Raw genomic sequence first — 57,671 nt, forward strand, 5'->3', positions numbered from 1 at the left:
GGGGGGGTGTGTTCCCCCCCCCGCCCCCTCCGTTGTGCGTGCTTTTCCCCCGGGGGGGGGAAAACCCCCCCCACGGGCGCGGAGCGCCTAGCGGTAGTCGCCGCCGAAGCCGTAGTCGTCGAGCGGGACCGCAGCGCCGGTGGTCTGGCCGAAGCCTTCCGGGCTGTAGTACTGGTCGTCGTACGACGGCACGGCGTACGCCGCGGCGCGCGCCTCCTCGGTCGGCTGCACCTGGATGTTCCGGTACCGGTTGATGCCGGTACCCGCCGGGATCAGCTTGCCGATGATGACGTTCTCCTTGAGACCGATCAGCTTGTCCGAGCGGCAGTTGATCGCCGCATCGGTCAGCACGCGAGTGGTCTCCTGGAAGGACGCCGCCGACAGCCACGAGTCCGTCGCCAGCGACGCCTTCGTGATGCCCATCAGCACCGGGCGACCCGACGCGGGCTCGCCACCCTCGGCGACGACGCGGCGGTTGCTCGCCTCGAACTCGGCCCGCTCGACCAGCGAACCGGGCAGGAACTCCGTCGCACCCGAGTCGATGATCGTGACGCGGCGCAGCATCTGGCGCACGATCACCTCGATGTGCTTGTCGTGGATCGACACACCCTGGCTCCGGTACACCTCCTGAACCTCGTTGACCAGGTGGATCTGCACCTGGCGCGGGCCCATCACGCGCAGCACCTCGTGCGGGTCGGCAGCACCCTCCATCAGCTGCTGGCCGACCTCGACGTGGTCACCGTCCGCCAGCAGGCGCTCGGAACCGTCGTCGTGCTTGAAGACGCGCAGCCGCTGACGCTTGGACAGCTTGTCGTAGACAACCTCTTCGCCACCGTCGTCCGGGACGATGGTGATCTTGTAGAAGCGGTCGCCGTCCTCGAGCTGCACCCGACCGGTGACGTCGGCGATCGGGGCCTTGCCCTTCGGGACGCGGGCCTCGAACAGCTCCTGGACACGCGGCAGACCACCGGTGATGTCGGCCGCGCCTGCCGCACCACCCTGGTGGAAGGTACGCATCGTCAGCTGGGTACCGGGCTCGCCGATCGACTGGGCGGCGACGATGCCGACGGCCTCGCCGATGTCGACCAGCTTGCCGGTCGCCATCGAACGGCCGTAGCAGGTCGCGCAGACGCCGGTGCCGGTGGTGCAGGTGAGCACGGAGCGCACCTTCACCTCGGTGACGCCGGCGGCGAGCAGCGCGTCGATCGCCGGGTCGCCCAGGTCGTGACCGCGCTCGACGATCACGTTGCCGTTCTCGTCGACCGCGTCCGCGGCCAGGGTGCGGGCGTACGTCGAGGTCTCGACGTGCGCATCGCGGATGACCGAGCCGTCCGGCTGCTTCTCCGAGATCGTGGTGACGATGCCGCGCTCGGTGCCACAGTCGACCTCGCGGACGATGACGTCCTGCGAGACGTCCACCAGACGACGGGTCAGGTAGCCCGAGTCGGCGGTGCGCAGCGCGGTGTCGGCCAGACCCTTACGGGCACCGTGCGTGTTGATGAAGTACTCGAGCACGGTCAGGCCCTCCTTGAAGGAGGACTTGATCGGACGCGGGATGAACTCACCCTTCGGGTTCGTCACCAGACCCTTCATGCCCGCCAGCGAGCGGACCTGCGTCATGTTGCCCGCCGCGCCGGACTTCACGATCATCGGGATCGGGTTGTTGTCCGGGAAGTGGGCCTCCATCGCCTTGCCGACCTCGTCGGTGGCCTCGGACCAGATCTTGACGAGGGCACTGTTGCGCTCGGCGTGGTTGAGCGCGCCGCGCTGGTACTTCTTCTCGATCTGATCGGCCTGCGCCTCGAAGGACTCCATGATCTGAGCCTTCTCCGGCGGCACCAGCACGTCCGAGATGGACACGGTGACACCCGAGCGGGTCGCCCAGTAGAAGCCGGTGTCCTTCATTTTGTCGACGGTCTGCGCGACGACAATCATCGGGTACCGCTCGGCGAGATCGTTGATGATCGTCGCCTGACGCTTCTTCGGCATCTGCTCGTTGACGAACGGGTAGTCCGCGGGCAGCAGCTCGTTGAACAGGACGCGGCCGAGGGTGGTCTCCGCGACCCAGCCCTGACCGTAGTCCCAGCCGTCCGGGAACAGCTCGTCCTCGATGTCGGCGGACGGACGCTGCGTCGTCAGCCGCACCTTGATCCGCGACTGCACCGACAGCGCGCCACGGTCGACGGCCATCTGGGCCTCGGCGGGCGACGAGTAGACACCCTGCTCCGGCGCGTCGGCGGTGGCCGCGGCCAGCTCGCCGATCGCACCGTCGTCCATCCGGGTCAGGTGGAACAGGCCGGTGACCATGTCCAGACGCGGCATGGCGAGCGGCCGACCCGACGCGGGCGAGAGGATGTTGTTCGAGGACAGCATCAGGATGCGGGCCTCGGCCTGCGCCTCGGCGGACAGCGGCAGATGGACGGCCATCTGGTCACCGTCGAAGTCGGCGTTGAACGCCTCACACACCAGCGGGTGCAGCTGGATGGCCTTGCCCTCGACGAGCTGCGGCTCGAACGCCTGGATACCAAGGCGGTGCAGCGTGGGTGCACGGTTCAGCAGCACCGGGTGCTCGGCGATGACCTCTTCGAGGACATCCCACACCTGGGCGCGCTGCCGCTCCACCATGCGCTTCGCCGACTTGATGTTCTGCGCGTGGTTCAGGTCGACCAGACGCTTCATCACGAACGGCTTGAACAGCTCGAGCGCCATCAGCTTCGGCAGGCCGCACTGGTGCAGCTTGAGCTGCGGGCCGACGACGATGACCGAACGGCCCGAGTAGTCGACGCGCTTACCGAGCAGGTTCTGCCGGAAACGACCCTGCTTGCCCTTGAGCAGATCGGACAGCGACTTGAGCGGACGGTTGCCCGGGCCCGTGACTGGCCTGCCGCGACGACCGTTGTCGAACAGGGCGTCCACCGACTCCTGCAGCATCCGCTTCTCGTTGTTCACGATGATCTCGGGGGCGCCGAGATCGATCAGACGCTTGAGGCGGTTGTTGCGGTTGATCACGCGGCGGTACAGGTCGTTCAGGTCGGAGGTCGCGAAGCGGCCACCGTCGAGCTGCACCATCGGGCGCAGCTCCGGCGGGATCACCGGAACGGCGTCGAGGACCATGCCCATCGGCGAGTTGCCGGACTGCTGGAACGCCGCGACGACCTTGAGCCGCTTGAGCGCACGGAGCTTCTTCTGGCCCTTGCCGCTGCGGATGGTCTCGCGGAGGTTCTCGGCCTCGGCATCGATGTCGAAGTTCTTCATCAGGATCTGGATGGACTCCGCGCCCATCGCGCCGGTGAAGTACTCGCCGTAGCGGTCGACGAGCTCGCGGTAGATGCTCTCGTCGATGATCAGCTGCTTGACGGCCAGCTTCGTGAAGGTGGTCCAGATCTCCTCGAGCCGGTCCAGCTCGCGCTGGGCACGGTCGCGGAGCTGACGCATCTCCCGCTCGCCGCCGTCCTTGACCTTGCGGCGGACGTCGGACTTGGCGCCCTCGGCCTCGAGCTCGGCGATGTCCGCCTCGAGCTTCTGCGCGCGGGCCTCCAGGTCGGCATCGCGTTGGTCGGCGATGGTCTTCTTCTCGACCTCCATCTCCGCCTCGAGCGTGGACAGCTCGTTGTGACGCAGCTCGTCGTCGACGCCGACGATCACGTACGCGGCGAAGTAGATGATCTTCTCGAGATCCTTCGGCGCCAGGTCCAGCAGGTAGCCGAGCCGGCTCGGCACGCCCTTGAAGTACCAGATGTGGGTGACCGGGGCGGCGAGCTCGATGTGGCCCATCCGCTCACGACGCACCTTCGCCCGGGTCACCTCGACGCCGCAGCGCTCACAGATGATGCCCTTGAAGCGGACCCGCTTGTACTTGCCGCAGTAGCACTCCCAGTCCCGGGTGGGGCCGAAGATCTTCTCGCAGAAGAGGCCGTCCTTCTCGGGCTTGAGCGTGCGGTAGTTGATGGTCTCCGGCTTCTTGACCTCGCCGTAGGACCACTGCCGGATGTCCTCCGCGGTGGCGAGACCGATGCGGAGCTCATCGAAGAAGTTGACGTCGAGCACGTAACTTCCTTTCCCCTGTTCGGGTTGAAATTGCTGCTAGTTCGCTATTGCTGCCGGGCCCCGGTGCGGGCGCAGCACGCTGACTGTGTGTGTCCTGCGTCGCTGCGCTCGCACCGGGTCGGCTCCTAGTTGGCGAGGTCGTCGACCGTCGCAGCCTCGTTCCGGGACAGGTTGATGCCCAGGTTCGCTGCCGCCCGCTCGAGGTCCTCGTCGTCGCCGTCCCGCATCTCGATCGCGGCGCCGTCGCTGGAGAGCACCTCCACGTTCAGGCAGAGCGACTGGAGCTCCTTGAGGAGGACCTTGAACGACTCGGGGATGCCCGGCTCGGGGATGTTCTCGCCCTTGACGATGGCCTCGTACACCTTCACGCGGCCGACCACGTCGTCCGACTTGATGGTCAGCAGCTCCTGCAGCGTGTACGCCGCACCGTAGGCCTGCATCGCCCAGCACTCCATCTCACCGAAGCGCTGGCCACCGAACTGGGCCTTACCGCCGAGCGGCTGCTGGGTGATCATCGAGTACGGACCGGTCGACCGCGCGTGGATCTTGTCGTCGACCAGGTGGTGCAGCTTGATGATGTACATGTAACCGACCGACACCGGGTACGGGAACGGCTCGCCGGAGCGGCCGTCGAACAGGGTGGCCTTGCCGTCGGGCCCGACCATCTGCTCGCCGTCACGGTTCGGCAGCGTCGCGCCGAGCAGGCCGGTGAGCTCGTCTTCCTTGGCACCGTCGAACACCGGGGTGGCGATGTTCGAGTCGGCGGGAGCCGAGAGCATCTCCTCGGGCAGGCTCTGCGCCCAGTCCGGGCGGGTGCCGTCGCCGGCGACCTGCACGTTCCAGCCGGTCTTGCCGATCCAGCCGAGGTGGGTTTCGAGGACCTGACCGATGTTCATACGACGCGGGACGCCGTGGGTGTTCAGGATGATGTCGACCGGGGTGCCGTCGGGCAGGAACGGCATGTCCTCCTGCGGGAGGATCTTGCCGATGACGCCCTTGTTGCCGTGCCGGCCGGCGAGCTTGTCGCCGTCCTGGATCTTGCGCTTCTGCGCCACGTACACCCGGACCAGCTCGTTGACACCGGGGGGCAGGTCGTCGTCGTCCTCGCGCGAGAACACGCGGACGCCGATCACCTTGCCGGTCTCACCGTGCGGCACCTTCAGGGAGGTGTCGCGCACCTCGCGGGCCTTCTCACCGAAGATCGCGCGCAGCAGGCGCTCCTCCGGCGTCAGCTCGGTCTCGCCCTTCGGGGTGACCTTGCCGACCAGGATGTCGCCGTCCCGGACCTCGGCGCCGATCCGCACGATGCCGCGCTCGTCGAGGTCCGCGAGGACCTCGTCGGAGACGTTCGGGATGTCCCGGGTGATCTCCTCGGCACCGAGCTTGGTGTCGCGGGCATCGATCTCGTGCTCCTCGATGTGGATCGAGGTGAGCACGTCCTCCTCAACGAGGCGCTGCGACAGGATGATCGCGTCCTCGTAGTTGTGGCCCTCCCACGGCATGATCGCCACGAGCAGGTTCTTGCCGAGCGCCATCTCACCGTTCTCGGTGCAGGGACCGTCGGCGAGGACCTGGCCGGACTCGACCCGCTGCCCCTCGTCCACGATCGGACGCTGGTTGGAGCAGGTGCCCTGGTTGGAGCGGGCGAACTTGTTGAGGCGGTAGGTCTTGCGGCTGCCGTCGTCGGCCATCACCGTGACGTAGTCCGCGGACACCTCCTCGATGACACCGCTCTTCTCGGTGACGATGACGTCACCGGCGTCGACCGCGGCGCGCAGCTCCATGCCGGTGCCGACCAGCGGCGACTCGGAACGGACCAGCGGCACGGCCTGACGCTGCATGTTCGCACCCATCAGGGCGCGGTTGGCGTCGTCGTGCTCGAGGAACGGGATCATCGCGGTGGCGACGGAGACCATCTGCCGCGGCGAGACGTCCATGTAGTCGACGTCGGTCGACGCGACGAACTCGACCTCGCCGCCCTTCTTGCGGACGAGCACGCGGTCCTCGACGAACCGGCCGGACGTGTCGACGGGCGAGTTGGCCTGCGCGACGACGTGGCGGTCCTCCTCGTCGGCGGTCAGGTAGTCGACCTGGTCGGTGATGACACCGTCCTCGACCTTGCGGTACGGGGTCTCGATGAAGCCGAACGGGTTCACCCGCGCGTACACCGACAGCGAGCCGATCAGGCCGATGTTCGGACCCTCGGGGGTCTCGATCGGGCACATGCGGCCGTAGTGCGAGTGGTGGACGTCGCGGACCTCGAGGCCAGCGCGCTCACGGGACAGACCGCCGGGGCCGAGCGCCGAAAGGCGACGCTTGTGGGTCAGACCCGAGAGCGGGTTGTTCTGGTCCATGAACTGCGACAGCTGGGAGGTTCCGAAGAACTCCTTGATCGCGGCGACAACGGGCCGGATGTTGATCAGGGTCTGCGGCGTGATCGCCTCGACGTCCTGGGTCGTCATCCGCTCACGGACGACGCGCTCCATGCGGGACAGGCCGACCCGGATCTGGTTCTGGATCAGCTCGCCGACCGTGCGCAGGCGACGGTTGCCGAAGTGGTCGATGTCGTCGACCTCGACGGGCACCTCCACACCCCCCGGCACGGTCATCGACTGGTCACCGGCGTGCAGGCGCACCAGGTACTCGATCGTCGCGACGATGTCTTCCTCGGTGAGGGTCGACGCGGTGATCGGCTGGCCGGTGTTCACGCCCAGCTTCTTGTTGATCTTGTAGCGACCCACGCGCGCCAGGTCGTAGCGCTTCTCCTTGAAGAACAGGTTCTCCAGCAGGGTCTGCGCGGACTCCTTGGTCGGCGGCTCACCCGGACGCAGCTTGCGGTAGATGTCGAGGAGCGCCTCGTCGGTGCCCGCGGTGTTGTCCTTCTCCAGCGTGGACATCATGATCTCGGAGAAACCGAACCGCTCGGTGATCTGCTCAGTGGTCCAGCCGAGGGCCTTGAGCAGAACGGTGACCGGCTGACGACGCTTGCGGTCGATGCGGACGCCGACGGTGTCGCGCTTGTCCACGTCGAACTCGAGCCAGGCACCGCGACCCGGGATCACCTTGACGCTGTGCAGCGTCTTCTCGGTGGCCTTGTCGATCGACTCGTCGAAGTACACGCCGGGCGAGCGGACGAGCTGCGAGACGACGACACGCTCGGTGCCGTTGATGATGAAGGTGCCCTTGTCGGTCATCATCGGGAAGTCACCCATGAAGACCGTCTGGCTCTTGATCTCGCCGGTGTTGTTGTTGATGAACTCGGCAGTGACGAACAGCGGTGCCGCGTACGTCATGTCCTTGTCCTTGCACTCCTCGACGGAGGCCTTGACCTCGTCGAAGCGCGGATCGGAGAAGGACAGGGACATCGAGCCCGAGAAGTCCTCAATCGGGGACAGTTCGGCGAGGATGTCCTCCAGGCCGCCGGTGGCACCCTCGTCGCCGCGGGCCTTGGCCCGCTCGCGGGATGCCGGCGAGCCGATCAACCACTCGAAGGAATCGGTCTGAAGATCAAGTAGACCCGGAACTTCGAGGGGTTCGCGAATCTTCGCGAACGACACCCTCTTCGGGGCTCCGGGGATTCCGGCCTTGGTCTGGCTAGAGACTGCCAAGATGCGTCCTTCCAGCACCTCACGCGGGCCGCTCGCTGGAGTGCGACCGCCGCTGTATCTGCTTCTTCTGTGGGGCGAATTCGCTGGTCACGACCCGAACGAAACTCGTCAACACAACGCAGGAAGCGGAAACTTCGATGCGGCACGGTCGAGAGGTAGGACAGGAGGCAGCCAGCGCAACGTCCAAAGGTACCGGAATTCGGCAGATAACACAACCTGGGCAGCGTCGAGCGCCCGACTCTGTCAAATCGGCACCCGGTCGCAACCGGGCCCCAAGCGTGCGGGGAGGTGCGGTCGTGCGAGGCGTGGTCGAAATGCGTGTCCCGCGGCGATCGCGTTCGATACCGGCGGCCGGACACCTGCCTGCTCGATACCTGTGCGTGCTCGCGCCCGATGCCTCCATTTGCGCCGGCGCGTGATCACCCGGACTCGCGATTCCTCGCAGTCTCGACCAATAGAGTGACGCCTCCCGGGCCTTCCGTCAAGAGCGACTCCGACTTTCGGCTCAGCGGTCGCGAATGTCGGACAGCAGCCAGGTGCCGTCGACCCTCGCCATCGTCACCGACAGCGGCCCCTCCGCGCTGCCCTGCTCAACGCCGTCGTTGCTCGCGCTGACGTTCATGCTCGCCACCAACTCCGCGCGATCGTCGTCGAGCAGCTTCACCCCGATGTCGGTGACCTGCGCATTCGTTGCCGTCTTCGTCTGGGTCACCGCGTCTCGGGTGACCTGAGCGGTCTCGTCGAACTGGGTGCGCATGTCGTCGGTGAGGACGGCTCGCGCGTTGTCGAAGTCCTGATCGACGGTGTCGAACTTGTAGGTGTACAGGGTCTGGATGGCGTCCCGTGCCGCCGCGGACACCCGGGTGGTTTCCGCCGTGTCCACCCACGCCCGGTTCGCCAGGGTGGCCCCGGGCCGGAACGCGGCGACGGCGGCGAACGCCGCGAGGGCCACCGCGACGATCCCGATCACCGCGACCGATCGCCACCCCGCCCGTTCCGCCGCCGAGACCGGTGCGGTGACCGCGACCCCGGTCGCGTCGTCGCGGCTACGCGGGCGCAGGGCACTGGTCCGGTTGACCGGTCGACCGGGGGGCGGCTCGGTCGCGTCGCCGTCCGCGGTCTCGCGGGCAGGCGCGGTCGATGCGGCGTCGGCCTCCGCGTCCGCGGGTGCGCCGGACACGGCCCCGGTGGGTCCGAGTTCGACGGGCGCGGGCTCGACGGGCGCGGGCTCAACGGCGTCGTGCTCGACGGGCGCGGGCGGCTCCCCTACCGCACGGTCGACGGCCTTCCGGTCGTCGACCGGTACATCCGAGGTCGGATCCTTGGCGCGTCCGGGCGCCTGCCTGCCTGCGATCTTGGGCACGCGACCCTTCGGCTGTGGGGCGCTGGGGGTGCGGCGGGTGGGAGGCACTGGTCGATTCTCCTTGGAACGCTGGCGGACTCGGGGCGACCCGACACCGGTGGCGGGCGGGCGCGATGGTGCGGACCTACTGTCCGCCGGTGCTCTGGTCGGGCGCCGGGGCGGGCACCTCCGGCGCAGGCACGTCCGGCACCGGGGCTGGCGGCGCCGCGCCTGCGTCCATCGCGAGCGGAGCTCCGACGTTCTCGACACGGGACGCCTTCCACTCCCCGTCCGTCTCGGTCAGCCCGATGCGCATCGTCACCTTGACCTTCCTCGGCGGCTGGTCCGGCCACGTGGTGGTCGTGGACAGGATCACCAGCGACGTCGCGGTGCCCTCGTCCCGCGCGAAGTCGGTGAGGGCGGCGTCAATGATCTGCGCCTCGCTCTTCGCACCGGTCTGCCGGACCTGCTCGGTCATCTGGTCCCGCGTCTCGTTCAGCGAGTTGACCATCTCGTCGCCGGTGATCGACGACTCCATGTTCGCGAACGTTTGGTCCAGGTTCGCCGAATCCACGGTGTTGAGGTTGATCGCCGCCTGGCGGGCGCCGGTCAGCGCGTCGTCACGCGCGGCCGCCACCTGCTTGTCGACGACCAGGGCGCGGACCCAGCCGTAGCCGAACCAGGCGGCGGCCGCCAACGCCGCGACGGCGAGGACGCTCACCACGACGAGGGCGGGCTTGAGCAGTGTCGTGCTACGCATCACATCTTCACCCTACTTGAAAGTAACTTCCGCTCGTCGCCGCCGACGTCCGCGCCTGCCACGCCCCGCCTACCGCGGCGTGATTCCCATCAGCGTCGCGAGCTGCGTCGCGATCGGATTGAGGTTCAGTGCGTCCGGAGCCACCTTCGGCTTGTTGTCCCACGGCTGCGGGGTGTCCGGATCCGCGTACACGACCCGGTTCGCCGACCGCACCCCCGTCACACTCCCCAACGGGGTGGTGCAGTTCGCCTGCATGTTGAGCGGGAACTCGTCCCGGGTCGGATCGAAGTCCGGGTTCTCCCGCTTCATCCGGTCGAGAATCTCGTACGTCCCCTCGTAGCCCTGGGTGCAGGGCGGCGGATTGTTCGTCTCCAGCAGCAGACCCTGGTGCAGGGTTCCGTCGCCGGGGGCCGCCGTGCTCGCCCCCGCCGCCAGCGCGGGCAGGAACGTCAACAGAATGTTCAACGCGATCGACCGCGGGCCGAGCGACTCCGACACCAGCGCCAGGTTGTGCAGGTCGCTCGAGAGGGCCGGGCCCGCGGTGTCGATCAGCGATCCCACCTCGGTGCTCGCGTCCGTGCCGGTGCCAATCAGCCTGCGCAGATCCGGATCGCTGTCCCGCAGCTGCGCGGAGATCCGATTCAGGTCCGCGCTGAACTGGCGGATCGAGGACGCCTGCGCCGACTGGGTGTCGAGCACCGTCCGACTGTCGCGGATCAGCGTCAACGTCTGCGGCAGATTCTCGATGCCCGCCTCGGTCAGCGAGTTCAACGAGTCCACCAGGACCTGCATGTCGTCGCCCCGACCGTCGAAGGCCCGACCCAGCTCGGTGACTGTCGTGTTCAGCGAATCCAGCGGAACCGACCGCACCAACGAGTTCACACTCGACAGCACCTGCTCGACGGGGACCGGGATCGACGTGTCCTGCCGGGTGATCGTCGACCCGTCCTGCAGGTACGGCCCGCCCTCGCTGCTCGGCTGCAGATCCACATACTGTTCGCCGATCGCCGACCGGTTCGCCACCACGGCCCGCGCCGTCGCGGGCACCTGCGGGGCGCCGTTGTCGAGCTTCAGGTCCACCTCGACGCCGTCCGCGGTGAGGTGCAGGTCCCCGACCCGCCCAACGGGGACACCCCGATAGGTCACCTCGGCGTTGGTGAAGATGCCCCCCGAATCCGCGAAATCGGCCTTCACCGTGTACTGCCCGAAGCCGAGCAGATTGTCCAGCCGGACGTACTTGGCGCCGACGTACAGCAGACCAACCGCGGCGACCAGGATGAACGCGACCAACTGGACGCGCACCAGCTTCGACCTCATCGGCCACCCACCCCCAGCTTCTCGAGAATTCCGCTGAGCGGGTTCGGCGGGGCCGCCGCATCACCGGACACCGGTTCGGTGCCGGGCGCGGGCGGCTGCCCCGGCGCAGGCTGCGGCGCAGGCACGATCGGCGGCAGCGGCAGTAGCGACACCGTCGGCCACCCCGGACGCGGCCCGTTGCCGTTGTAGTACGGATTGGACGGGTCGACGTTCGGCACGTGCCCGTTGATGCCCGGCGGCGGCGGCACGTACACCGGGTCCGGCATCCCGACCCCGAGCGCCTCCAACTGCTGGCCGAGCCGCATGTCGAGGGTCAGGAAGAGGTTCATCGAGTTGCCGTGGATGACCTTCTCCGCGCCATCCGGGAACGGGAACGTCGGAATCAACGGCAACACCGTGACCAGGTCGTCGCCGGAATCCGCGAGGGCCTGCAGGGTCGGGCGCAGCGCCCGCAGATCCGCGATCAGATTGTCCCGCGAGCGAACCAGCACGTCGCTGCCGACCTGCCCGAGCCGATCCAGCTGCCCGAGCATCTGCACGAACTGCGGCCGCTGCTCGTTCAGCACCTGCACCGCGGGCGGGATCTCCGCGAGGATCCTGTCGATCTGGTCGGTCTGCTGCACGACCCGGCCGCTGAGCGTGTCCAGGCCGTCCAGGGCCCGGGTGATGTCGTCCCGCTGACGGTTGAGGCCCTCGATCAGCGTGTTCGCCTGATCCAGCAGGGACCGCACCCGATCCTCACGGCCACCGAGCGCCGCCGACAGTTCGTGGATGATCGGCTGCAGCTGCGCCACCCCGCCGCCGTTGAGCAGCAGCGACAACGCGCCGAGCACCTGCTCGATGTCGGTGGCGTGGCGCGTCCGATCCACCGGGATCGTCGCGCCATCGGACAGCGGTGCCGAGGACGGATCCAGCTCCGGCGCGGTCAGCTCGATGAACTTCTCGCCGAGCAGGCTGGTCTGCTGCACGCTCGCCACCGCGTTCGCGGGAAGGCTCACCGCCGAGTCCATCACCACGCCGACCTCGGCGGTCCAGCCGTCGTCCGGGACGTCGATCGTCTCGACCCGCCCGACCGGGACGCCGTCCACCTTCACCGTCGACTGCGGGACCAGGTCGAGGACGTCGTCGAACTGCACGGTCACGTGCATCGGGTTGTCACCGATGTCCGCGCCACCGGGCAACGGGATGCTGTAGATGCCATCCGATCCACACCCCGACACCACCAGCGCAACCGCGCAGGTGCCCGCACCGATCGCGACCGCGCGCCTCAACGAACGCTCCTGTCCCACCCGCGTCACCGCGCCTCCCCGCCCCACTGCCCACGCGGTGGCCGTTCCCACCCGTTTCACTGCCCACGCGGTGGCCGTTCCCACCCGTTTCACTGCCCACCCCGGGGAATGTTCTGGTCACTCAGACCCGGTGCCTGCGAGTTGCCCAGCCGCGGCGAGATCTGTCCCGGCACCGTCCCCGGCTGGGACGGGCGCTGCAGATTGTCACCGCTGAGAATCCCGAACGGAAGGTTCAGCGTCGGGGTCTTCACACCCGCGGTGACCTGGCCCATGATCGCAGCGCAATTGTCGATCACCGGTCGCATCTGCCTGCTCAGCGCATCGAACTTCGGATCCCCCGGCATCAATTTGCCGAGGTCCATCAGCTTGCAGAGCGTCCCGAACGGGTCCTGGGTCTCCGGCAGATTGACCCGGGAGGCCAGGGTGCCCGATTCCGCGTCGTACGAGTTGACGACGTTGCTGATCGCCAGCGGCAGCGTGGTCAGCGCGTCCACCAGATCCTGCCGATTGTCGGCAAGGGTCTGCGTCACCTGCACCAGCCCCTCGGCGTTGCTGGTGACCAGGTCCTCGTTGTCCCGGATGAACACCGCCACATCACCGAGCGTCACCGACAACTGGTTCAGCGCCGCCCCCAGGTTCTCGCGCTCCCCGTCGAGGAAGCCGGTCAGGTCGGCCAGCTGACCGTTGAACTGCCGGACCTGCTCGTCGTTCGCGGCCAGCGCGCTGACGAACGTCTGCAGGTTCCGGACCGTGTCGAACAGGTCCCCCCGCGAGTAGTTCAGCGTCGCCGCCGCCTTCGACAGCTCGGTGATCGTGGTGCCGAGCGCGGCACCGTTGCCGTCGAGGTTCTCGGCCGCCGTGTCCACCAGCGTCGACAGGGCGCCGTCCTTGTTCGCCCCGTTCGGCCCCAGCGCATCGGACAGCTCCTCGATGCTCGAGTAGAGCTGATCCACCTCGACCGGGGTCGCCGTCCGCTCCCGCGGGATGGTCGCACCGGAGGCCATCACGTCCCCACCCGAGTAGGCGGGCGCGAGCTGGATGTACCGGTCCGCGACCACCGACGGCGTCACCTGCGCGGCCTTCGCGTCCGCCGGGATGTCGACACCCCGATCGACCCGCATCACGACCCGCACCTGGTCGCCGAGCGGGGTGACCTCGTCCACCGACCCGACCTTGACCCCGAGGACCCGCACGTCGGAACCGGTGTAGATGCCGACGGACTTGTCGAAGTAGGCGGTGATCTTCGTCGTCCCGGCCCTGGTGAACAGCCACCAGCCGCCGACGCCGAGCACCAGCGCGACCACCAGCACGCCGACGGTGGTCAGGACCTGCGCGCGGCTGAACTTCGGCATCCGGCCGGACGTCATCCCCGTCATCAGTTACCCCCCAGGGTGCGCACCGGATCCCGGTATCCGGGGATCAGCGGGAGCTGCGGCGGCGTCAGGTTCACCACGACCTGGTCGAACCAGCGACCGTTGCCGACGATGTTCGCGTACAGCCGGGTGAACGGTGCGTACAGCTTGATCGCCCGGTCCAGGTTGTCGTTGTTGTCCTGCAGGATCTGCACGACGCCCCGCAACTGCTCAAGCGCGGGACCGATCTGCGCCTCGTTGTCCCGCACCAGCCCGGTCAGCTGCTGCGACAGTCGCTGCGTCCCCGTCAGCAGTTGCGCGATGGACTGCTGGCGCGCGTTGAGCTCCCCGAGCAGCAGACCGCCGCTGGCGATCAGCTCGGTGAACTCGGCGTTCCGGTCCGCCAACACCGTCGACGTCTTCGCCGTCGCCGCGAACAGCTTCGTCAGCTCGGCGTCGCGGCTCTCGATCGTCCTCGACAGCCGGGCAACCCCGTCGAGCGAGGCCCGGATGTCGGCGGGTGTGCCCTCGAACGCCTCCGACAACGTCCGCATGCTCTCCGCCAGCTGCGGGGTGTCGACCTCGCCGAGGGTCGTCGCGGCGCTGGAGAAGGCGTCGATCACGTCATAGGGCGACGTGGTGCGTTCCAGCGGGATCGGATCGGCCGGCTTCAACGTCGACGACCCGCGCGGGTCGAGCGCCAGATACTTCTGCCCCAGGATCGTCTTGATCTGGATCGACGCGGTGGTCTGGTCGCCGACCCAGGCGTCCTTCACCTTGAAGGCGACGTCGACCTTGTCCCCGGCGAGGGTGACCTCGGTGACCTTGCCGACCTTCACGCCCGCGATCCGCACCTCGTTGTCCGGCTTGAGGCCCGCGGCCTCACTGAACTCCGCGCGATACGTCGCACCGGCGCCGATGATCGGCAGGTCGTCGAGGAAGAACGCCGACATCGTCGCGAGGAGGACGAGCGCGATGCCGAGGGCGCCGGTGGTCGCGGGGCTGCGCCGCTTCGTGCTCACTGGCCCGCCCCGTTCGCCGAGCACCGCGGTGCCGAGTTGGTGTAAATCGGCTGGTTGACGGTGGGCAGGCCGGTGGGCAGGTTCAGGTACTTCGATTCACCGGGGCCCGCGACCACGTCGATGCCGCACAGGTAGAACTGGAACCACGACCCGTAGCTGGCGATCCGGCTCAGCTTCTCCAGCTTCACCGGCAGGTTCGCGAGGATCTTGTTCACCGCCGCATCCTGCTCGTTCAGCGTGCCAGCGAGGGTGTTCAGCGCCGACACCGATCCCTGGATCGACGGCCGGGTCGGCTCGAGCACGTCGGCCGCGGTGTCGGTGAGGGTGGCCAGCGAGGTCACCGCCTCCCCGACGACACCGCGGTCGTTGGCGAGCCCGGTCACCAGCTGCTGGGTGTTCACGATCAGTGAGCTGAGCTCGTCGTCGTGCCTGTTCACCGTCTCCAGCACGCCGTTGAGGTTGTTGATGACGTCCCCGATCACCCGATCCTTGTCGGCGATCGTGTTGGTCAGCGATGCGGTGTTGCGGACCAGTTCCGAGATGGTGCCGCCCTCCCCCTGGAACACCTGGATGATCTGGTACGACAGCTTGTTCACGTCGTCGGCACTGAGCGTCTGGAACAGCGGTCGGAAGCCGTTGAACAGGGTCGTCAGGTTGACCGCAGGCTTGGTGTGGTCGAGGGCGATCGTCTGACCCTCGGTCAGCTTCATGCCCTGCGGGCCCTCGCCCTGCTCGAGCGCGATGTAGCGCTGCCCCACCAGGTTCCGGTATCGGATCACGGCCCGGGACCCGGCGGGCAGCCAGTCCCGGTCGGACAGCGAGAACTCGACCTTCGCCTCACGGTCGTTCACGATCGAGATGTCGTCGACCTGCCCGACCCGGACACCCGCGATCCGCACCTCGTCCCCCTTGTTCAGCGAGGTGACATCGGAGAACACCGCATTGAACCTGGTGCCGCCGCCGCCTCCGCTATTCGCGATCGTGAGCGCCAGCGTCGTGGTCGCGACGATGGTGACGACGGCGAAGATGACGAGCTTGGTCAGCGGGCCCCCGAGCCCCCGCAACTGGGCCTTCATCGGACGCTCACCTCCGTCCCCCTCAGTGCAGGCGCCCCCAGCAACGTGGTCCAGCCCGGCACGTTCTCGGGCAGTGCGCCCGTCCCCTCCCCGTAGATGACGGCGAGGGTGTCCTGCTCGAACGTCGACCCGGTGTAGCGGGCGGGGGTGGTCTGCGCCGCAGGAACCGGCGCGAACTGCGGGCGTTCCGGCGACGGCACGTACGCCGGTCCGGGGTTCCGCGATGGCACCTGGTAGGCGCCGTCGTTGTACGAGCCGCCCGGGTACTGCGGGAACTTGTCGCCCGGCGCGGCCGGGGTGTAGCACTTGGCCCCGCGGTTGTCGAAGAGTCGCGGCTCATCCTGGTTCGGCAGGTAGCGACCCTTCGGGTTGACGAAGACCGTCGCGGCGCGGGCGCCGGGATGATCCTGCAGGCTGCCATCGGGGTTGAGGCCGAGGATCGCGCTTGCGCTGTGCACGATCGGCACGAACTGCGCGAACGTGCACCCGAATGTGGGTGACGCGGCCGCGAGCACCTCGAGGCTGGCGCGCGAGTCCTCGGCGATCGAGATCAGCGTGTCCCGGTTCGCGGTGAGGAAGTCGGCGGTGCTGCCCGCCGCCCCGGTCGCCGCCGACATCAGCGTCCGGATCTGGTTCTGCTGCTGCACCACGGTCGCGCCGGTCGTGCGCAGGTTGTCGAGGGCAACCACCAGGTCCGGCGCCGCGTCCGCGTAGGTCTGAGAGAAGTCGGCGAGGCCCTTGAGACCCTGCTCCAGGTTCGGCAGCTCGGTGTTGACACCGGCGAAGATGGTCTCCAGCCGTTCCAGGCTGAGCCCGATCTCGTTGCCGCGACCGGACAGTGCCTGGTTCAGCGCGCCGAGCGTGTTCGCGAGGTCCTGCGGCGGTACCGCCTGCAGCAGCGGGAGCAACCCGTCGAGCAGTTCGCCGACCTCAATGGCGTTGCCGCTCTTGTCCTGGTGCAGGGTGTCCCCCTCGGTGATCGGGGCCGCGGTGTCGCCGGCAGGCACGATCAGCGAGACGTACCGCTCGCCGAACAGCGTCTTCGGCAGCAGCCGGGCGGTCGTGTTCGACGGGATCAGCGCGGCCTTGTCCGGGTCGATCGCAAGGACGGACGTCACCTCCCCCTCCTCCGTCGACGAGGACCGCACCTCACCGACGATCAGTCCCCGAACCTTCACATCCGCGTGCGAGGGCAGCGAGTTGCCGACCGTGTCGGTCACCAGGTTGACGGTGACGACCTTCGTGAATGTCTTGTTGTACATCCCGATCGTGAACGTCAGGAACAGCGCCAACATCAGGAAGAAGACCAGCCCGAGCAGTCGCCTACGCACCACCGACCCGCCGGCGCTCATCCCGCCACCCGCACCGTCGTGGTGGTGCCCCAGATCGCGAGGCTGAGGAAGAAGTCCAGCACCGCGATCGTGACGATCGCGGTCCGCACGGCGCGCCCCACCGCGACGCCGACGCCCGCCGGACCGCCGGACGCGGTATAGCCGTAGTAGCAGTGGATCATGATCAGCACGAACGCGAAGACCAGCACCTTGCCGAACGACCATAGGACGTCCGCCGGTGGTAGGAACAGGTTGAAGTAGTGGTCGTAGGATCCGCTCGACTGCCCGTTGAACAGGGTGCTGATCAGGCGGGACGCGAAGTACGACGCGAGCAGGCCGACGATGTACAGCGGGATCACCGCGACGAACCCGGCGACCATCCGGGTGGTCACCAGGAACGGCACCGACGGCACCGCCATCACCTCGAGCGCGTCGATCTCCTCGGAGATCCGCATCGCACCCAGCTGCGCGGTGAAGCCGCACCCGACGGTCGCGGAGAGCGCGAGCGCGGCCACGATCGGCGCGATCTCGCGGGTGTTGACGTACGCGGACAGGAAGCCGGTGAGCACGGAGCTGCCGAGCTGATCGAGCGCCGCATACCCCTGCAGTCCGACGACGACGCCGGTGAAGCCGGACATCATCACGATGACGCCGATGGTGCCGCCGATCACGGCGAGCGCCCCGCTGCCGAAGGTGACCTCGGCGAGCAGGCGCAGGACCTCCCTGCCGTAATGCGTGATCGTGCGCGGAATCCACCCGATCGCGCGGGCGTAGAACGACATCTGGTCGCCCGCCCGGTCGAGCATGTTCAGCGGGGCGCGACCGACCCGGCGCGCGGTCAGCAGGGCACGGTCACCGCGACCTCGTGCGATGGTCATCGGTCAGGCCCCCTTCGCCGGGACGATCTGCAGGTACACCATGGTCAGGATCAGGTTGGCGAAGAAGAGCAGCAGGAACGTGATGACGACCGTCTGGTTCACCGCCTCGCCGACCCCCTTCGGACCCGGGTTCGGGTGCAGCCCCTTGTACGCCGCGATCACGCCAGCGATGACACCGAAGATCGCGGCCTTCGCCTCGGCGATGTAGAGGTCCGGTAGCTGCGCCAGCGCCGAGAACGACGCCAGGTAGGCGCCCGGCGTGCCACCTTGCAGGATCACGTTGAAGAAGTAGCCGCCCGCGATGCCGACGACCGAGACGAGTCCGTTGAGCAGCACCGCAACGAGGACCATCGCGAGGACCCGAGGCACGACGAGACGCTGGATCGGATTGATCCCGAGCACCTCCATCGCGTCGATCTCCTCGCGGATGGTGCGGGAACCCAGGTCCGCGGTGACCGCCGATCCGGCGGCGCCCGCGATCAGCAGTGCCGTCACGATCGGGCTGCCCTGCTGGATCACGGCCAGCACGCTCGCGGCACCGGTGAACGACTCGGCGCCGAGCTGCTTGATCAGTGACCCCGTCTGCAACGACACCACCGCACCGAACGGAATCGCGACGAGCGCGGTCGGCAGGATGGTGACGCTCGCGATGAACCACGCCTGTTCGATGAACTCACGGAACTGGAACGGTCGGCGGAACAGGTTGCGTACGACGTCGACGAACAGTTGGACGATCAGCCCGGCCTGGGTCAACGCTGCTGAGATCGGGCCAAGCAGCGTGCTCTTCGAACCCCCCACCCGCGGTCTACCCGTGACTCCAGGACGACCCCGCGTTGTCCCCCGTTGCTCCGCCCGGCGCGGATTCGCTGTACACCGGGATCACCTGGGTGGCGGCATCGTCGTCGCCCAGGCTCTCGCGGATGCTGCGCTGCGCCTCCGGCGGCAGGGTGTGCAGGATCGACCGCACCCTGGCCTGCCGACGGCCAACGGCCTGCCGGGTCGGCATGCCGGGGGTCGCCTGCATCTGCGGGACCACCCCGGACACCTCCTGGGAGCCGTCATGGTGCCCGGCCTCCTTCAGCGCCAGCTCGGCCGCCATCTGCGAGTCGTCCTTCTCCTCGGACATGCCGATCGGGCCGATCTTGCTGCCGTTGAGGAACTGCTTGACGACGGGCTCCTCGCTGGTGAGCAGCACCTCGCGGGGACCGAACATGACCAGCTGCTTACGGAACAGCATGCCGAGATTGTCGGGCACGGTCCTGGCCAGGTTGATGTTGTGCGTCACGATCAGGATCGTCGCGTCGATCTGCGCGTTGATGTCGATCAGCAGCTGGCTCAGGTACGTGGTGCGTACCGGGTCGAGGCCGGAGTCCGGCTCGTCGACGAGAATGATCTGCGGATCGAGCACCAGGGCGCGGGCCAGCCCGGCGCGCTTGCGCATACCGCCGGAGATTTCGCCGGGCAGCTTGTTCTCGGCGCCGAGCAGGCCGTTCAGCTCGAGCTTCTCCATCACGATCTTGCGGATGTCGGACTCGGACTTCTTGGTGTGCTCACGCAGCGGGAAGGCGACATTGTCGTAGAGGTTCATCGAGCCGAACAGCGCGCCGTCCTGGAACAGCACCCCGAACATCTGCCGAACTTCGTAGAGTTCCTTCGACGAGCACTGGAGAATGTCGGTGCCGTCGATCACGATCGATCCCTGCTCGGGTCGCAGCAGGCCGATCAGCGACTTGAGGAACACCGACTTGCCGGTGCCGGACGGCCCGAGCAGGGCACTGACCTCACCAGCGGGCAGTGTCAGGCTGACGTCCTGCCAGATCTTCTGCGAGCCGAAGGACTTGGTGAGTCCCTCGACCTTTACCTCTACTCCCACCACTTACCTCCACGCTGTTCGACACGTCACCCCCACTGTGGGTTGGGTCACTCTATCGTATCGATGTGGTACCCGTGACCACGGATCCTACTCACGAGTAAGTACGGAGCGCAATAGCCTGGTTCCCCGCCCTCGGCACCCCGCTCCACCTGCGACGACGTCCTGGACGGCAGCTGGACCGCCGTCCAGGAACCCCACCCGTCCCCGGAACCGAAAGAGGGCCGCTCCCCAACGGGGAGCGGCCCTCTTTCTAACGTGACGCCGAAGCGTTACGCGACAACCGTCTTACTTGACGGTGATGGTCGCGCCTGCAGCCTCGAGCTTCTCCTTGGCGGCGTCGGCCGCGTCCTTGGCAACCTTCTCCAGGATGGCCTTCGGCGCGCCCTCGACGAGGTCCTTGGCCTCCTTCAGGCCCAGGCCGGAGACGACCTCGCGGACGACCTTGATGACCTGGATCTTCTTGTCGCCAGCACCCTCGAGGATGACGTCGAACTCGTCCTGCTCCTCAGCAGCGTCGGCGGCGGCGGCCGGGGCACCGGCAGCGGCGACGGCGACCGGAGCAGCAGCGGTGACCTCAAAGGTCTCCTCGAAGGCCTTCACGAACTCGGAGAGCTCGAGGAGGGTGAGCTCCTTGAACTGGTCCAGCAACTCTTCGGTGGTGAGCTTCGCCATGATGGCGTCCTTCCTGTAAGTCCCATGTCGCTGATCCGCGACGAGCTGGGATGAGTGGTTACGTGATACGCAAGACCGGGTCCGTGTGGACCCGACATCTCGTGCGGATCAGCTTTCGGCTGCGGAGCCTTCCGCGGCCTTCTTCTCCTGCAGCGCGGCGGCCAGTCGGGCCACCTGCGACGCGGGGGCATTGAACAGGCCAGCGGCCTTTGCCAAGTTGCCCTTCATCGCGCCGGCCATCTTGGCCAGCAAGATCTCGCGGGACTCGAGGTCCGCGATCTTGTTGACCTCGTCCACGGACAGCGCAGCGCCGTCCATGTAGCCGCCCTTGATGACGAGTGCCTTGTTGTCCTTCGCGAAGGCCTTCAGTGCCTTCGCGGCGTCGACCGGCTCGCCCTTGATGAATGCAATGGCGGTCGGTCCGACGAACAGGTCGTCAAGGCCCTCAACGCCCGCCTCAGCGGCGGCGCGCTTGACCAGGGTGTTCTTGGCGACGGAGTAGGTAGCGCCTTCTCCGAGCGCGCGACGCAGCTGCGTCAGACTTCCCACCGACAGGCCACGGAACTCCGTGACAACGGCGGCAGTCGAACCCTTGAACTGCTCAGTGATCTCCGCAACCGCGGTGACCTTCTCGGGCTTTGCCATACTTCGCCTCCTCTCGTGACATCGTGTTGGCGTGTGGCGCCGGACGCAGTCGCCCGGGCCGGAAGGGCCGACACACGAAAAACGCCCCGGGCGCAGGGCCACGGGGCGTACACGAGGAAACGGTCCAGCTCACGCCGAACACCTTCCCCAGCCTCGTCCTCCTGCGCGGGCCGCCGGACATGTCCGGACCTTCAATCGGTGCACCGGAACCGGCACAGCGATGACCAACGGTCTTGGGTGGATCTTGTTGGGATGAACTCGAACTAGTCGAACTCTCCGGTAGAGGCTACCGGAGACCAGGCCCGACACCAAATCGACCGGTGCGGGGACGAGAGACGGTGAGGGCCGGTCGGGAGCACTGCCCCCGACCGGCCCTCACCGATCACGCTGTGAACGAACGGGCTACGCCTCGTCCTCAAGGAGGTTGCGGGTGCGGTTCGGATCCACCGGGATGCCCGGTCCGGTGGTGGTCGAAACCGTGACCTTCTTGACGTAGCGCCCCTTGGCCGACGACGGCTTCGCACGCAGGATCTCGTCCAGCGCTGCGCCGTAGTTCTCCACGAGCTTGGCGTCGTCGAACGACGCCTTGCCGATCACGAAGTGCAGGTTGGCCTGCTTGTCGACGCGGAAGTTGATCTTGCCGCCCTTGATGTCCGCGACGGCCTTCGCCACATCGGTGGTGACGGTGCCCGTCTTCGGGTTCGGCATCAGGCCGCGCGGCCCGAGGACGCGGGCGATCCGGCCGACCTTGGCCATCTGGTCCGGGGTGGCGATCGCGGCGTCGAAGTCCAGCCAGCCGCCCTGAATGCGCTCGATCAGGTCCTCGGCGCCAACGGCGTCCGCGCCAGCGGCCTCGGCCTCGGCGGCCTTCTCGCCAGCGGCGAACACGATCACACGGGCGGTCTTACCGGTGCCGTGCGGGAGGTTGACGGTGCCACGGACCATCTGATCCGCCTTGCGGGGGTCGACGCCGAGGCGGACGGCGACCTCGACGGTCGCGTCCATCTTCGAGGAGGAGGTCTCCTTCGCCAGCTTCGCAGCCTGCAGCGGGCTGTAGAGCGTGCTCAGATCGACCTTCTCGGCGGCGGCGAGGTACGCCTTGCTGCGCTTTGCCATGTGTTCTGTCCTTACGTCTCACCCGGCGTCGTCGCACCGGGCGAATGATTCGGTTGTGGTTGCGGGCCTGGCCGGCCCTCCCACGCGTTCTTCGGGTTCCGCGACCTCACGGCGCGGAGGGAGCCTGTCAGCCCTCGACGGTGATGCCCATGGAGCGGGCGGTGCCTGCGATGATCTTCGCGGCGGCGTCGATGTCGTTGGCGTTGAGGTCTTCCTGCTTGGTCTTCGCGATCTCGCGCACCTGATCCATGGTCACGGTCGCGACCTTGGTCTTGTGCGGCTCGCCGGAGCCCTTCTGCACGCCTGCCGCCTTGAGCAGCAGCTTGGCGGCGGGCGGGGTCTTCAGCTTGAAGTCGAAGGTCCGGTCCTCGTAGACCGAGATCTCCACGGGGATCACGTTGCCGCGCTGCGACTCGGTGGCCGCGTTGTAGGCCTTGCAGAACTCCATGATGTTCACGCCGTGCTGACCGAGCGCGGGACCCACCGGCGGGGCAGGGTTCGCCTGACCGGCCTGGATCTGAAGCTTGATCAGCCCTGCGAGCTTCTTCTTCTTGGGGGGCATCTTCGTTCCTAATTCTTGCGGGTGTGTTTCTTGCTGCAGTGCAAGTGTGGGGTCACGCGGGCCGGCGAACGGTGCGCGACGTGATCTTCAAGGCTGCTAGATCTTCGAGACCTGGTTGAACGACAGCTCGACCGGAGTCTCGCGGCCGAAGATCGAGACCAGGACCTTGAGCTTCTGCTGTTCGGCGTTGACCTCGCTGATGCTGGCGGGCAACGTCGCGAACGGACCGTCCATGACGGTGACCGACTCGCCGACCTCGAAGTCGACCTCGATCAGCGGCTTGGCGACGGTCTCCGTTGCTGCCTCGCCTGCCGTGGCCGCGGCCGCGGCGGCGGGCTTCTTGGCGCCCTGCTGCGGCATCAGGAACTTGACGACCTCGTTGATCGACAGCGGTGACGGGCGGGAGGTCGCGCCGACGAAGCCGGTGACGCCGGGCGTGTTGCGCACCGCACCCCAGGACTCGTCGTTGAGCTCCATCCGGACCAGAATGTAGCCGGGCAGCACCTTCCGGTTGACCTGCTTGCGCTGGCCGTTCTTGATCTCGGTGACCTCTTCGGTCGGGACCTCGACCTGGAAGATGTAGTCGCCGACGTCGAGGTTCTGCACGCGCGTCTCGAGGTTGGCCTTCACCTTGTTCTCGTACCCGGCGTACGAGTGGATGACGTACCAGTCACCGGGGGCGCGGCGCAGCGCTGCCTTCATCTCGGCGACCGGATCGACCGCCTCCTCCGCCTCGGCGGGGGCGTCCGGTGCCGCGGCGTCGGAGTCGGCGGCGGGCTCGTCGGTGGCGGCCTCGATGTCGCCGGAGTCGTCGACGATCACACCGTCAGCGGACTCCGCAGCGAGCGCGTCATCGGCAACAGGCTCTCCGGCCAGGGCCTCATTTGCGTCGTTATCGGGGGTGCTCACTGGCGCGCTCGCTTCCTCTCATTGCATTTCGGTGTCCGGGCTCAGCCGAACAACCAGGTGACGCCCTTGATGAACGCCACGTCCAATCCACTGATGTACGCCACCATGAAGGTCACGAAGGCGACCACGACGGTGGTGTAGGTGACCATCTGCTTGCGATTCGGCCAGATGACCTTGCGGAGTTCGGCGATCACCTCGCGCAGGAACCGACGCAGGCGCTTGAAGAAGTTCTCCTTGCGCGGCTTGTCCGCCTTCGCCTTGGCAGGCTTGGCCGGAGTGCCGGCGGTGGCGGCGACCGTGGTCGCCGCGGATGCGTCCGCCGCCGCGTGGGAACGGCGACCCGGACGCTTGCCAGTCGGTCGAGAGGACGGTGCGGCGCCGTTGGCGGCATCGTCGGCGCCCGAGGACCCTGCCGAGTCCTCGGCCTTTCCGCGATCCTCGCTCACCGTAGTTCCTCTCAGTCGCTGACATCCGGAGCAGGGGCGACAGGACTTGAACCTGCAACCTGCGGTTTTGGAGACCGCTGCTCTGCCAGTTGAGCTACGCCCCTTTGGTGGACCGAACCGCTCTCACGAGCCGGTCAACCAGCTCTGTGACCACACAACACGCGCGCCACCCCGCTCGACGTCGTTGACATCGAAGGGCAGCGCGCAGCGCTGAACAATCCCAGAAATCTCAGTGTACTGCACGGTGGTCTGACAAACCCAATCGACCGAACCCTACCGGTATCGTGTTCAGCCGAGCCGGACGGTCGCGGTGGCCCGCCCGAAAATCTTCTTGCCGTCCACCTTGGCCACGATGGCGATCACCGCGGTGCGGGCCTCATCGTCGATCGAGCGTACCTTACCGGTCAGCTCGATCTCGGCACCCCCGCCGCCGTTGGGCACGTAGACGGGGCTCGTGAAACGGACGTTGTACTCGAGCACCGCGCCCGGGTCTCCGAGCCAGGACGTGATGTACCCGGCCCCGATACCCATCGTCAGCATGCCGTGTGCGACCGCCATTGGCAAACCCACTGATCGGGCGACCTCGTCGTCCCAGTGGATCGGGTTCGGATCGCCGGCGACCCCCGCATACTGGACGAGGTCGGCCCGGGTCAACGGAACGGTCTTGGCGGGCAGTTCCTCCCCGACCGCGACCCCCTGGAAGCTCCGCAGCGCCATCACTCACCCTCCTCGACGTGCCGGCCCATCAACGTGGTGTAGGTGGTGAGCACCAGCTCGCCGTCCTGATCGGTGATCTCATTCCGGGTGACGATGATGTCGCTGCCACCCATCACGCGCAGCGAGTCGACGTAGACGTCGCAGTACAGCCGATCGCCGACCTTCATCGGCCGGTTGAACACCAGCCGCTGATCGGTGTGCAGGATGTTGCTCAGGTCCAGTTCGAGCCCGAGCGTGTCGAAGAACTCCTCCTGCGCCATGAACCCGAAGACGGAGATGAACGTCAGCGGCGCCACCAGTCCGTCGTAGCCGAGCTCACGCGCGGCGTCCTCGCTGCGGAACGCCGGGTCGTCGTTCTTGACCGCGCGTGCGTACTCGCGCACCTTCTCGCGGCCGACCTCGTAGTAGTCGCTGAACCTGTGATGCAGGCCAACGAGATCAGCATTCAGTTTCACCGAAGCAGGACCCTTATCTGCACTGGACGCGGCTGAAACACAGCGACGGGCCGGCCACGGGATTCCTCCCGTCCCGGCCCCAGCGTCATAACGAAAAAATCGCGTGCCCCGCATTGGCGGGGCACGCGATTGATGCTACTTGGATTCCCGATGCGCCTGGTGTGTTCCGCAGTTCGGGCAGAACTTCTTCAGCTCGAGCCGGTCGGGATCGTTGCGCCGGTTCTTCTTGGTGATGTAGTTCCGGTGCTTGCATACCTCGCAGGCCAAGGTGATCTTGGGACGAACGTCGGTGGAGGAGGCCACGAGTATGCCTTCTTTCGGAGAAACTGTGGGTCACTCTGATCAGGGTCAATCAGAGCCTTGTCAGGTTTGTAGCGATGGCCGGACTTGAACCGGCGACACAACGATTATGAGTCGTTTGCTCTACCGACTGAGCTACACCGCCTCGATGCATCGGCGCCAGTACACGTGACCCACATGGTACGTGAGCCAGGTACGCAGCACCCATCCAGCGAGCCCCCTAACGGAATCGAACCGTTGACCTTTTCCTTACCATGGAAACGCTCTGCCGACTGAGCTAAGGGGGCATGCTCCGCTGCGCTCTCGCGCTTTGAAGCCTTCCGAAGGTTACACAGTCTCTGTCCGGAGTTCCAAACCGCCTGGTCAGGAGCCGTTTTCAACTTTGCAACCGCCAGGTCCCAGCGAGCTGACGCTCGCCGGGACCCCGGTGTGGCAGGTGTAGGATTCGAACCTACGTAGGCGTAAGCCGACGGATTTACAGTCCGCTCCCATTGGCCGCTCGGGCAACCTGCCTGGTGTCATCCAGGGTTCCTCGGCCGGCCCTCTCGGGCAACCCGGTTCTCCCTGACGCGTTGAGAAGAATACAACTACCGGGGCGGGTGAACGCAAACCGGGTGGTTATCGTGGGTTCTCGAACCCCCGGGACCTGGCCGGGACCGACGAAGTAGGGAGACAAGACGTGGCGGATTCGTCCTTCGACGTGGTGAGCAAGGTGGACCGGCAGGAAGTGGACAACGCGCTGCACCAGGCCGAGAAAGAGCTGAACACGCGCTTCGACTTCCGCGGCACCGGGGCGAGCATCGAGTGGTCGGGAGAGGAGTCGATCACCCTCGCCGCCGAGACCGAGGAGCGCCTCAAGGCCGCACTGGAGGTGTTCAAGGAGAAGCTGATCCGTCGGGACATCTCGCTGAAGGCCTTCGACGCGGGCGAACCCGCCCAGTCCGGAAAGATCTACAAGCTCACCGGCTCCCTCGTTCAGGGCATCTCGACCGAGAACGCGAAGAAGATCTCGAAGAAGATCCGCGACGAGGGCCCGAAGGGCGTCAAGGCGCAGATCCAGGGCGAGGAGCTGCGGGTGAGCAGCAAGAAGCGCGACGACCTGCAGGCCGTGATCGCGCTGCTCAAGGGCGAGGACTTCGGTATCGCGCTGCAGTTCGTCAACTACCGGTAGCACCGGCACACCGGTAGGCACCCGCGTCCCCGCGGCGTCCCCCCCACCGAGTGAACGGAAGCGTTCAGTCGATCTGATCGACTGAACGATCCGTTCACTCCGTTGCGGGCACGGCCCTCCGCTCAGCCCTCGACGACCGGGAGCGTCAACTGCTGACCGGGATCGCCTGCGGCGACGGTGACCCGACGCGGCACCAGCCCGCCGCGGAAGTTCGAATCGCTACCCGACAACGCCACCCGGATGCGGTGGCCGGTGTCGAATCGGTGCACGATCGCGGGGAGCGTCACCTCGGTGCTGGCACCAAGGTCGACGATGCGCACGGGCGCGACCTGCCCGTTGATCAGCGTCGCCGAACCGTCCGGCGCCACGTCGTAGAGCTTCGCGAACATCACGACCGCGTCCCGCTCGTCGCCGACGGGGGTGGGGGTCGTCACGGTCACCGCCAGCTCCGGTGCCCCGACGACGTCGAGCGGGCCGTCGAGCGGCGCTCCGGTCCAGGCAACGACGCTGCCCGGCGGCTGATCCTCCGGCCGCGGGCCGGGATCGACGCGGATGTTCGACGCCGTTGAGCCCTGAACCACCCCGCCCGCCGGGGTGTCGAATGCCGCCGCGCCCGCCCGGATATCGCCGCGGTCGGTCACCAACTGCCCGCCGTCGGACAGGAACAGCGACCGCGGCTCCCCCACGATCGGGCCCGCGGCGGTCGCGTAGCTTTCGGCGATGTCGCCGGCGGCGACCCAGTCCCGGTGGTAGGCGAACGTCGGTCCGGTGTCGACGGCGAGCCCCTTGAGGTGATGCTCGAACCAATCCAGGTAGCGCGCCGTCGGATACTGCGTGTCCGGGTCGGGCCTGCCGAGCCCGCCGAGCAGCAGGTTCGTCTCCCCGCCGGACGAGTGCCCGGACCGCTGCCAGATCATCTTCACCTCGGTTCCCCGCCGCTGCAGCGCCTCGAACGTGGCCTGTGCCTCGTTGAGGGTGAACAGGGTGTCCTCCGCGCCCTGGATCAGCAGGGTGGGGGTATGGATCCGGTCCGCGTACGAGGTGGCCGAGGCGGCCCGCAGGAACCGCACCGCCTGCGGATCCGGGAAGCCCTGCGTAAGCGAGGTGACGAGCGCCCCGCAGGTCGGATCGGCGAAGTTCGGGCAGCCGACAAGCTTGGACGGGTCGGTGCGGTAGCCGTCGGCACCGGGCGCCGTCAGGCCCGCCCCGGTGAACAGGGCCGTCCACGACGTCTTGGTTGCGCCGGGGACCGCGCCGGACACCCCCACGTCGGCTCCCGTGCTGTTCGGCGCCAACGAATAGCTCAGGTCGTTCCAGGTGATCATCGGCACGATCGCATCGATCCGCGGGTCGACGGCGGCCGCGGCGAGCTGGATCGCGCCGCCGTAGGAGCCGCCGACCATACCGACGCGCGGGTCGTTCGGCAGCACCCGGCCGTCCTGCGCGACGACGTCACGCACCACGTGCTCCGCACCCGGCACCGGCTGGGTGTGCGCGGCGTCGGCGTAGGCGATGCCGTCCGCGCCGCCGAGGAAGCTGACGAGGTCCTGCGCGGCCCGGCCGTCGAATTCCGGGTCGTCGAGGGTCACCTTGCACCCGGAGCCGCCGAAGCCGAGACCCGAGTACGCAAGGACCACGTATCCCCGGCCTGCGAGGAACTCGGCGGTCGGCGTCTGGGCGTCCTTGTCCTGGCCGAAGCCGTGGGTGGTGAGCACGGCCGGTGCCGGGTTCGTCACCGACACCCCTACCGGGGTGTAGAGGTCCGCCTCGACGGCGCAGTGCTGGTCGTTCCCGGCCCCGACGGTGGTGTCGAAGTACAGGCTCTTCTTGCTGAACCCGACCGGATCGGCGTGTGCCACGCTCACCGGGAGTGCCGCGCCAACCACCACGGCGACGGCAGCGAACAGGGTTGTCGTCCTCATCTACCGCCCGATCTGCATCGAAGTCCGTATCGGACGGTAAACCTACCCCCGCTACTCGGGGAGCCGGCGACCCGCGAGGTTTTCCAGCCGCTCGATCCGGTCGGCCATCGGGGGGTGTGTGGCGAACATCCGACTCATCTTGTCGCCCGCCCGGAACGGGTTCGCGATCATCATGTGGGACTGCGCAGCGATCTTCGGTTCCGGCGGCAACGGCGCGGCCTGGGTGCCCCGTTCGAGCTTGCGCAGCGCCGACGCCAGGGCCAGCGGGTCACCGGTGAGCTCCGCACCCGACTGATCCGCCTGGTACTCCCGCGACCGCGAGACCGCCAGCTTCACCACGGTCGCGGCGATCGGGCCGAGCAGCGACACCAGCAGCAGCGCGAGCGGGTTCGGGCGGTTCTCCCCGCGTCCACCGAACATGCCAGCGAACATCGCCATGTTCGCCAGCCCGGAGATCACCGCCGCCATCGCACCGGCAACCGAGGAGATCAGGATGTCGCGGTTGTAGACGTGCGAGAGCTCGTGCCCGAGCACCGCACGCAGCTCCCGTTCGTCGAGGATCTGCAGAATTCCGCTGGTGCAGCAGACCGCGGCGTTGCGCGGGTTGCGTCCGGTCGCGAAGGCGTTCGGGGCGGCGGTGGGGCTGATGTACAGCCGCGGCATCGGCTGATGCGCGGCGGTCGCGAGTTCGCGCACGATCTTGTAGATGACCGGCGCCTCCACCTCGGTGATCGGCTGGGCGTGCATCGCGCGCAGGGCGAGCTTGTCGCTGTTGAAGTAGGCGTACGCGTTGGTGCCGACGGCCAGCAGGATCGAGAGGATCAGAATCGTCCGGCTGTTGAACAGGGATCCGACGAAGACGATCAGCGCCGACATGACCACCAGCAGGCCGAAGGTCTTGACCCCGTTCGAGTACCTGTGCACAGCCACCTCATTCCCCTGGCTGGCCGGGACCGGCCCACCACCCGTTGAACGAGGGATCACCTGGAGGGGTTCCCTCGGTGGGAACGTTACTTCAGCCGACGCGGGCGATCGTGTATTCGACCAGGCGTTTCAGTGCCTCGTTCGCCGGTCCCTGCGGCAGCTCCGCGAGCTGGGTGCGGGCGAGGTCGACGTACTCGCCGAGCTTCGCTTTCGCGGCGGCCATCCCCGGCGACCGTTCCAGCAGGCTCAGGGCCTCCGCGACCGCGGCGTCCTCGGTGACCGGCCCGGCAAGCAGTTCCCGGAGGCGGTCGCCGTCGGGGCCCTCCTCGCGGAGCGCGTACAGCACCGGGAGGGTGTGCACCCCCTCCCGCAGATCCGTTCCCGGTGTCTTCCCGGACTGCGCGGACACCGAGGAGATGTCGATGATGTCGTCGACGATCTGGAATGCGGTGCCGATCGCGTCGCCGAGCCGCTCAAGCCGGACCACGTCCTCGGCCGTCGCGCCCGCGAACGTGCCACCGAAACGCCCGCACGCGGCGATCAACGATCCGGTCTTCTCCCACACCACCTTCAGGTAGTGCTCGACCGGGTCCTGGCTCTGCTTCGCCCCGATGGTCTCCCGCATCTGGCCGGTGACCAGCGCGGCGAACGTCTCCGCGATGATCCGGACCGCGTCCGGGCCGAGGGTCGACACCAGCCGTGAGGCGTGGGCGAACAGGTAGTCGCCGGCCAGGATCGCGATGCTGTTGTCCCAGCGGGAGTTCGCGCTCGGCGCGCCGCGCCGCATCGACGCCTCGTCCATCACGTCGTCGTGATACAGCGTGGCCAGGTGCACCAGCTCGACGACGGTCGCGGCGGTGATCACCGCCGGATCGGTGCCCCGCGGCCCCAGCTGGGCGGTCAGCAGGGTGAACAACGGCCGGAACCGTTTCCCGCCCGCCTTGGCCAGGTGTAGGGCGGCCTCGGTGAGAAAGTCCTCTCCGTCGGACAGCTCGCCGACCAGCAGAGCCTCCACGTCGGTCAGACCCGTCCGCACCACCTCGGCCAGTGCCTGGTCGCCCAGATCCACACCGGCGACGACGGTGCTCGTCGCTTCGCTCGTGCTCACGATCTCAGTACCCATCCTGTTCTCCGAGACACCGGCCAAACCGATCCCACTGTCACCGGCCCGACGACTGCTGTGGATGCCCACGGTAGTGGGCACGCGGCGGGTGCGGGGTACCCGGGCTGCCACCGGGCGTGGGGCCGGGCCTGACAAGATACTGCCGTGGTGCCTCCGCCTGCCGAATCCGATCAATTCGCACCGACCGCCGCAACACCGACGGGCGTCCCAGACGCCGCACCGACGGGCGTCCCCGAGCGGACCGAGGTGCTGGTTGTCGGCGCAGGTCCGGCCGGCTCCGCGGCCGCGGCCTGGGCAGCCCGATCCGGCCGCGAGGTGCTGCTGGCGGATGCCGCGGCGTTTCCCCGCGACAAGACCTGCGGCGACGGCCTGACGCCGCGCGCGGTCGGCGAACTGAACCATCTGGGGCTCAGCGAGTGGCTGAGCGGCCGCCCGGTGAACCGGGGGCTGCGGCTGACCGGGTTCGGCAGGGAACTGCAGCTGCAATGGCCGGACGGCGCGTTCCCCGCCACCGGCAGCGCGGTGCCACGGACGGAACTCGACGACCGGATCCGCCGGGTCGCGGTGGCGGCGGGCGCGACGATGCTCGCCGGCGCGAAGGCGGTCGACGTCGAGCGGGACGCCGACACCGTGCGCGCGGTCACGTTCGCGACGGCGGACGGCGCCCGCACCGTCCGGTGCCGGTATCTGGTGGTCGCCGACGGCGTCCGGTCTCCCCTCGGCAAGCTGCTGGGCAGGCGGTGGCACCGCGAGACCGCCTACGGCGTCGCGGCCCGCGCCTACGTCGACTCCGGTCGCGCCGACGACGAGTGGATCACCTCCCACCTGGAACTGCGGGACGGTGCGGGGGCGCTGCTGTCCGGCTACGGCTGGGTGTTCCCGCTCGGCGGGGGCCGGGTGAACCTCGGGGTCGGAACGCTGGCGACCGCGACCCACCCGGCGCCGGGGGCGCTGCGCCCGCTGATCGAGTTGTACGCGGCGCAACGCCGCGACGAATGGCACCTGGACGGGCCGATCCGATCGGTCGGGTCGGCGCTGCTGCCGATGGGCGGGGCGGTGTCCGGGGTGGCCGGCGCGAACTGGGCGCTGGTCGGGGACGCGGCGGCGTGCGTGAACCCGCTGAACGGGGAGGGCATCGACTACGGCCTGGAAACCGGCCGGATGATCGTCGACCTCCTCGATGCTGGCGAGCTCACCGAATTGTGGCCCACCGTGCTGCGGCAGCACTACGGCCGGGCGTTTTCGATCGCCCGCAGGCTCGCCGGGCTGCTGACGGTGCCGCGGGTGCTGCCAGCAGGTGGGCCGGTGGCGATGCGGTCGCGGGCGCTGATGACCGTCGCGGTCCGGGTGATGGGCAATCTGGTGACCGACGAGGACGCCGACCTGACCGCGCGGGCGTGGCGGGCTGCGGGGGCGGCGTCGCTGCGCGTCGACGGCCGCCCCCCGTTCAGCTGATCCTCGGCGTGACCGGACCGTTCAGGCCGTCGGGTGGCCTGAACGGTCCGGTCACTCGGACCCCGCCGGATCGAGGACGAACACCGGGAACCGGCCGACGACCGGTTCCTGCGCGAACACCACCCGGGCCCGGCCAGGGGCGGCGTCCGGGTGGCCGCCCTCGATCGCCGCATAAATCCACGGTCCCTCGTCGAGTTCGACGATCGCGATGGTCAGCGGGTCCAGCCCGCGTCCACTCGCTCCCGCGTTCGCCGGGTCGAGCCGGGTCCAGGACACGACGGCCCCCTGCCCCGTCGACGGCACCCATTCGAGGTTGCCGTCGCAGCTCGTGCACACCCACGTCTCGGGCGCGTACAGGGCCGAGCAGGATCCGCAGCACCGCAGCATGAAGGCCTCCGTCTCGAACGGCCTGGTGACCGCGTCGACGCTCATGCCGACACCTGCTCCCTGCATCGCGACAGGACCCGGCCGACGGTCTCCCCGAACCGGTCGGGTTCACCGATCGGCCAGCAGTGGTTGCCGGGCACCATCACCACGTTCGGGTCGCCGAGCGCGGCCCGCATCGAGTCGAAACTCGCCTCCGGGATCACGCTGTCCGCGGTACCCCACAGCAGCGTCACGGGCAGCCTCCGCTCCGCGAGCCTGATCAGCTCCGGCCGCAGGTCGGCGGTGCGGGCCACGTGCCCGGCCCGCCACACCGCCATCGGGTCCCGGAGCACGTTCGGAAGCGCGTCCCCGGCCAGGGCCCCGACGATCTGGCTCAGCGACGGCGAGCCGAGCGCATCGGCCTGCAGGCGCAGCGCCCAGTCCCACAGCGGCCGCTCACCGATCGGCCGGGCCGCCCCCTCGGACGTCCACTGGGCCCCGCCGACGGAGTTGACGAGCACCAATTCCTCGACATGGTCGGGCAGGTCGTGCGCGGCCCGGGCGGCGACGCCACCGCCGAACGAGTGTCCGATCGCGGTGACCGGGCGGCGGATGCCGATGGCGTCGACGAAACGGCCAACCCAGCGTGCGTACCCGTCGAGGTCGCGTTCGCCCTGGGGCAGCTCCGGGGTGCCGCCGAATCCGGGCATCGCGGGGGCATACACCCGCACCCCCCGATGCGCGAGCTCCCGGAGCGCGGCCCGGTACGGGGCAGGTCCGAGTCCCCAGCCGTGCAGGAAGACAACCGGCCTGCCGTGCCCACCGACCGCGTAGTCCACTGCACTGCGGTCGACGCGGACCTGTCGCCAGCGCAGGTCCTGGGCGGGCCGGTGACCGGCGGCCGACGAATTTCGGGGTGGAGACTCGTGCATCGGGTACCTCGACTTCACGGCGAGTGCCATCACTGGAGAACGACTCGGTTGCTGAGACGTTCATCACAGTGCCGGGTATCCGTGCGGGGCACGACGGCCGAATGACGGGGATGGGTACCTGTTTTTCGATTTCCGGGTACCCGGTGTCACCGAAAACCCGCCGGTCACCGCCCCCCGACGGGGTCGCCGGGCGCCCCGGACCGGCTCGTCTGCTGTTCGACGAACCAGGCCGCGATCTGGGTTCGTGAGCTGAAGCCGAGCTTGGCCAGCACGTGCTCCACGTGCCCCTGCGCCGTCCGCTGCGAGATCACCAACTTCCCGGCGATCGCGCGGTTGGTCAGGCCCTGCGCGACGAGTTCCGCGACCTGCTGTTCGCGCCGCGTCAGGGTGACGGCCTCGGGCTCCGGGGCAGGCGCGGGCACCTGCTGCTCGCCGAGTGCGTAGGCGAGGACGTCGTCGCAGGACATCGCGCCGCCCTGCCGCCAGGCCGCATCGAAGACCCCCTCCGCGAGCGCGTCGCGGGTGCGCTTCTCCGCCTCCTCGTGGTAGACGAGCACGTTCGGCAGCAACACGATCGGGCTGCCGACCGCCCGGGACCGGGCCTGCGCCGCCCCCATCAGGACCGCGGCCCGCCGATAGCGCCCGTCCGCGGCGGCGATCCAGGAGAGCACCTCGACGCAGGAGCTGCACCCGAGCGGATCGTCGATGACCCGCCCGAGCCGCAATCCCTGCTCCAGCAGGTCGGAGGCGCTGTCCGGGTCGTCGGACCATCGGCTCAACGCCAACGCGAGCAGGGAGTACTCGCGGATCGCGGATTCGCCGTGCTCCTCGGTGATGTCGAGGACCTCCTCGTGATAGGAGATCGCCCGGCTCTCCTCCCCGAGGACACCGGCGGACACCGCCGCACCGACCAGCGCGTTGGCGAGCCGAAGCAGGTCACCGGAGGCCCGGAACCGGGCAATGACCGCCTCGAACGCCGGGATGGCCTCGGTGAGGCTGCCCGCGAACAGCGACTCCGAGGCGGCGGCGAGATTCGTCAACAGGTCGGCCTCGGGGTCGCGGAGTTCGGCCGCGACGCGCCGACAACGCGCCACCAGGTCCGCGGCGCGTCGCAGGTCGCCCTGGGTGCCCGCCAGCACGCTGTCCACGTACAGCGCCTTCACCCGATCGAGACTCGGCAGGTCGGGTCCCCGGTCGAGGGCGCGGTCGAGCCAGTGCCTGCCCTCGCTGGACATGCCGCGGCACAACCAGTACGGGTACATGGCGGTTCCGATCCGCAGCGCACCGTCGACACCACCTGGCTCGGTGACGCTGAACGCGATCGCCTCGCGCAGGTTCGACTGTTCGCGGTCCAGCCTGCGGATCCAGTCGACCTGACGGGGACCGATCCACTCGGATTCCGCGGTCGCCGCGATGCCCTCGTACCAGTCCCGGTGCCGACGCCGCATCGCGGTGAACTCCCCCGCGTCCCGCAGCCTCTCGCGGCCGTACTCGCGGATCGTCTCGAGCATCCGGTACCGGACCCCGGCATCGACCTCCTCCCGGATCAGGATCGACTTGTCGACCAGCGACGCGACCCCGTCGAGCAGCGCGCCCGCGTCGTCCGGCTCGCCGCACACCCCTTCCGCGGCGTCGAGTTCGAAACTGCCCGCGAACACGGACAGCCGCCGCCACAGCACCTGCTCGGTGTCGGTGCACAGTTCGTGGCTCCAGTCGATGCTCATGCGCAGCGACTGCTGCCGGGTGGGGGCACCGCGGCTGCCCTTCGTCAGCAGCCGGTACCGGTCGGTGAGCCGCTCGAGGATCTGGTCGACCGACATCGCCCTCAGCCGGACCGCGGCCAGTTCGATCGGCAGCGGCAGCCCGTCGAGCTGATAGCAGATCGACGAGATCGCGACCCGGTTCTCCTCCGTCAGCGCGAATCCCGGCACCGCGGCGGCCGCCCGCTCCACGAACAGGGTCACCGCCTCGTACTGCGGCAGACCCTGCAGGTGCGGCGGCCGATGCGGATCCGGCACCGTCATCGCGGGCACCCGGCTCACCGCCTCGCCGCCGATCGACAGGGGCTCCCTGCTGGTCGCCAGGATCCGCAGATCCGGGCAGCACCGGAGCAGCGCCTCCGCGAGCGCGGCGATGGCGTCGATCAGATGCTCACAGTTGTCGAGGACCAGCAGCAGGTTCCGTTCGACGAGGTGATCGGTGAGCTGGGTCAGCGGCGAATGCCCGGGCAGTTGCCGCAGTCCGAGTGCGGCAGCGACGGCGTCCGCGACCAGGTCCGGGTCGTGCAGTTCCCCGAGCTCAACAAGCCACACCCCGTCCGGGAACGCGCGCCGTGCGTCGTCGGCGACCCGCAACGCGAGCCGCGTCTTCCCGACCCCGCCGATCCCGGTGAGGGTGACCAGCCGTGACGCGGACAGCAGCCGCTTGGCCTCGGTCAGTTCCCTCCGCCGACCGACGAAGCTGGTCAGTTCCTGGGGCAGGTTTCCCTGCCCCCCGCGCGCACCGGACTGGTTCATACTCGCGTCACTCCCGTTCTGGCCTCGGTGCGCCCCGACAACGCACCGAGTGTTACCGGCGGGCGCGATGCAGTGCCACGACCCCACCGGTCAGGTTGCGCCACTGTACGTCTCGCCAGCCCGCCGCCTCAATTGTTCGGGCCAACTCGTCCTGCGACGGCCACGCCCGGATGGACTCGGCGAGGTAGACGTAGGCGTCGGGATTGGAGCTGACGGCGCGCGCCACCCGGGGCAGCGCCCTCATCAGGTACTCCATGTAGACGGTTCGGAATGGGCCGAAGGTCGGCGTCGAGAATTCGCTGACCACCAGCCGACCGCCCGGCTTGGTGACGCGGGCGATCTCCCTCAGCCCGGCCTCGAAATCGGAGACGTTGCGCAGGCCGAACGAGATGGTCGCGGCGTCGAAGACGGCGTCCGCGTAGGGCAGGGCCATCGCGTCGCCCGCGACCATCGGCACCCGCCGGGACGACCCAGCGTGCAGCATCCCCTTCGAGAAGTCGGTGGCGACCACCCAGGCCCCGGACCGACCGAGTTCGACGGTCGACACCCCGGTGCCAGCCGCCAGGTCGAGGACCCGCTCCCCCGGCTTGAGGTCGAGGGCCGCGCGGGTCGCGGTCCGCCAGTGCCGGTCCTGCCCGAAGGAGAGGACGGTGTTGGTCAGGTCGTATCGACGCGCGACCCCGTCGAACATCGACGCGACCTCGTGCGGTTCCTTGTCGAGCGATGCCCGCGAGCCCTTCGTTGCTGCCACGCCGCCCACCGTACCGTCGCGCCCGGTCAGCCCGTCCGTCGCCTGACCGCCCACAGGACCGGCGCCGCGACCAGCCACGTCACCACGATCACCGACGCTGCGGGGAGCACCGCGACCCGCACGTCCCTCCCGGACACCCGCACCAGGTCGGGGTCGGAGCGGGCGTACTCGACGTCGATGCGCTGGCCCGCGGTCAGCTTGGTCGGGTACAGCACACCGAGCCGCGGGGTGTGCGTCACCCCGTCGGGAGTGACGAAGCTGACCGCCGAGCGCAGCGCGCCCGCCGAGAGCACCTCGGCGGTCGCGACGCCGCGGTCGGAGTTGATGGTGTGGTCGTTGCGCCACGCCGCGAGCACCAGCAGCACCGCCAGCACCGAGATGCCGGTGGCGACGACCAGCACCCCGCGGGCGACGCGATGCGCGGTTCTCGGGGTCACAGTTGCGCCCGGATCGCGGCGTGCAGCTCCCGCAGTCCCGCCCGGTCGGTGCCGACCTCGAGCACCCGAATCCCGCGACCGTAGGGGGTGGCCAGCTCGGTCGCCAGCCGATCGCAGGTCACCCGGGCGTGCTCGATCCGATAGGCGGCGCACAGCGCGGCAAGGTCCATGCCGTGTGGGGTGCCGAAGATCCGCTCAAAGACGCCCGCGTACTGCGGGTCGCCCTGTTCCAGGAGTTCGAAGATGCCGCCCCCGTCGTCGTTCGCGACGACGACGGTCAGGTCCTTCGGTCGCGGTTCCCCGGTCCCGATCAGCAGCCCCGACGCGTCGTGCAGGAACGTCAGGTCCCCCATCAGCGCAATCGTCCGGCCCCCGCCTGCCGCGTCGGCGGACAGCGCCGCCCCGACCGCCGCCGACACGGTGCCGTCGATGCCCGCGACGCCGCGGTTGGACAGCACCCGCACCCCGGGACGCGGGTAGCCGACCAGCGCGGCGTCCCGTACCGGGTTGGACGCGCCGAGCAACAGTTGGTCCCCGTCGCCGAGCGCATCGGCGACGACGGCGGCGACGTGCAGGCCGGTCGCACACTGATGGACGGAAAGCTGCTGCCGGACCGCCTTGTCCGCGTGCTCGGTCAGATGCCTGCAGCGCTCGAGCCACGCCTGCTGCGGCGCGCCGCTGACGATCGCCCGGGTGCCAGTGGCCTGGACATTGCCGGAGACGTCGGGCCAGCGGGGCCCGGTGGTCAGGGCGAACACCGACACCCGCGGGTCGGCGAGCAGCTTGGACACCGGGCGGTGCAGGGTCGGGCGGCCGGTGATGATCGCCTGACGCGGCGCCAGCTGGGACAGCGCGAGGGGATGCAGCGGGACCCCGTGCATCGGTGCGGTCGGTTCGGCGACCGTGGGGAGCGCGGCGAGTTCGGGCCGGTAGGCGGCGCCGTGCCCGGAGATCACCACGGTGTCGGGGCTGAGGTCGATCTCAAGAGGCACGTCCAGGGTGGCGTGCGCGGTCGTCGTCCAGGCCGCGCCGCCGGGCCTGCCCTCGTGTGCCGGCCCCTGCGGATGGGCGTCGGGAACGAGCGGTTCCCGGAACGGGATGTCGAAGTGGACGGGTCCGGCATTGCCGGAGCGGGTGCCGCGGGCGGCCGCGAGCACCCGGCACACCGCCGACCGCCACTGGCTGTTCTGCAGCGCCGCGTCGCCGTCGGCCTCGGCGAGACCGAGGCTGATCGTGGCGCGCACCTGGGTGCCGAACAGCCCGAGTTGTTCGACGGTCTGGTTGGCGCCGGTGCCGAGCATCTCGTAGGGCCGGTTCGCGGAGAGCACCACCAGCGGCACCCGCGCGTAGTTGGCCTCGAGCACGGCGGGCCCGAGATTGGCGACCGCGGTGCCGGAGGTCATCACGATCGGCACCGGGTGGCCGGAGGAGATCGCGAGGCCAAGCGCAAGGAAGCCTGCGGTCCGCTCGTCGATCCGCAGGTGCAGGCGCATCCGCCCGGCGGCGTCGGCGGCCTGCAGCGCGAACGCGAGCGGCGCATTCCGCGAACCCGGGCACAGCACGACGTCGCGGACGCCTCCGCGGATCAGTTCGTCGACGACGGCGGTGGCCTGGGCTGTGGACGGATTCACGGTGTCCAGGGTGTCAGACCTCGCGGGCAGGCCGAAGCGCCCCCACCGACGACCCGCCGCTAGTTAGGATTGCCTGATCTAATTCGGCACGGGAGGACGAATTTCATGGCCAGGCGCCCCACCTACATCAGACCCGACCAGCGCGCGTTCCTGCGGGCGCAGGTCGTCGCGAGCAAGCAGATCAGCCCCCACTTTGTCCGCGTCACGGTCGGCGGACCCGAGCTGCGCTCGTTCACCCCGCTCGGCAGCGACCAGTGGTTCCGAATGTTCCTGCCCGCCCCCGGCACCGGCCTGCGGCTGCCGACGGCGACCGGCAAACTCTGGTACGCGCAGTACCTGGCGATGAGCAAGGCGACCCGGCCGGTGGTGCGGAACTACACGGTGCGGGCGTTCCGGAACGCGGAGCAGGCGCGGCACGGCGCGGACCCGGAGATCGACATCGACTTCGTCTGCCACGGCGACGACAACGCGAGCGGCCCCGCCTCGGCGTGGTCCCAGTCCGCCGCCCCCGGCGACGAGGTCGCCCTGCTCGACGAGGGACTGATCCACCATCCGCGGCCGGACGCCCGGCGGTGGCTGCTGGTCGGCGACGAGAGCGCGTTGCCCGCGATCGCGGGGATCCTGGAGTCGGCACCGGCGGACGTGCGCGGGGAGACCTACCTTGAGGTGCCGCACGCCGACGACGCGCAGGACCTGCCTGCGCCGGACGGCATGACGGTGCACTGGCTGGCGCGGAGCGATCCGCATGCCCGACCGGGGACGCTGGCCCTCGACGCGGTGCGCGCCGCCGCCCTCGCCGACGTCCCGGACTACGCGTTCGTGGCTGGCGAGCAGGCGCTCGCGACCGGGGTGCGCCGCACCCTGGTGAACGATCGCGGGGTCGCGAAGGCCGACATCGCGTTCACCGGCTTCTGGCGGCACGGCCGCGCCGCGGGGTAAATGCGCCTGCGGCGCCGGTACAGAGAGGCGACTCCGCTGCGCTTCGCGCCCGGTGCAGAGAGGCGGCTCCGCTGCGCTTCGCGCCCGGTGCAGAGAGGCGGCTCCGCTGCGCTTCGCGCCCGGTGCAGAGGGGCGGCTCCGCTGCGCTTCGCGCCCGGTGCAGAGGGGCGGCTCCGCTGCGCTTCGCGCCCGGTGCGTGATTTTCACCCCGATCGGGGGGAAAATCACGCACAGTTGGCGGAGCCGACTAGCCGGCGTGCTTCTGGACGAGCGCGCCGAGCCGCGGCAGGGCCTCGACGACGTTCTTCTTCGCCGACGGGCGGAGCGACGAGTAGACCTTCTTGACGGCGGCCTTGCTGGTGCCCTCAATCTTGTCGTCGGTCACGCCGAGCAGCGCGTCCGCGACCTCGTCGCCGCGGGCGGTGAGGAAGTCACCGAACGCGCCGCCGGTGGCGCCGAAGTCCTGCCAGAACGGCTCCAGCCGGGTAACGAAGCTCGGCAGCAGGCCCTCGACCGCGTCCGGAACGATCGACGGTCCGACCTTCTTCACGGCGCCGTAGCCGGTCTTGAGGGCCAGACCCGAGGCGCCGGACTTGTCCGAAACCTCGGCGTCGATGAGCTCCTGCACGTCCGCGACGACAGCGGGCAGCCGCGCCGGGTCGAGCAGGGTGTCGTTCAGTGCTGCAACCACTTTCAATGCCTCCGATAGTGCGTGAATGTCGAGCGCCGACCCTATACGACGCACCGACCACACCATCAACTCCAGTCACCTGGAGCCACACCAGCCACCCGAGTCAACGGCAAGCAGCCCAGGTCAGCAATCATGCAGCGCATTCATAGCAGGGCGTGACACCGAGCCAGCCGATCCAGCCACCAGCCGGTGCGCTGGGGTGCGGCCGCCAACGCCGCGAGCCGCTCCTCATCCGGCACCACGGCAGCGACCTCGAGCTCGCCACCCGACAGCGGGAGCGGCGCCGCGACATCGGCGGCGAACAGGCTGCCGGTCCCGAGCCCGCAGGCCAGGTCAAGGGCGGGCAGCGCGGCGGCCGCGGCCAGCCCGGTCGCGATCCCGACCGCCGAATCCAGCGCGCTCGACACCACGATCCGCGCGCCGTGTCCGGCGAGTTCGTCGGCCAGCCGCAGCAGCGACCGCATCCCGCCGAGCGGCGCGACCTTCACGACCGCGACATCGGCGGCGCCGGCGCGCACGACCCGCAGCGGGTCGTCGGCACGGCGGATGCTCTCGTCGGCGGCGATCGGGACCGAGATGCCCCGGCCCGCCAGCCGCCGACGCAGTTCGACGAGTTCGGGGACCGTCGCGCACGGCTGTTCGGCGTACTGCACCGCGCCCCCGTCGGTCAGCGCGGACAGCGCCGCCACCGCCTCGTCGACGGACCACCCGCCGTTCGCGTCGACCCGGACGTGCTCGACACGGTTGCGGACCGCGGCAACGCGAGCCACGTCGTCGGCGAGGGACTGCCCCCTCTCGGCGACCTTCACCTTCGCGGTGCTGGCACCCGGAAAGCGGGTCAGGATCTGCGGCACCTGCGCGGCAGCGACCGCGGGCACCGTCGCGTTGACGGGGATCGTGGTGCGCACCGCGGGCGGCGGCCCCAGCCAGGCACTCTCGATCGCAGACCGCAGCCACGCGGACGATTCGACATCCCCATACTCAGGGAACGGCGCGAACTCGCCCCACCCGGCGGGCCCCCGAAGCAGCAGCACCTCGCGCACCGTGATGCCACGGAACCGCACCCGCATCGGCAGGGCGACGACGCGGGCGGCGGCGCGCAGCTCGTCGAGGGTCGGGGTCGGTCCGGTCACGCCGGATCTCCTTCGGTCGCGGCGTCGACGAATTCGATGCCCCGCAGCACCGGCACGACAGCGCTGACGTCGACCTCGGCGGCGACGGCCACGTCGCCGCCGAACCCCTTGGCCGCCAGCTCGCGCCCGCCCGCGCAGGAGTCGAGCAGCTCCCCGATCGTCGGCGCCGCGGCATCGAACGCGGCCGCCGCGGACAGCGATTCGGGGGAGCATCCGCCCGGGTCGGCGATCGCGAACGCCCGGAGCACCGCCCCGGCCCCCCACAGGTCCTCGACGGCCGGACGCAGCGAGCCGTCCGGCCACCGCTCCCCCGCCGCGATCACCGCCACCGTCGACGCGCCCGAGCTGGCGATCCAGCGAGCGACCGCGGACGCGTTGCGCAGGCACGCCCCAACCACAAGCGGCGACCCGCCGGTGGCGACATGCGGCGACCCGCCGGTAGCGACATGCGGCGACCCGCCGGTAGCGACATGCGGCGACCCGCCGGTGGCAAGGCCGAACGACAGCGCGGACCCGTTCGGCGACGGCAGCACCAACCGCGTCGGCACCGCACCCGCCCGCAGCGACAGCGGGGACAGGCTCGGCTGCCCGGGGCGGGCCCGCGACCGCCCCACCGCCGGCGTCGCATCGTGGTCGGCGGCGTAGGCGGCGGCGCCCGCCGGGTCCCACGGGTACGGGAGGACGACGGCGCCCGCCTCGAGCGCGACGGTGAGGGTGGTGCTGAACGACAGCACATCGACAACGACGGCGACATCGCAGCCGACCGCGACCGCTGCCGCGCCCGCGGGACCCCAGTCGAAGCGGATCCGGTGCGCGCCCTGGCGATGGGCGGGCGGTGCGGGTGGGGTCGGCACGGTCAGGGCTGCCCGGGCAGCAGCACGATCATCAGCGCCTCGGCGTCCGCGAGCAGGGTGCCGTCCGGTTCGGTGAGCCGTGCCGTGACGAACGTCTTGCGCCCCTCCACCCGGTCGACCTGTCCCTCGACGACGAGCGGGGTCTCCAGCGGGGTGATCTTTCGGTAGTTGACGTGCAGGTATCCGGTGCGGCTGATCGGCCTGCCGGACGCGTGGGTGACCATCCCGAACAGGTCGTCGAACAGCAGCGGAAGGACGCCGCCGTGCGCGGCCCCGTTGCCGCCCATGTGGTAGCGCCGGAACACCCCGGTGGAGCGGACACCCGTCTCGTCAAACTTCTCGATCGTCCACGGCAGCATCAGCAGGCTGCCGCGGCCGGGCAGGCCGACGGACCGGCCGCCCGGCTGCCTGCCCTCCGGGACCCGGTGCGGGGCGAGCAGCGCGGCCAGCGCCTCGGCCTGCTCGGCGGCCCGTTCGATCACCTCCGGCGGCGGTGCGGTGGACACCGCAAGGTCCTGGACGGTGCGCAGCGCCTCAACGAGCCGACCGAAGTGCGGTCCGCCGTCGTCGGGGGCCGCCGCGTACACCGGGAACCCGCCGTGCCGCTCGTAATCGCCGTCCCGCTCGGTCTGCTCGCTCATGGTCTGCACGGTAGCGTTCCCGGACCCCCGGCGCGGCGCACCCGCCCGCGGGGCGCGGGCATAGGGTTGGTTCCCGTGACCTTCACTCCGCAGCTGTGGCGCCCCGTCCCCGGGTTCGAGAACCTCACCGACATCACCTACCACCGGCACGTCACGCAGGGCACCGTCCGCGTCGCGTTCGACCGGCCGGAGGTCCGCAACGCGTTCCGCCCGCACACCGTCGACGAGCTGTACCAGGCCCTCGACCACGCCCGGATGACCTCCGACGTCGGCGCGGTGCTGCTGACCGGCAACGGGCCGAGCAGCAAGGACGGCGGCTGGGCGTTCTGCTCGGGCGGCGATCAGCGGATCCGCGGCCGCAGCGGCTACCAGTATGCGGAGGGCGAGACCGCGGACACCGTCGACCAGGCGCGGGCGGGCCGGCTGCACATCCTCGAGGTGCAGCGCCTGATCCGGTTCATGCCGAAGGTGGTCATCGCGCTGGTGAACGGCTGGGCGGCGGGCGGCGGGCACAGCCTGCACGTGACCTGCGACCTGACCCTCGCGTCCCGCGAGCATGCCCGCTTCAAGCAGACCGACGCCGACGTCGGCAGCTTCGACGGCGGCTACGGCAGCGCGTACCTCGCGAAGATGGTCGGCCAGAAGTTCGCCCGCGAGATTTTCTTCCTCGGCGACACCTACACCGCCGAGCAGATGCACCACATGGGTGCGGTGAACCGGGTCGTCGACCACGCCGAGCTTGAGGACGTCGCCCTCGAGTGGGCGGCGAAGATCAACGGCAAGTCGCCGCAGGCGCAGCGAATGCTCAAGTACGCGTTCAACCTGCAGGACGACGGCCTGGTCGGGCAGCAGCTGTTCGCGGGCGAGGCCACCCGGATGGCGTACATGACCGACGAGGCCGTCGAGGGCCGGGACTCGTTCCTGGAGAAGCGGGACCCCGACTGGTCGCCCTACCCGTGGCACTTCTGACGCCCTGACCGGACGGCGGTGGCGGCAGCCACGCCACCGCCGTCCGCGGGGATCAGTCCGCGATCACCTCGTCGGCGAACCGGCGGATCGCCCGGGTCCGGGCCTGCGGGTCCGTGCCGTCCTCCCCGTAGAGGTGCCACGGGGAGACCCGGACCTCGGTGACGCCGAGCTCCTCGAGGGCGAGCAGCTCCTCGACGCCGCGGACCGCGCCGAGCGAGACGTTGATCGCGAACGGGTCATCGGCGCGGCCGTGCGCGGCACGCAGCTCCCGCAGCCGGGAGATCGCGGCGGTCAGCTGCTCGGCGTCAGTGTTGACGGAGATCCAGCCGTCCCCGAGGCGCGCCGCACGGCGCAGGCCCGCGTCGCTGTGCCCACCGACGTAGAGCGGCACCGGCCGATCGGGAGCGGGGCTGATCATCAGCCGATCGAAGTCGTAGTGCCTGCCGTGGAATTCGACCCATTCCGGGCCGCGGCCCGCGCACACCGCCCGGATGATCTCGAGCGCCTCGTCGGTCCGCGCGCCGCGGGTGCGCATGTCGGTGCGGGTGAAGGCGAACTCCTCGGGGATCCAGGCCAGGCCGACCCCGATCTCGACGCGGTTGTCGGACAGCACGGCGAGCGTCGCGATCTGCTTGGCCGTCAGCAGCGGGTCCCGCAGCGGCAGCTTGAGCACGTTGGTGTAGAAGCGGATCCGGCTGGTGACCGCGGCCATCGACGCCATCGTGATGAACGGGTCCGGCATCGGCGTCTCGCCGGACCACATTCGCTTCCCGTCCGGCGAGTACGGGTACGGCGCGGACACGGTCTCCGGGTAGAACACCGAGTCCGGCAACGCGATCGAGTCGAAGCCGGACTCTTCCGCGGCGAGCACCGTCTCCCGGAGTTCGTTGGTGTCGATCATCGCGACCGGCAGCGACCACTTCATCGTCGCACCACCGTCGCCACGACGGCCTGGCTCGTCCGGGCCGAGGGCCTGGCGACCACCCCGGCTTCGGCAGTGTGTGGGCGGGCGGGCGATCGGTGCGTGTCCAACGACCGCACGCGGAAAGTGTGCAACACAACGTCAACGTACTCGCGCGCCGCAACGCCGGTGCCGACGCCCCGCCAGCAGGCGTCACCCGCGGGCCGAGACGACAAATGCGTTTCCGGATACGGAACAATTCGCCAGGTCACGAATTCACGACACCCCGTCGGATTGCGCGCTATTCGCTCGCGGTGTTTACTTGGCGACCTCACTATCGAAAGGGTCTCGATACATGTCGAATTCCATTCTCCGCCGCACCGCCGTCGCGGCCGCCATCACGGCGACCGCCGCCTGCGCGCTGCCCGCGGTCGGCACCGCGCTTCCCGGCTCCAGCGACGCCAAGGCAGGCCCGTTCTGCGCCTCGCTGTCCACCGAGAACACCCCGAACGGGTGGGGGGTCCCGTTCGAGGACGAGCAGGGCCAGAAGGCCAGCTACACCGCCGACCGCATCCTCGACGAGGACGGCGGCCTGGTGTTCTCGGTCACCGACTCGTCCGAGCGTCGGGCGTGGTACTCCGCGGCAGGCACCGCACCGGAGACCGTCACGCTCGCGGACATCGTCGACAAGGAGATCGGCTTCGCGGAGCGGGCCGACACCTCGCGGGCCTCGTTCCAGATCCGCCTGCTCGGCACCACCGGCGGCAAGTTCGACAACGGATTCACCACCCTGGTGTGGGTTGCCGCAGGTAACGACGCGGCGGACACCGCCGACGGCGCCCGGCACACCAAGCTGCAGGACGGCCTGTGGTGGAGCACCCAGAACATCGACGGCGCCCCGGGCCGGAAGGCGGTCCCGCTCGCCGACATCGCGAAGGCCAACCCGAACGCGACCGTCGAGCACTACGGCGTGAGCATCGGCACCGGCTCGACGAACATCACGACGCTCGTCGACGAGATCGTGTTCAACGGCTGCACCACCAACTTCGCGAAGAACGATCCGGAGCCCGGCACCGGCTCCGACTCCGGCTCGGACTCCGGGTCCGGCGGCGGTTCCAGCTCCGGTTCGCTGGGCAACCTGTTCGGCAGCTCCTAGCTGGCCGCCCCAGCATCACCAGGTGCCCGTCCCGGCTCGCCGGGGCGGGCACCTCCCATGTCGGGCCGGAAATACCGGAAATGCGCCCCACATTCGCCGGACCCCAAAATAGTGTCGTCGTTCGAATAAATGACACATCATTGTTCGTCAATTGAAAGCCCGTCGGCCTCCCGAATGACATTCCCTCGATCGCGTTCCTGACTCCCATTTCTGGCCGCCTGCGACCGCCGACGGAAATGGGTGCGGTCACCCATCCCCCGCGGGGCGGCGACCTCGGGCACACTGACCGTCATGAGTGAGCGCACCGAACCGGACGACGGTCGTGAGCGCCCCGCGGCCGAGCACACCCGTCCTTCCGGTGTCAGCGACGCCGCGGTGGCCGCTGCCGGGAGGCTGTCCGAGGCGCTCGAGACGGTCGAACGTGCCCGCGGCCAGCTGTACACCTTCCACCAGCTGATCGGCCACGCCGACCGCCAGCTCGGCGAGGCCGTCGATGCCCTCCGCGCCGCAGGCCACGCCGAGCTCGCCGCGGCCATCGACGCCGACCTCGTCGGCCGCAACGTGATCCCGGGCAGGTGGACGTTCCAGCTGGTCGAGGCGTTCGACGACGGCTACTGGACGGCGTTCCGGCGCTGGGACGCCGCCGCCCGCGACGCACTGCTCGGCGGCCGCAGGCACGTGCACGAGGCCGAAATGAAGGAGGCTCGGCGCACCCACGGCCGCCCGGGCCACGAGGCACGCCCAGCGGAAGGGGAATGACCATGGAGATTCTGAGCAGCCGGATCATCCTGCGCCCGAAGGACTATCCGCGGACCCTCGCGTTCTACCGGGACGCCCTCGGCTTGGCGATCGCCCGCGAGTACCCGGGCGGCACGGTGTTCTACGCGGGCCAGAACCTGATCGAGGTGGCGGGCCACGGCGGCAGCGACGTCGAGTCCACGTTCGAGGGCGCGGTCTGGTTGCAGGTCCGCGACCTCGACGACGCCAACGCCGAGCTGGTGTCGGCCGGGGTCCCGATCGTCCGGGAGCCGCGGCACGAGCCGTGGGGCCTGCACGAGATGTGGATCGCCGACCCGGACGGGGTCCCGCTGGTGCTGGTGCAGGTCCCCGCGGATCATCCGCTGCGCCGCGACACCCGCTGACCCCCCCGACCGACGACCGAATGCGCCGTTCACTCGATCTGATCGGATCGACTGAACGCTTCCGTTCACTCGATCTGATCGAGCGGATGTGCCGTTCGGTCGGCGGGCGCGGCGGCCTGCGTCCGGTCCGGGCGGTGTGCCAGCGCAGGCCGGGCGAGGAGTTCGACGGCGAGCAGGGCCACCACCGCAACGAGGATGGTCACCACGACCACCGTCCCGGACGGGTACCGCCAGAACACCAACGCCGCCACCGTGACCGCGACGATCGCGAACCGCAGCGGCAGCCGGAACCGCGCGACCTGGGTCTCGACGGTCCGCGGTTCCCTGGTTTCGTCGGGCGCCCGCAGCCGGTCCATCACCCTGCCGTACCCGCCGCGGATCGCGGCGGCGGACGCCGACGGACCGGACAGGTAGCCGACCACCCCGAGCAGGACCGCCACCACGAACACCGCACGCAGCGTGGTGCGTAGCGGCTGGACGAGGGTGTCGAACAGGACCCCGGCCGCGTCCGGCGGCAGCACGTCCGCGGGCACCTGCCCGAGGTAGACGCCGCGGCCGACGGCGATCGCCACGGCGAGGATCCCCATCCCGATCGCGAGTGCGACCCCGACCAGGGACACCGCCCGCCTGCGCCCGCCGCGCGGGGCCATCCAAATCGCGAGCAACGCGACCAGCAGCGTCACCCATGGCAGCACCGCTGATGCCTTGTCGAGCCAGCTCACCAGGCGCTGCGCCTTCACCAGGTCCGCGCTCTGGAAGATCACGAAGCTGGCGTCGACGTCCGGGAGTCGCTCGACGAAGGTGAATCCACGCCCGACGAGGTCGGCCTTCACCGTGTCGATGATCGTCGCGAGCTTGATGCTCACCTGCCCCCTGTCGTCGACGGCGACAGCGCCCGAGTTCTCGCCGGTCGCGACCGACACCAGTTCCTCGTGCGCCTGCCGGTTCGCCTCGATCCACGTCGACTCGAACTGGCTGGACCCGACGAGTTTCGTTGCGGCGTTGTGCACGAACGACTGTGCCTGGCCCGCGATCACGGGGGCGAGACCGACCACGGCCTGCGGGACGCGGGGGGCGACCTCGGTCAGGGCAGTGAGCGCGTCCGCGGTCATCTGCTCGACGTCGACCCGCGTCATGATCTGGTCGGTGATCTGGTCGGCGAGCGCCGCCTGTAGGGCGGGGTCGGCCGCGAGCGGGGCCACCGTCTGCACATACCGGTCGGTGTCGAGCACCTGACTGCGCGCATACCGGGCCGCGACGGACCCGATCCCGAGGACCGCGACCAGGACCAGCAGCAGTCCGGCCGCCGTCCACCGCAGCGCCGACTGCCGCGTCGTCGTCGCCGCGGCGGGTGCGGGCGCCGGGGCGCCGGCGCGGCCCGCCCGCAGCTCCGCGACCTCGCTGCGCAGCCGCTCGAGTTCGGCCCGCTCGTCGGGCGCCAACGGTTCATCCTGTCCGGTCCCGGCCATCACCGTCTCCTTCCGCCGCGGCTGCGCACCACGTCGACGGCACGCCGCGCGTCGGCAACCGATGTGGATCAGACCAGGTTTCGGGTCGCTCGCGGATCACCCTCGCCGGATGAGATCCCGCGTTCCGCCCTGCGCGGTGCCGCCGTCCGGAGGACAATCGTCGGGTCGGGAGCGGCGAGGTGGGTCCAATGACTGCTGGCGGTGCGGGAGGCACGACCCGGGGGTCGGCGCTGGTGCTGGCCGTCCTTGGGGCAGGCCAGTTCCTGATGACGCTGGACAGTTCGGTGATGAACGTGTCGATGGCGACGGTGGCGGCCGACCTCGGCACCACGATCACCGGGATCCAGACGGCCATCACCCTGTACACGCTGGTGATGGCGACGCTGATGATCACCGGCGGCAAGGTCGGGACGATCCTGGGCAGGCGTCGGGCATTCGGGATCGGGCTGATCGTGTACGCGGTGGGGTCGACCACGACGGCGCTGGCCCCGAATCTGACCGTGCTGTTACTCGGGTGGTCGTTCCTGGAGGGGGTCGGTGCGGCGCTGATCATGCCCGCGATCGTCGCGTTGGTTGCGGCGAACTTCCCGCCGGAGCGGCGGACAACGGCGTACGGCCTGATCGCCGCGGCAGGCGCGATGGCGGTCGCGGCGGGGCCGTTGGTCGGCGGGGCGGTGACGACGTTCGCGTCCTGGCGGTACGTGTTCGCGGGCGAGGCGGTGATCGTGGTGGCGATCCTGCTGGTGCTGCGCCGGATCGCCGACGTCCCGCCGCAGCGGGTGAAGCTGGATCTGGTCGGCTCGGCGCTGTCGATCGCTGGCCTGGGCATGCTGGTGTTCGGCGTGCTGCGGTCGAGCGAATGGGGGTGGGTGTTGGCGCGTCCCGGCGGCCCCGAGGTCGTCGGCCTGTCGCCGGTGTTCTGGCTGATCCTCGCCGGCCTGCTGGTGATCGGGCTGTTCCTGCAGTGGCAGTCGCGGCTGACGGCGACCGGCAGGCAACCGTTGTTGGACGTGACGTTGCTCCGCAACCGTCAACTGTCGGGCGGGCTGACGATGTTCCTGGCCCAGTTCATGATTCAGGCAGGCGTGTTCTTCGCGGTGCCACTGTTCCTGTCGGTGGTCCTCGAACTGAACGCGCTGGCAACCGGGGTGCGGCTGCTGCCGTTGTCGGTGGCACTGCTGATCGCCGCGGCCGGGATCCCGAAGGTGTGGCCGCAGGCATCGCCGCGGCGGGTGGTCCGGCTCGGCCTCGTCTCGATGCTGGCGGGCATTGTGATCCTCGCCGCTGGCATGGATCCCGGCGCGAACGCGGCGGTGGTCGCGGTTCCGATGCTGCTGATGGGTCTCGGGTTGGGTGCGTTGTCGTCGCAGCTGGGGGCGGTGACGGTGTCCGCGGTCCCGGACGAGAAGTCGCCGGAGGTCGGTGGCCTGCAGAACACGGCAACGAATCTCGGGGCGTCGCTGGGCACCGCGCTGATCGGGTCGGTGCTGATCGCGACGCTGAGCTCGTCGGTGGTCGCGGGGATCGAGACGAACCCGGCGGTCCCGGTGTCGGTGCAGCAGCGGGCGAGCACCGACCTCGCGGCCGGGGTGCCGTTCCTGTCAGACACCCAACTCCGGTCGTCGCTCGCCGACGCGGGGGTGCCGGCGCAGACGACCGACGAGATCGTCGCCGTCAACGCCGACGCCCGGTTGGAGGCGCTGCAGGTTGCGTTCGCTCTCGCCGCGCTGATCACCGCAGGTGCGCTGGTCGCTAGCCGCCGCATCCCCCGCTGACCTGCGGCTCCGCCGACTGTGCGTGATTTTCCCCCCGATCGGGGTGAAAATCACGCACCGGCGCGTCAGCGCGTCAGGGCCTCGGCGATCCGGTCGGACTGCGCCTGACTCTCCATCAGCTGCCGCAGCAGCCACAGCCGCAGCACCCGGGAGACGGCGCCCGCGAGGTACAGGGCCGCGCCGATCACGGTGACGGCGAGCAGCGCCGTCGCCAGGATCTGATACGACGCGATGTTGCGCAGGTCGTCGAGGGTGAGCGAGGCAATGTAGACGATGAACGCCGCCGCCGCGCCGACCACCATCAGCACCAGGCCCGCGATGCGGGCCTTGCCGTCCCCTGCACCGGAATTGCCGGTCTTCAACTTCAACTCGGATACATCCTTCTTGAACTGGTCGCGACGTTCATCGGCAAGTGCGGTCATCGTCACCCTCCTAGGTAGCTGGTCGAAAGTTCACGGTCGATGTCGGTGGGGTTCCCGGTCCGGACCACCCGGCCCTGCAGCATCAGCGCCGCCGAGGTGGCGATCGGCAGGACCGCGCGAGCGAACTGCTCGGCGACGAGGATCGACAGCCCCTCCGCCGCGAGCCCACCGACGATGTCGTACATCTCGCTGACGACGCGGGGCGCGAGTCCCATCGAGAGCTCGTCGAGCAGCAGCACGGTCGGGGCGGTGCCAAGGGCGCGGGAGAGCGCGAGCATCTGCTGTTCGCCGCCGGACATCGATCCGGCGAGCTGACCCCGGCGCTTCCCGAGAATCGGGAACCGTTCGTACGCGACCGCTTCGAGATCCTTCAGTGCGGCACCGGTCCCGGTGGCGACCCAGAGGTTCTCGCGGACGGTCAAGTTGGCGAAGATGCCCCTGCCCTCCGGGATCGTGCAGATCCCGAGCCGGGCCAGGGCGGCCGCGTCGACGCCGTTGACGCAGCGGCCAGCGAGCCGGAACTCCCCGTCCGTCACCGGGAGGATGCCGGAGCAGATCTTCAGGGTCGAGGTCTTGCCGCCGCCGTTCGGGCCGAGCAGCGCGACCACGGCACCGGGGTGCAGTTGCAGGTCGACCCCGTGCAGCACCTCGATCGCCCCGTACCCGGCGCGCACCCCGGACAATTCGAGCAGCGGCGCCGGCTGCCCGGGGGTGGACGGGTCGGCCCCGATGGCAGGCGCGGTCATGCCACCTCCTCCGTTCCGATGTAGGCCGCGATGACCGCGGGGTCGTTTTGGATCTCGGTGGGTGTCCCGGACGCGATCAGGGATCCGTAGTCGAGCACGTGGATCCGGGAGCACACCCGCATCACCAGCGGCAGGTCGTGCTCGACGAGGCAGATGCCGAGCCCCTCCCCCGCGAGCCGCAGCAGCAGCTCCGCGAAGTCCTCGGTCTCCTGCTCGGTCTGCCCGGACGCGGGCTCGTCGAGGAGCAGCACCCGCGGTTCGGTCATCAACGCCCGCGCCACCTCGACGACCCTGGCCCGTCCGGTGGGGATGTCCGAGACATCCTGGTCGGCGACGTCGGTCAGCCCGGTCAGTTCGAGCAGCCGGTCGGTCTCGGCGGCGAGGTCCCGCCGCCGCCTGCTGCCGGTGCCGTGGATGTCACCGGCCACCCGCAGGTTGTCCCGCACCGACAGCGACAGGAACAGCTCCAGCCGCTGGAAGGTGCGGGCCAGCCCGAGCCGCGCCCGCTTGTACGGGGGCTTACCGGTGACGTCCCGCCCGTCGATCAGCACCCGCCCCGAGGTCGGCTTCTGCAACCCGGTGACGGTGTTGAACAGGGTCGTCTTGCCCGCGCCGTTGGGGCCGATCAGGCCGGTGACGGCGCCGGCGTGCACGGCGAGGCTGACATCGTTGACGGCGACGTGGCCGCCGAATCGGACGGTGACGCCCCGTGTTTCGAGGAGCGGCGTCGACCCGGACGGGGTGCTGGGGGTCGCTTCAGGAGACGGCATTGGTCGTCAACTCCTTCTCGGGTTCGGAGCCTGCGGTTGCCGCCGGCTCCTCGTCGACGGGGGCGGGGACTGCGGTGGCGGCGGGCACGGTTCCGGCGGGCAGGGCCGGGGCGGGCAGCCCCAGCTCCCGGTCCACCAGGGCGGTGGCCTCGGGTCCGTACGGCTCGTCGATCCCGATCCGCTCCGGGTCGAGCGGACGCCTGCGGGCGGCCTCCTCCGCCCCGAGCACCTCGGTCGGCATGACCATCTCCCCGACCACCGGCAACGCGAACACGGTGACGATGGTGATCGTGGCGAACCACCAGTTGTCCAGGACCCCGGTCAACGCGAGCAGGTAGGCGACCGCGACGACCGCGGCACCCCCGACCAGGACCGGCTTGGCGTTCCGCAGCTTGCGGTAGCCCTCGACCACCTGATGCACGCTGCCGGACGGGTTGTGGCCGACACCGATACCGATCAGCGCCGGGCTGACCGCGGCGAGGTTGCCGAGCAGCAGGTAGAGGCCCTCAAGGTCGGGCTGGGCCTTCGCCAGGTTGTTGAACGAGACCATGATGACCGAGAAGCCGACCCCGGCCATCACCCCGCCGAAGAAGGCGCCGCTGACGTAGCCGATGCCCGCGACGACGGTGAGCATCAGCAAGGTCAGGCTGATGATGATCGTGAACGTCTCGCCGGAGACCGAGCCCATCGCCGACGACATCAGGATGCCGCCGAGGCCCGCGATGCCCGCCGCGATCACGAACACGCTGAGCTTGAGCCGGACCAGGCTCTGGCCGAGCATCGCCGACGCGGCCGGGCTGTCCTTCATCGCCGTCAGCCTGCGGCCGTAGCCGCTGTTGCGCAGCGCGACGACGCCGACACCGAGCACCGCGAAGACGACAGTGGCGGTCATCAGGAAGGCGGTCGGGTTCGCCAGGTCGAGGGGACCGATCTGCAGCGGAGGGATCACCAGGTTGCCGCCGGTGAAGATCGAGAACTTCACCCCGAACAGCTCGTGCTCGGTGGTGTCCCGCAGCACCATGTTCGATAGGAACACCCCGAACGCCATGGTCGCCAAGGCCAGATACAGCCCCCGCAGGCGCAGCGCGGGCAGCGCGACCAGGCCGCCGACGAGCGCCGCGACGATCACGCCGAGGATCACGCCGACGATCGTGAGGCGTTGCGCAAGGCCCGATCCGGTGATGCCGAAGTGGTAGACGACGATCGTGGCGATCGCACCGAACGAGAGCGGGGCCAGGTTCATCTCCCCCGCATACCCGGTGAGCACGGTCAGCGACAGCGCGATGATCGCGAAGCAGACCCCGATGGTCAGGGTGGTCACCGCGGACTCGACCATCAGCTGCCGGATCAGGAAGACGATGGCGATCAGGGCGATGGCCCAGCCGATCGCCTTGCGTACCGACGGGACGTGGTAGCGCTCGCGGGTCCGCACGGCGGCGCCCCGGAGCCGGTCCTGCGGCAGCACGATCAGCACCACGAACAGCGCGATCATCGGCAGCGAGACCCGCAGATTCGATGTCCACGTCCAGGTGGACGGCGCGTACCCGAGCAGGTAGGTGCCGGCAAGGCCGAGCACGACGGCGCCGACGAAGGTGCGCGGGATGCTGCGCAGCCTGCCGAACATCGCGGCGGCGAAGGCGTCGATCACCAGCAGCGTCAGCAGGTTCGCCTCGAGGGTGCCGCCGCTGATCGGCGTGATCAGGATGCCGGCGAGGACGGCGAGCATCGAGCTCAGTGCCCAGGAGAACCCGGCGATCCGTTCCGGGTTGTGACCGCTCAGTCGCAGCAGGTCGGGGTCGTCGACTACGCCCCGCATCGTCGCGCCCATCCGGGTGCGAGTGAACAGCAGGCGCAGCCCGACCGCGATCGCGACGGCGGCGATCAGGCAGAGCAGCTCGTGCACGTGCACGGTGGCGCCGAGGAACGCGAACTTACTGTCATCGCCGAAGAACATCGGCAGGGTGCGCGGTTCCTCCGCATGCCAGAACCACTGGGACAGGAACAGCATCCCGAGCATGATCGAGACGGTGACCACGATCTTGGTCACCTCGGCGGTGTCCCGCAGGCCCCGCATGATCAGGAAGTACAGGCCGAGCCCCATCAGCGGGCCGAAGATGCCGAGGACGATCAGCAGCGCCAGCGGCGTCGGCAGTCCCCAGCCGACGCTGAACTGCCAGTAGAGGAAGGCGCCGAGCATCGCCTGCGCGCCGTGCGCGAAGTTGAAGATGCCGGAGGTGTTGTAGGTGAGCACCAGCCCGGAGGCGGCGATCGCGTACACGGAGCCGAGCACGAGGCCCAGGATCGTGAACGTCACGAAAGTGTCCATGTGAGAACCCTTGGTCGAGTCCGGGGGCGGTGCGCCCTAGCGCCGCACCGCCCCCGTTGCGAATCCGTGTGTGCTGACCGGTCCGGTCAGACCTGCGGCGTGATCACGTTCGGTCCGAGGTACTTGGTGGAGATCCGGTCCGGGCCGAGTTCGGTGCCCCAGGTGGAGGGATCCGTCTTGACCAGGTAGGCGGAGTCGCACGCGAACTCGCCCTTCTCCGCCGGGAACGCCTGCGTGTAGGTGTCGCCGTTCAGCTCGACCAGCAGCCCGCACTCGGAGGGCATGTTCTTGCCCGGATCGGTGGCGGCGTGCAGTCCGCCTGCATCCCAGTCATGCACCTGGGAGAGCTCGGTGATCATGCACTGCCGGGTCAGGTCGGATCCGCACTCGTCGGCGGCGGTCGCCCACAGCAGGAACGAGGACGCGGCCTGCATGCCGAGCAGCGCGGTCTTGCCGCCCTCCGCCTCAACCAGCTCGACGTACTTGCGCACGGCGGGCGACTCGTCGGCGTTTTCCAGCATCTGGAAGGTCATGCCCGCCTTCAGCCCGTCGAGGATGCCGCTGTCCGCGTTGAACTGCTTGGCCGCGGTGCCATACCAGGTGGCCTCGCCGACGATCTGCGCGTCCAGGCCCACCTGGTCGAGCGCCTTGAAGAAGTTGAACTCGTTCGGGACCGGCGAGCGGGAGGTCCACAGCGCCTCGACGCCGCACTGCTTGTACTTCTCGGCGAACGGAACGTAGCTCGGCTCCCCCTGGTAGTTCAGGGTGACGCCGCAGTCCTTCGGCGTGTAGCCGGCGGCCTCGGCGATCGAGCGGACCTTGCCCAGCGAGGAGATGATCGTCGGCATGGTGGAGCCGACCAGGTCGAGCCCGTCCTTGAGCTCGGGGTTCAGCTCGGCGACCTGGAACAGCCCCGACCCGTTGGCGTAGTCGACCGGGAACGGCACGCCCTGGTAGGTCATCGGGCCGTTCGCGGCGTCCGGGGAGACGGTGAAGCCGGGGACCGCCGCCATGTTGCAGGCGACCCGGGTCTGCTCGGCCGTCTGGTCCATCGCGAAGCCGTGGCCGACCATCATGAACTCGGACCGGCAGGCCTCCTGCATGACCGTATTCGCGTTCGTCATCGCGGCGTCGTAGTCGGTGCCGACGATGGTGCGGCCGTTGATGCCGCCCTGCTCGTTGCACCAGTCGATCATCGCGGAGACGGCGTCGGACATTTCCTTGTTCAGGCCGGGGCTCTGCGCGTAGCCGCGGTCGTCGCCGTACCCGATCTTGATCTCGGTGTCAGTGACACCCTGATCGGTGGCGCCCGAGGCGTCGCCGTCCCCGCACGGGGAGTCGAGGGTCCCGAACTGGGTGTCGGAGTTGGACGCGGCCTGCGCGTCGCCACTTCCGCCCGAGGTCGGGATGCCGACGTCGCCGCCGCGTTCGGTGGCGCAGGCCGACACCAATGCGGCCGACAGGGCGAGAGCCGCGACGAGTTTCGCGGACGTGCGGGGTTTCACGATCGGTGTCTCCGTTCTTGGAACGCGGTCGAGATGCACAAGGCGCAGAAAACGTGTTCTGCGTCACTCGATGCGGGGACGGTAGCCAGGCGCCACCCCCCGCAACCGCCCATTCCCGGTGAGTGGGACCGGACCGTGAGTTCCGCCACATCGCCGCGCTTCGTGTGACCGGGGCCATCGCGCTGCGGTTCCGGATCGGACCCGTCCGCGCCGGTAAACGGGCAGGCAGCGGGGCGCAGCGACTGTGCCGAACGGCACCCGCGAGCAGCCCCTCGTGAACTCGACTTTTACGCCCTCGTAACGGAGGATGAAGGCTTGTGAACGCGGAACTCATCGTTCTTCTCGTCGTGGTCGTCACCGCCCTCGGGTTCGACTTCACCAACGGCTTCCACGACACCGGGAACGCGATGGCCACCTCCATCGCGACCGGGGCACTCCGACCAAAAGTCGCGGTGGCGCTGTCCGCAACCCTGAACCTGGTCGGCGCGTTCCTCTCGGTCGAGGTCGCCGCCACCGTCGCCAAGGGCGTGGTCAATCTCAGCTCGACCGGCGGTGAGGATCTGCTGATCATCGTGTTCGCCGGGCTGGTCGGCGGCATCCTCTGGAACCTGCTGACCTGGCTGTTCGGCATCCCGTCGAGTTCCTCGCACGCACTGTTCGGCGGCCTCATCGGCGCCGCCATCGCCGGCATCGGGGTGAACGGTGTCGAGTGGGCCGGGGTGCTGAGCAAGGTGATCGTGCCCGCCCTGCTTGCCCCGGTCGTCGCCGGCCTGGTCGCGGTGTGCGGCACCTGGCTGATCTACCGGATCACCCACGGGGTGGACGAGGGCACGAAGGAGCGGGGGTTCCGGCTCGGGCAGGTCGGCTCGGCCTCCCTGGTCTCCCTCGCACACGGCACCAACGACGCCCAGAAGACGATGGGCGTGATCTTCCTTGCGCTGGTCGCACACGGCACCATCACCGCCGACACCCCGATGCCGTTCTGGGTCAAGTTCAGCTGCGCGGTCGCGATCGCGCTCGGCACCTACCTCGGCGGCTGGCGGGTGATCCGCACCCTCGGCAAGGGCCTGGTCGAGATCGCCGCCCCGCAGGGCATGGCCGCCGAGGCGTCGTCAGCGGCGATCATCCTGACCTCGAGCCACCTCGGCCTTCCGCTGTCGACGACGCACGTCGCGACCGGATCGATCATGGGCTCGGGCGTCGGCCGCCGGGGTGCAGAGGTCCGCTGGGGGGTCGCGGCCCGGATGGGCGTCGCCTGGCTGATCACCCTGCCGTCCGCCGCCCTCG

General features: G+C 69.2%; 51 protein-coding genes and 4 tRNA genes (1 of these 55 running past the window's edge). 9 read left to right on the forward strand and 46 right to left on the reverse strand.

From position 1 onward, the window contains the following. Positions 1–87: 87 nt before the first annotated feature. The 26 genes from ACWF62_RS09905 to ACWF62_RS10030 form a co-directional block, all read right to left on the reverse strand. Complete coding sequence (locus ACWF62_RS09905; protein WP_378508170.1) at positions 88–4,047, reverse strand: DNA-directed RNA polymerase subunit beta'; 3,960 nt, start codon at positions 4,045–4,047, stop codon at positions 88–90. A 125-nt stretch (positions 4,048–4,172) separates the two neighbouring features. After that, positions 4,173–7,673 (reverse strand): DNA-directed RNA polymerase subunit beta, encoded by a 3,501-nt coding sequence (rpoB, locus tag ACWF62_RS09910; protein WP_378508171.1) that lies wholly within the window; start codon positions 7,671–7,673, stop codon positions 4,173–4,175. 487 nt (positions 7,674–8,160) lie between these two features. After that, positions 8,161–9,018: a hypothetical protein gene (locus ACWF62_RS09915; RefSeq protein WP_452629959.1), complete on the reverse strand. Its 858-nt coding sequence runs from the start codon at positions 9,016–9,018 to the stop codon at positions 8,161–8,163. A gap of 124 nt (positions 9,019–9,142) precedes the next feature. After that, complete coding sequence (locus ACWF62_RS09920) at positions 9,143–9,757, reverse strand: hypothetical protein (RefSeq protein WP_378508173.1); 615 nt, start codon at positions 9,755–9,757, stop codon at positions 9,143–9,145. Between the two features lie 69 nt (positions 9,758–9,826). After that, entirely contained in the window at positions 9,827–11,074 is a 1,248-nt protein-coding gene (locus ACWF62_RS09925) for an MCE family protein (RefSeq protein WP_378508174.1), read from the reverse strand. Then, positions 11,071–12,345: an MCE family protein gene (locus tag ACWF62_RS09930; RefSeq protein WP_378508175.1), complete on the reverse strand. Its 1,275-nt coding sequence runs from the start codon at positions 12,343–12,345 to the stop codon at positions 11,071–11,073. Before ACWF62_RS09930 ends, ACWF62_RS09925 begins: the two co-directional genes overlap by 4 nt. 107 nt (positions 12,346–12,452) lie before the next feature. After that, entirely contained in the window at positions 12,453–13,730 is a 1,278-nt protein-coding gene (locus tag ACWF62_RS09935) for an MCE family protein (protein ID WP_378508271.1), read from the reverse strand. A gap of 8 nt (positions 13,731–13,738) precedes the next feature. Beyond that, a complete protein-coding gene (locus ACWF62_RS09940) occupies positions 13,739–14,737 on the reverse strand; it encodes an MCE family protein (RefSeq protein ID WP_378508176.1) in 999 nt (332 codons plus the stop codon). Beyond that, positions 14,734–15,801: an MCE family protein gene (locus ACWF62_RS09945; RefSeq protein ID WP_378508272.1), complete on the reverse strand. Its 1,068-nt coding sequence runs from the start codon at positions 15,799–15,801 to the stop codon at positions 14,734–14,736. The genes ACWF62_RS09940 and ACWF62_RS09945 overlap by 4 nt, the downstream gene beginning before the upstream one ends. 8 nt (positions 15,802–15,809) lie before the next feature. Continuing rightward, positions 15,810–17,165 (reverse strand): MCE family protein, encoded by a 1,356-nt coding sequence (locus tag ACWF62_RS09950; protein WP_378508177.1) that lies wholly within the window; start codon positions 17,163–17,165, stop codon positions 15,810–15,812. Next, positions 17,162–18,022, reverse strand: coding sequence for an MlaE family ABC transporter permease (locus ACWF62_RS09955; RefSeq protein WP_452629960.1), 861 nt, complete (start codon positions 18,020–18,022; stop codon positions 17,162–17,164). Before ACWF62_RS09955 ends, ACWF62_RS09950 begins: the two co-directional genes overlap by 4 nt. 3 nt (positions 18,023–18,025) lie before the next feature. Further along, a complete protein-coding gene (locus tag ACWF62_RS09960) occupies positions 18,026–18,820 on the reverse strand; it encodes an MlaE family ABC transporter permease (RefSeq protein ID WP_378508179.1) in 795 nt (264 codons plus the stop codon). A 7-nt stretch (positions 18,821–18,827) separates the two neighbouring features. Next, a complete protein-coding gene (locus tag ACWF62_RS09965) occupies positions 18,828–19,898 on the reverse strand; it encodes an ABC transporter ATP-binding protein (RefSeq protein WP_378508180.1) in 1,071 nt (356 codons plus the stop codon). A gap of 282 nt (positions 19,899–20,180) precedes the next feature. Continuing rightward, positions 20,181–20,567 carry a 50S ribosomal protein L7/L12 gene (rplL, locus tag ACWF62_RS09970; protein ID WP_378508181.1) on the reverse strand — a complete coding sequence of 129 codons (387 nt, stop codon included), beginning with the start codon at positions 20,565–20,567 and terminating at the stop codon, positions 20,181–20,183. A 108-nt stretch (positions 20,568–20,675) separates the two neighbouring features. Further along, positions 20,676–21,212 (reverse strand): 50S ribosomal protein L10, encoded by a 537-nt coding sequence (gene rplJ, locus ACWF62_RS09975; protein ID WP_452629961.1) that lies wholly within the window; start codon positions 21,210–21,212, stop codon positions 20,676–20,678. A 402-nt stretch (positions 21,213–21,614) separates the two neighbouring features. Continuing rightward, on the reverse strand, positions 21,615–22,328 hold the full coding sequence (gene rplA, locus ACWF62_RS09980) for a 50S ribosomal protein L1 (RefSeq protein ID WP_378508183.1): 714 nt from the start codon (positions 22,326–22,328) through the stop codon (positions 21,615–21,617). Between the two features lie 127 nt (positions 22,329–22,455). Then, the gene (rplK, locus tag ACWF62_RS09985) at positions 22,456–22,890 is read right to left on the reverse strand and encodes a 50S ribosomal protein L11 (RefSeq protein WP_031937663.1); all 435 of its coding nucleotides are present in this window, start codon (positions 22,888–22,890) and stop codon (positions 22,456–22,458) included. 96 nt (positions 22,891–22,986) lie between these two features. Further along, positions 22,987–23,799: a transcription termination/antitermination protein NusG gene (nusG, locus tag ACWF62_RS09990; RefSeq protein ID WP_452629962.1), complete on the reverse strand. Its 813-nt coding sequence runs from the start codon at positions 23,797–23,799 to the stop codon at positions 22,987–22,989. A 41-nt stretch (positions 23,800–23,840) separates the two neighbouring features. Further along, positions 23,841–24,245, reverse strand: a complete 405-nt coding sequence (secE, locus tag ACWF62_RS09995; protein WP_452629963.1) for a preprotein translocase subunit SecE — start codon at positions 24,243–24,245, stop codon at positions 23,841–23,843. Positions 24,246–24,276: 31 nt separating this feature from the next. After that, positions 24,277–24,349: transfer RNA gene (locus tag ACWF62_RS10000), tRNA-Trp, on the reverse strand. A gap of 184 nt (positions 24,350–24,533) precedes the next feature. Beyond that, positions 24,534–24,962, reverse strand: coding sequence for a (3R)-hydroxyacyl-ACP dehydratase subunit HadB (hadB, locus tag ACWF62_RS10005; RefSeq protein WP_452629964.1), 429 nt, complete (start codon positions 24,960–24,962; stop codon positions 24,534–24,536). Next, positions 24,962–25,417 (reverse strand): (3R)-hydroxyacyl-ACP dehydratase subunit HadA, encoded by a 456-nt coding sequence (hadA, locus tag ACWF62_RS10010; protein WP_378508187.1) that lies wholly within the window; start codon positions 25,415–25,417, stop codon positions 24,962–24,964. Before hadA ends, hadB begins: the two co-directional genes overlap by 1 nt. A 135-nt stretch (positions 25,418–25,552) precedes the next feature. Beyond that, the gene (rpmG, locus tag ACWF62_RS10015; protein ID WP_031937658.1) at positions 25,553–25,720 is read right to left on the reverse strand and encodes a 50S ribosomal protein L33; all 168 of its coding nucleotides are present in this window, start codon (positions 25,718–25,720) and stop codon (positions 25,553–25,555) included. Between the two features lie 69 nt (positions 25,721–25,789). Next, positions 25,790–25,862 (reverse strand) — tRNA-Met (locus ACWF62_RS10020). A gap of 69 nt (positions 25,863–25,931) precedes the next feature. Next, positions 25,932–26,004 (reverse strand) — tRNA-Thr (locus ACWF62_RS10025). Between the two features lie 143 nt (positions 26,005–26,147). Continuing rightward, positions 26,148–26,230 (reverse strand) — tRNA-Tyr (locus tag ACWF62_RS10030). A gap of 166 nt (positions 26,231–26,396) precedes the next feature. Here ACWF62_RS10030 and ACWF62_RS10035 point away from each other — a divergent pair. Then, complete coding sequence (locus tag ACWF62_RS10035) at positions 26,397–26,888, forward strand: YajQ family cyclic di-GMP-binding protein (RefSeq protein WP_378508188.1); 492 nt, start codon at positions 26,397–26,399, stop codon at positions 26,886–26,888. Positions 26,889–27,010: 122 nt separating this feature from the next. Here ACWF62_RS10035 and ACWF62_RS10040 read toward each other — a convergent pair whose 3' ends face one another. The 3 genes from ACWF62_RS10040 to ACWF62_RS10050 all read right to left on the reverse strand — a co-directional run bounded on the left by ACWF62_RS10040 (position 27,011) and on the right by ACWF62_RS10050 (position 30,857). Then, positions 27,011–28,810 carry a CocE/NonD family hydrolase gene (locus tag ACWF62_RS10040; protein WP_452629965.1) on the reverse strand — a complete coding sequence of 600 codons (1,800 nt, stop codon included), beginning with the start codon at positions 28,808–28,810 and terminating at the stop codon, positions 27,011–27,013. Between the two features lie 51 nt (positions 28,811–28,861). Continuing rightward, positions 28,862–29,734, reverse strand: a complete 873-nt coding sequence (gene htpX / locus ACWF62_RS10045; RefSeq protein WP_378508273.1) for a zinc metalloprotease HtpX — start codon at positions 29,732–29,734, stop codon at positions 28,862–28,864. Positions 29,735–29,825: 91 nt separating this feature from the next. Further along, positions 29,826–30,857 carry a polyprenyl synthetase family protein gene (locus tag ACWF62_RS10050; protein WP_378508190.1) on the reverse strand — a complete coding sequence of 344 codons (1,032 nt, stop codon included), beginning with the start codon at positions 30,855–30,857 and terminating at the stop codon, positions 29,826–29,828. Positions 30,858–31,103: 246 nt separating this feature from the next. Here ACWF62_RS10050 and ACWF62_RS10055 point away from each other — a divergent pair, with 246 nt between their 5' ends. Further along, positions 31,104–32,312 carry a geranylgeranyl reductase family protein gene (locus ACWF62_RS10055; protein ID WP_378508274.1) on the forward strand — a complete coding sequence of 403 codons (1,209 nt, stop codon included), beginning with the start codon at positions 31,104–31,106 and terminating at the stop codon, positions 32,310–32,312. Positions 32,313–32,363: 51 nt separating this feature from the next. Here the strand turns inward: ACWF62_RS10055 and ACWF62_RS10060 are convergent, their stop codons facing one another. The 6 genes from ACWF62_RS10060 to menD all read right to left on the reverse strand — a co-directional run bounded on the left by ACWF62_RS10060 (position 32,364) and on the right by menD (position 38,945). After that, entirely contained in the window at positions 32,364–32,744 is a 381-nt protein-coding gene (locus ACWF62_RS10060) for a Zn-ribbon domain-containing OB-fold protein (protein ID WP_378508191.1), read from the reverse strand. Next, positions 32,741–33,610: an alpha/beta fold hydrolase gene (locus ACWF62_RS10065; protein WP_378508192.1), complete on the reverse strand. Its 870-nt coding sequence runs from the start codon at positions 33,608–33,610 to the stop codon at positions 32,741–32,743. The genes ACWF62_RS10060 and ACWF62_RS10065 overlap by 4 nt, the downstream gene beginning before the upstream one ends. A 164-nt stretch (positions 33,611–33,774) precedes the next feature. After that, positions 33,775–36,126, reverse strand: a complete 2,352-nt coding sequence (locus ACWF62_RS10070) for an ATP-binding protein (protein WP_378508193.1) — start codon at positions 36,124–36,126, stop codon at positions 33,775–33,777. Between the two features lie 52 nt (positions 36,127–36,178). After that, positions 36,179–36,877 carry a demethylmenaquinone methyltransferase gene (locus ACWF62_RS10075; protein WP_378508194.1) on the reverse strand — a complete coding sequence of 233 codons (699 nt, stop codon included), beginning with the start codon at positions 36,875–36,877 and terminating at the stop codon, positions 36,179–36,181. A 26-nt stretch (positions 36,878–36,903) separates the two neighbouring features. Beyond that, positions 36,904–37,314 carry a DUF3592 domain-containing protein gene (locus ACWF62_RS10080; RefSeq protein WP_378508195.1) on the reverse strand — a complete coding sequence of 137 codons (411 nt, stop codon included), beginning with the start codon at positions 37,312–37,314 and terminating at the stop codon, positions 36,904–36,906. Then, positions 37,311–38,945, reverse strand: coding sequence for a 2-succinyl-5-enolpyruvyl-6-hydroxy-3-cyclohexene-1-carboxylic-acid synthase (menD, locus tag ACWF62_RS10085; protein WP_378508196.1), 1,635 nt, complete (start codon positions 38,943–38,945; stop codon positions 37,311–37,313). The genes ACWF62_RS10080 and menD overlap by 4 nt, the downstream gene beginning before the upstream one ends. A 105-nt stretch (positions 38,946–39,050) precedes the next feature. On the opposite strand from menD, the gene ACWF62_RS10090 reads away from it, so the two are divergent. After that, positions 39,051–39,884 (forward strand): siderophore-interacting protein, encoded by an 834-nt coding sequence (locus ACWF62_RS10090; RefSeq protein WP_378508197.1) that lies wholly within the window; start codon positions 39,051–39,053, stop codon positions 39,882–39,884. Between the two features lie 247 nt (positions 39,885–40,131). Here ACWF62_RS10090 and ACWF62_RS10095 read toward each other — a convergent pair whose 3' ends face one another. From ACWF62_RS10095 to ACWF62_RS10110, 4 genes are all read right to left on the reverse strand, one after another. Further along, positions 40,132–40,575: a DUF6918 family protein gene (locus ACWF62_RS10095; RefSeq protein WP_452629966.1), complete on the reverse strand. Its 444-nt coding sequence runs from the start codon at positions 40,573–40,575 to the stop codon at positions 40,132–40,134. Positions 40,576–40,718: 143 nt separating this feature from the next. Beyond that, positions 40,719–41,708, reverse strand: a complete 990-nt coding sequence (locus ACWF62_RS10100) for an o-succinylbenzoate synthase (RefSeq protein ID WP_378508199.1) — start codon at positions 41,706–41,708, stop codon at positions 40,719–40,721. Beyond that, on the reverse strand, positions 41,705–42,562 hold the full coding sequence (locus ACWF62_RS10105) for a 2-phosphosulfolactate phosphatase (RefSeq protein WP_452629967.1): 858 nt from the start codon (positions 42,560–42,562) through the stop codon (positions 41,705–41,707). The genes ACWF62_RS10100 and ACWF62_RS10105 overlap by 4 nt, the downstream gene beginning before the upstream one ends. Before the next feature lie 2 nt (positions 42,563–42,564). Further along, positions 42,565–43,203: a PaaI family thioesterase gene (locus ACWF62_RS10110; protein WP_378508201.1), complete on the reverse strand. Its 639-nt coding sequence runs from the start codon at positions 43,201–43,203 to the stop codon at positions 42,565–42,567. Positions 43,204–43,278: 75 nt separating this feature from the next. Between ACWF62_RS10110 and ACWF62_RS10115 the strand changes: the two genes are divergently transcribed. After that, complete coding sequence (locus tag ACWF62_RS10115; protein WP_378508202.1) at positions 43,279–44,172, forward strand: 1,4-dihydroxy-2-naphthoyl-CoA synthase; 894 nt, start codon at positions 43,279–43,281, stop codon at positions 44,170–44,172. 52 nt (positions 44,173–44,224) lie between these two features. Here ACWF62_RS10115 and ACWF62_RS10120 read toward each other — a convergent pair whose 3' ends face one another. After that, positions 44,225–45,097, reverse strand: a complete 873-nt coding sequence (locus tag ACWF62_RS10120; protein ID WP_452629969.1) for a TIGR03619 family F420-dependent LLM class oxidoreductase — start codon at positions 45,095–45,097, stop codon at positions 44,225–44,227. A 331-nt stretch (positions 45,098–45,428) separates the two neighbouring features. Here ACWF62_RS10120 and ACWF62_RS10125 point away from each other — a divergent pair, with 331 nt between their 5' ends. The 3 genes from ACWF62_RS10125 to ACWF62_RS10135 all read left to right on the forward strand — a co-directional run bounded on the left by ACWF62_RS10125 (position 45,429) and on the right by ACWF62_RS10135 (position 47,371). Then, positions 45,429–46,229, forward strand: coding sequence for a hypothetical protein (locus tag ACWF62_RS10125; protein WP_378508204.1), 801 nt, complete (start codon positions 45,429–45,431; stop codon positions 46,227–46,229). A gap of 291 nt (positions 46,230–46,520) precedes the next feature. Further along, a complete protein-coding gene (locus tag ACWF62_RS10130; RefSeq protein ID WP_378508205.1) occupies positions 46,521–46,988 on the forward strand; it encodes a hypothetical protein in 468 nt (155 codons plus the stop codon). Between the two features lie 2 nt (positions 46,989–46,990). Further along, entirely contained in the window at positions 46,991–47,371 is a 381-nt protein-coding gene (locus ACWF62_RS10135; RefSeq protein WP_378508275.1) for a VOC family protein, read from the forward strand. Positions 47,372–47,436: 65 nt separating this feature from the next. Here the strand turns inward: ACWF62_RS10135 and ACWF62_RS10140 are convergent, their stop codons facing one another. Further along, positions 47,437–48,840: a hypothetical protein gene (locus ACWF62_RS10140; RefSeq protein WP_452629970.1), complete on the reverse strand. Its 1,404-nt coding sequence runs from the start codon at positions 48,838–48,840 to the stop codon at positions 47,437–47,439. 188 nt (positions 48,841–49,028) lie between these two features. On the opposite strand from ACWF62_RS10140, the gene ACWF62_RS10145 reads away from it, so the two are divergent. After that, complete coding sequence (locus ACWF62_RS10145; protein WP_452629971.1) at positions 49,029–50,615, forward strand: MFS transporter; 1,587 nt, start codon at positions 49,029–49,031, stop codon at positions 50,613–50,615. Between the two features lie 65 nt (positions 50,616–50,680). Here ACWF62_RS10145 and ACWF62_RS10150 read toward each other — a convergent pair whose 3' ends face one another. From ACWF62_RS10150 to ACWF62_RS10170, 5 genes are all read right to left on the reverse strand, one after another. Further along, on the reverse strand, positions 50,681–51,037 hold the full coding sequence (locus tag ACWF62_RS10150) for a hypothetical protein (protein WP_378508208.1): 357 nt from the start codon (positions 51,035–51,037) through the stop codon (positions 50,681–50,683). A gap of 2 nt (positions 51,038–51,039) precedes the next feature. Further along, the gene (locus ACWF62_RS10155; RefSeq protein ID WP_452629973.1) at positions 51,040–51,783 is read right to left on the reverse strand and encodes an ABC transporter ATP-binding protein; all 744 of its coding nucleotides are present in this window, start codon (positions 51,781–51,783) and stop codon (positions 51,040–51,042) included. Then, on the reverse strand, positions 51,780–52,553 hold the full coding sequence (locus ACWF62_RS10160; RefSeq protein WP_378508210.1) for an ABC transporter ATP-binding protein: 774 nt from the start codon (positions 52,551–52,553) through the stop codon (positions 51,780–51,782). The genes ACWF62_RS10155 and ACWF62_RS10160 overlap by 4 nt, the downstream gene beginning before the upstream one ends. After that, complete coding sequence (locus ACWF62_RS10165) at positions 52,540–54,879, reverse strand: ABC transporter permease (protein ID WP_452629975.1); 2,340 nt, start codon at positions 54,877–54,879, stop codon at positions 52,540–52,542. The genes ACWF62_RS10160 and ACWF62_RS10165 overlap by 14 nt, the downstream gene beginning before the upstream one ends. Positions 54,880–54,965: 86 nt before the next feature. Continuing rightward, positions 54,966–56,384 (reverse strand): ABC transporter substrate-binding protein, encoded by a 1,419-nt coding sequence (locus tag ACWF62_RS10170; RefSeq protein ID WP_378508212.1) that lies wholly within the window; start codon positions 56,382–56,384, stop codon positions 54,966–54,968. 317 nt (positions 56,385–56,701) lie between these two features. Here ACWF62_RS10170 and ACWF62_RS10175 point away from each other — a divergent pair, with 317 nt between their 5' ends. Continuing rightward, on the forward strand, positions 56,702–57,671 hold the 5' portion of the coding sequence (locus ACWF62_RS10175) for an inorganic phosphate transporter (protein WP_378508213.1). It continues 317 nt past the right edge of the window; 970 of the gene's 1,287 nt are visible here — the first part of the coding sequence; it begins with the start codon at positions 56,702–56,704; its stop codon lies off the right edge, out of view.

Source organism: Rhodococcus sp. NPDC054953, assembly GCF_053609225.1.

Bases quoted from the DNA above. Each gene is read 5' to 3' on its own strand.
- ACWF62_RS09920 (WP_378508173.1), bottom strand. From the start codon at position 9,757: ATGCGTAGCACGACACTGCTCAAGCCCGCCCTCGTCGTGGTGAGCGTC.
- ACWF62_RS09925 (WP_378508174.1), bottom strand. From the start codon at position 11,074: ATGAGGTCGAAGCTGGTGCGCGTCCAGTTGGTCGCGTTCATCCTGGTC.
- ACWF62_RS09935 (WP_378508271.1), bottom strand. From the start codon at position 13,730: ATGACGTCCGGCCGGATGCCGAAGTTCAGCCGCGCGCAGGTCCTGACC.
- ACWF62_RS09950 (WP_378508177.1), bottom strand. From the start codon at position 17,165: ATGAGCGCCGGCGGGTCGGTGGTGCGTAGGCGACTGCTCGGGCTGGTC.
- ACWF62_RS09955 (WP_452629960.1), bottom strand. From the start codon at position 18,022: ATGACCATCGCACGAGGTCGCGGTGACCGTGCCCTGCTGACCGCGCGC.
- rplL (WP_378508181.1), bottom strand. From the start codon at position 20,567: ATGGCGAAGCTCACCACCGAAGAGTTGCTGGACCAGTTCAAGGAGCTC.
- rplJ (WP_452629961.1), bottom strand. From the start codon at position 21,212: ATGGCAAAGCCCGAGAAGGTCACCGCGGTTGCGGAGATCACTGAGCAG.
- rplA (WP_378508183.1), bottom strand. From the start codon at position 22,328: ATGGCAAAGCGCAGCAAGGCGTACCTCGCCGCCGCCGAGAAGGTCGAT.
- rplK (WP_031937663.1), bottom strand. From the start codon at position 22,890: ATGCCCCCCAAGAAGAAGAAGCTCGCAGGGCTGATCAAGCTTCAGATC.
- hadB (WP_452629964.1), bottom strand. From the start codon at position 24,962: ATGGCGCTGCGGAGCTTCCAGGGGGTCGCGGTCGGGGAGGAACTGCCC.
- ACWF62_RS10040 (WP_452629965.1), bottom strand. From the start codon at position 28,810: ATGAGGACGACAACCCTGTTCGCTGCCGTCGCCGTGGTGGTTGGCGCG.
- ACWF62_RS10050 (WP_378508190.1), bottom strand. From the start codon at position 30,857: ATGGGTACTGAGATCGTGAGCACGAGCGAAGCGACGAGCACCGTCGTC.
- ACWF62_RS10060 (WP_378508191.1), bottom strand. From the start codon at position 32,744: ATGAGCGTCGACGCGGTCACCAGGCCGTTCGAGACGGAGGCCTTCATG.
- ACWF62_RS10065 (WP_378508192.1), bottom strand. From the start codon at position 33,610: ATGCACGAGTCTCCACCCCGAAATTCGTCGGCCGCCGGTCACCGGCCC.
- ACWF62_RS10070 (WP_378508193.1), bottom strand. From the start codon at position 36,126: ATGAACCAGTCCGGTGCGCGCGGGGGGCAGGGAAACCTGCCCCAGGAA.
- ACWF62_RS10090 (WP_378508197.1), top strand. From the start codon at position 39,051: ATGGCCAGGCGCCCCACCTACATCAGACCCGACCAGCGCGCGTTCCTG.
- ACWF62_RS10110 (WP_378508201.1), bottom strand. From the start codon at position 43,203: ATGAGCGAGCAGACCGAGCGGGACGGCGATTACGAGCGGCACGGCGGG.
- ACWF62_RS10120 (WP_452629969.1), bottom strand. From the start codon at position 45,097: ATGAAGTGGTCGCTGCCGGTCGCGATGATCGACACCAACGAACTCCGG.
- ACWF62_RS10125 (WP_378508204.1), top strand. From the start codon at position 45,429: ATGTCGAATTCCATTCTCCGCCGCACCGCCGTCGCGGCCGCCATCACG.
- ACWF62_RS10130 (WP_378508205.1), top strand. From the start codon at position 46,521: ATGAGTGAGCGCACCGAACCGGACGACGGTCGTGAGCGCCCCGCGGCC.
- ACWF62_RS10135 (WP_378508275.1), top strand. From the start codon at position 46,991: ATGGAGATTCTGAGCAGCCGGATCATCCTGCGCCCGAAGGACTATCCG.
- ACWF62_RS10140 (WP_452629970.1), bottom strand. From the start codon at position 48,840: ATGGCCGGGACCGGACAGGATGAACCGTTGGCGCCCGACGAGCGGGCC.
- ACWF62_RS10145 (WP_452629971.1), top strand. From the start codon at position 49,029: ATGACTGCTGGCGGTGCGGGAGGCACGACCCGGGGGTCGGCGCTGGTG.
- ACWF62_RS10150 (WP_378508208.1), bottom strand. From the start codon at position 51,037: ATGACCGCACTTGCCGATGAACGTCGCGACCAGTTCAAGAAGGATGTA.
- ACWF62_RS10155 (WP_452629973.1), bottom strand. From the start codon at position 51,783: ATGACCGCGCCTGCCATCGGGGCCGACCCGTCCACCCCCGGGCAGCCG.
- ACWF62_RS10160 (WP_378508210.1), bottom strand. From the start codon at position 52,553: ATGCCGTCTCCTGAAGCGACCCCCAGCACCCCGTCCGGGTCGACGCCG.
- ACWF62_RS10165 (WP_452629975.1), bottom strand. From the start codon at position 54,879: ATGGACACTTTCGTGACGTTCACGATCCTGGGCCTCGTGCTCGGCTCC.